Source organism: Phascolarctobacterium sp. (assembly GCF_030531065.1).
Classification (GTDB): domain Bacteria; phylum Bacillota; class Negativicutes; order Acidaminococcales; family Acidaminococcaceae; genus Phascolarctobacterium_A.
Genome location: NZ_JAUNOQ010000002.1, coordinates 1 through 57,671, shown reverse-complemented (window position 1 = coordinate 57,671; position 57,671 = coordinate 1). Strand labels below are relative to the sequence as shown.

Annotated in this window: 50 protein-coding genes, 1 tRNA gene and 2 riboswitches (1 of these 53 running past the window's edge); of the genes, 47 read left to right on the top strand and 4 right to left on the bottom strand. The window is 51.6% G+C overall.

Annotated features, from left to right (window positions below; genetic code table 11):
• From Q4E64_RS01500 to Q4E64_RS01330, 35 genes are all read left to right on the top strand, one after another.
• Positions 1 to 435, top strand: the 3' portion of a protein-coding gene (locus Q4E64_RS01500; RefSeq protein WP_303165894.1) for a basic amino acid ABC transporter substrate-binding protein. 342 nt of this gene lie to the left of the window's left edge; only the last 435 of its 777 coding nucleotides appear in the window; the start codon falls outside the window, past its left edge; it ends in the stop codon at positions 433 to 435.
• A gap of 120 nt (positions 436 to 555) precedes the next feature.
• Positions 556 to 1,326 (top strand): basic amino acid ABC transporter substrate-binding protein, encoded by a 771-nt coding sequence (locus Q4E64_RS01495; RefSeq protein WP_303165893.1) that lies wholly within the window; start codon positions 556 to 558, stop codon positions 1,324 to 1,326.
• 72 nt (positions 1,327 to 1,398) lie between these two features.
• Positions 1,399 to 2,055: an amino acid ABC transporter permease gene (locus tag Q4E64_RS01490; RefSeq protein WP_303165892.1), complete on the top strand. Its 657-nt coding sequence runs from the start codon at positions 1,399 to 1,401 to the stop codon at positions 2,053 to 2,055.
• Between the two features lie 8 nt (positions 2,056 to 2,063).
• Positions 2,064 to 2,783: an amino acid ABC transporter ATP-binding protein gene (locus tag Q4E64_RS01485; RefSeq protein ID WP_368501478.1), complete on the top strand. Its 720-nt coding sequence runs from the start codon at positions 2,064 to 2,066 to the stop codon at positions 2,781 to 2,783.
• A 184-nt stretch (positions 2,784 to 2,967) separates the two neighbouring features.
• Positions 2,968 to 3,501 (top strand): ribosome-associated translation inhibitor RaiA, encoded by a 534-nt coding sequence (gene raiA, locus Q4E64_RS01480; protein ID WP_303165890.1) that lies wholly within the window; start codon positions 2,968 to 2,970, stop codon positions 3,499 to 3,501.
• A gap of 263 nt (positions 3,502 to 3,764) precedes the next feature.
• Positions 3,765 to 6,179: a preprotein translocase subunit SecA gene (secA, locus tag Q4E64_RS01475; RefSeq protein ID WP_368501470.1), complete on the top strand. Its 2,415-nt coding sequence runs from the start codon at positions 3,765 to 3,767 to the stop codon at positions 6,177 to 6,179.
• A gap of 180 nt (positions 6,180 to 6,359) precedes the next feature.
• Positions 6,360 to 7,464 (top strand): peptide chain release factor 2 gene (gene prfB / locus Q4E64_RS01470; RefSeq protein WP_368501477.1). Its coding sequence is split into 2 segments (ribosomal slippage): positions 6,360 to 6,428 and positions 6,430 to 7,464, totalling 1,104 coding nucleotides; the frame shifts between segments, so codons are not numbered across the junction.
• A 29-nt stretch (positions 7,465 to 7,493) separates the two neighbouring features.
• Positions 7,494 to 9,593 (top strand): DUF5693 family protein, encoded by a 2,100-nt coding sequence (locus Q4E64_RS01465; RefSeq protein ID WP_303165887.1) that lies wholly within the window; start codon positions 7,494 to 7,496, stop codon positions 9,591 to 9,593.
• On the top strand, positions 9,590 to 10,678 hold the full coding sequence (csaB, locus tag Q4E64_RS01460) for a polysaccharide pyruvyl transferase CsaB (RefSeq protein WP_303165886.1): 1,089 nt from the start codon (positions 9,590 to 9,592) through the stop codon (positions 10,676 to 10,678). The genes Q4E64_RS01465 and csaB overlap by 4 nt, the downstream gene beginning before the upstream one ends.
• Before the next feature lie 4 nt (positions 10,679 to 10,682).
• Complete coding sequence (gene ftsE, locus Q4E64_RS01455; protein ID WP_303165885.1) at positions 10,683 to 11,369, top strand: cell division ATP-binding protein FtsE; 687 nt, start codon at positions 10,683 to 10,685, stop codon at positions 11,367 to 11,369.
• Complete coding sequence (ftsX, locus tag Q4E64_RS01450; RefSeq protein ID WP_303165884.1) at positions 11,359 to 12,246, top strand: permease-like cell division protein FtsX; 888 nt, start codon at positions 11,359 to 11,361, stop codon at positions 12,244 to 12,246. Before ftsE ends, ftsX begins: the two co-directional genes overlap by 11 nt.
• A gap of 15 nt (positions 12,247 to 12,261) precedes the next feature.
• On the top strand, positions 12,262 to 13,407 hold the full coding sequence (locus Q4E64_RS01445) for a murein hydrolase activator EnvC (RefSeq protein ID WP_303165883.1): 1,146 nt from the start codon (positions 12,262 to 12,264) through the stop codon (positions 13,405 to 13,407).
• Positions 13,408 to 13,426: 19 nt separating this feature from the next.
• Entirely contained in the window at positions 13,427 to 14,590 is a 1,164-nt protein-coding gene (locus tag Q4E64_RS01440) for a S41 family peptidase (protein WP_303165882.1), read from the top strand.
• A gap of 40 nt (positions 14,591 to 14,630) precedes the next feature.
• The gene (locus Q4E64_RS01435; RefSeq protein WP_303165881.1) at positions 14,631 to 14,984 is read left to right on the top strand and encodes an arsenate reductase family protein; all 354 of its coding nucleotides are present in this window, start codon (positions 14,631 to 14,633) and stop codon (positions 14,982 to 14,984) included.
• Between the two features lie 13 nt (positions 14,985 to 14,997).
• Positions 14,998 to 15,519, top strand: a complete 522-nt coding sequence (locus Q4E64_RS01430; protein ID WP_303165880.1) for a nitroreductase — start codon at positions 14,998 to 15,000, stop codon at positions 15,517 to 15,519.
• Between the two features lie 429 nt (positions 15,520 to 15,948).
• The gene (locus Q4E64_RS01425; RefSeq protein WP_303165879.1) at positions 15,949 to 18,048 is read left to right on the top strand and encodes a TonB-dependent siderophore receptor; all 2,100 of its coding nucleotides are present in this window, start codon (positions 15,949 to 15,951) and stop codon (positions 18,046 to 18,048) included.
• A gap of 102 nt (positions 18,049 to 18,150) precedes the next feature.
• Positions 18,151 to 18,780 carry a MotA/TolQ/ExbB proton channel family protein gene (locus tag Q4E64_RS01420; RefSeq protein WP_303165878.1) on the top strand — a complete coding sequence of 210 codons (630 nt, stop codon included), beginning with the start codon at positions 18,151 to 18,153 and terminating at the stop codon, positions 18,778 to 18,780.
• Entirely contained in the window at positions 18,767 to 19,174 is a 408-nt protein-coding gene (locus Q4E64_RS01415; protein ID WP_303165877.1) for a biopolymer transporter ExbD, read from the top strand. The genes Q4E64_RS01420 and Q4E64_RS01415 overlap by 14 nt, the downstream gene beginning before the upstream one ends.
• A gap of 1 nt (position 19,175) precedes the next feature.
• Complete coding sequence (locus tag Q4E64_RS01410) at positions 19,176 to 19,988, top strand: energy transducer TonB (RefSeq protein WP_303165876.1); 813 nt, start codon at positions 19,176 to 19,178, stop codon at positions 19,986 to 19,988.
• A 32-nt stretch (positions 19,989 to 20,020) separates the two neighbouring features.
• Positions 20,021 to 20,995 carry an ABC transporter substrate-binding protein gene (locus Q4E64_RS01405; RefSeq protein ID WP_303165875.1) on the top strand — a complete coding sequence of 325 codons (975 nt, stop codon included), beginning with the start codon at positions 20,021 to 20,023 and terminating at the stop codon, positions 20,993 to 20,995.
• Between the two features lie 3 nt (positions 20,996 to 20,998).
• Entirely contained in the window at positions 20,999 to 22,003 is a 1,005-nt protein-coding gene (locus tag Q4E64_RS01400) for an iron ABC transporter permease (RefSeq protein WP_303165874.1), read from the top strand.
• A complete protein-coding gene (locus tag Q4E64_RS01395) occupies positions 21,993 to 22,769 on the top strand; it encodes an ABC transporter ATP-binding protein (protein ID WP_303165873.1) in 777 nt (258 codons plus the stop codon). The genes Q4E64_RS01400 and Q4E64_RS01395 overlap by 11 nt, the downstream gene beginning before the upstream one ends.
• 67 nt (positions 22,770 to 22,836) lie before the next feature.
• Entirely contained in the window at positions 22,837 to 24,540 is a 1,704-nt protein-coding gene (locus Q4E64_RS01390; protein ID WP_303165872.1) for an ABC transporter ATP-binding protein, read from the top strand.
• A gap of 199 nt (positions 24,541 to 24,739) precedes the next feature.
• A complete protein-coding gene (locus Q4E64_RS01385) occupies positions 24,740 to 25,501 on the top strand; it encodes a nitrogenase iron protein NifH (protein ID WP_303165871.1) in 762 nt (253 codons plus the stop codon).
• A gap of 12 nt (positions 25,502 to 25,513) precedes the next feature.
• Positions 25,514 to 27,010, top strand: a complete 1,497-nt coding sequence (locus tag Q4E64_RS01380; RefSeq protein ID WP_303165870.1) for a nitrogenase component 1 — start codon at positions 25,514 to 25,516, stop codon at positions 27,008 to 27,010.
• Positions 27,007 to 28,239 carry a nitrogenase component 1 gene (locus Q4E64_RS01375; protein ID WP_303165869.1) on the top strand — a complete coding sequence of 411 codons (1,233 nt, stop codon included), beginning with the start codon at positions 27,007 to 27,009 and terminating at the stop codon, positions 28,237 to 28,239. The genes Q4E64_RS01380 and Q4E64_RS01375 overlap by 4 nt, the downstream gene beginning before the upstream one ends.
• An 85-nt stretch (positions 28,240 to 28,324) precedes the next feature.
• Positions 28,325 to 28,399: transfer RNA gene (locus tag Q4E64_RS01370), tRNA-Gly, on the top strand.
• 180 nt (positions 28,400 to 28,579) lie between these two features.
• Positions 28,580 to 29,863, top strand: coding sequence for a trigger factor (tig, locus tag Q4E64_RS01365; protein ID WP_303165868.1), 1,284 nt, complete (start codon positions 28,580 to 28,582; stop codon positions 29,861 to 29,863).
• Between the two features lie 38 nt (positions 29,864 to 29,901).
• Positions 29,902 to 30,495 (top strand): ATP-dependent Clp endopeptidase proteolytic subunit ClpP, encoded by a 594-nt coding sequence (clpP, locus tag Q4E64_RS01360; protein ID WP_303165867.1) that lies wholly within the window; start codon positions 29,902 to 29,904, stop codon positions 30,493 to 30,495.
• Between the two features lie 21 nt (positions 30,496 to 30,516).
• Positions 30,517 to 31,767: an ATP-dependent Clp protease ATP-binding subunit ClpX gene (clpX, locus tag Q4E64_RS01355; protein WP_303165866.1), complete on the top strand. Its 1,251-nt coding sequence runs from the start codon at positions 30,517 to 30,519 to the stop codon at positions 31,765 to 31,767.
• 113 nt (positions 31,768 to 31,880) lie between these two features.
• A complete protein-coding gene (gene lon / locus Q4E64_RS01350; RefSeq protein WP_303165865.1) occupies positions 31,881 to 34,205 on the top strand; it encodes an endopeptidase La in 2,325 nt (774 codons plus the stop codon).
• Between the two features lies 1 nt (position 34,206).
• On the top strand, positions 34,207 to 34,857 hold the full coding sequence (gene yihA / locus Q4E64_RS01345) for a ribosome biogenesis GTP-binding protein YihA/YsxC (protein ID WP_303165864.1): 651 nt from the start codon (positions 34,207 to 34,209) through the stop codon (positions 34,855 to 34,857).
• A gap of 51 nt (positions 34,858 to 34,908) precedes the next feature.
• On the top strand, positions 34,909 to 35,952 hold the full coding sequence (locus tag Q4E64_RS01340) for an AbrB family transcriptional regulator (protein ID WP_303165863.1): 1,044 nt from the start codon (positions 34,909 to 34,911) through the stop codon (positions 35,950 to 35,952).
• 127 nt (positions 35,953 to 36,079) lie between these two features.
• A complete protein-coding gene (locus Q4E64_RS01335; RefSeq protein ID WP_303165862.1) occupies positions 36,080 to 36,427 on the top strand; it encodes a nucleotidyltransferase domain-containing protein in 348 nt (115 codons plus the stop codon).
• Positions 36,411 to 36,806, top strand: a complete 396-nt coding sequence (locus tag Q4E64_RS01330) for a HEPN domain-containing protein (protein ID WP_303165861.1) — start codon at positions 36,411 to 36,413, stop codon at positions 36,804 to 36,806. Before Q4E64_RS01335 ends, Q4E64_RS01330 begins: the two co-directional genes overlap by 17 nt.
• 134 nt (positions 36,807 to 36,940) lie before the next feature.
• Here the strand turns inward: Q4E64_RS01330 and Q4E64_RS01325 are convergent, their stop codons facing one another.
• Positions 36,941 to 37,228, bottom strand: a complete 288-nt coding sequence (locus tag Q4E64_RS01325; RefSeq protein WP_303165860.1) for a hypothetical protein — start codon at positions 37,226 to 37,228, stop codon at positions 36,941 to 36,943.
• On the opposite strand from Q4E64_RS01325, the gene Q4E64_RS01320 reads away from it, so the two are divergent.
• From Q4E64_RS01320 to Q4E64_RS01265, 12 genes are all read left to right on the top strand, one after another.
• Positions 37,122 to 38,105: a YadA-like family protein gene (locus Q4E64_RS01320; RefSeq protein ID WP_368501476.1), complete on the top strand. Its 984-nt coding sequence runs from the start codon at positions 37,122 to 37,124 to the stop codon at positions 38,103 to 38,105. The genes Q4E64_RS01325 and Q4E64_RS01320 overlap by 107 nt on opposite strands.
• A 563-nt stretch (positions 38,106 to 38,668) precedes the next feature.
• Positions 38,669 to 38,843: riboswitch (cobalamin riboswitch) on the top strand.
• A 394-nt stretch (positions 38,844 to 39,237) separates the two neighbouring features.
• Positions 39,238 to 39,660 (top strand): hypothetical protein, encoded by a 423-nt coding sequence (locus Q4E64_RS01315; protein WP_303165858.1) that lies wholly within the window; start codon positions 39,238 to 39,240, stop codon positions 39,658 to 39,660.
• Between the two features lie 237 nt (positions 39,661 to 39,897).
• Positions 39,898 to 42,144 (top strand): methylmalonyl-CoA mutase family protein, encoded by a 2,247-nt coding sequence (locus tag Q4E64_RS01310; protein ID WP_303165857.1) that lies wholly within the window; start codon positions 39,898 to 39,900, stop codon positions 42,142 to 42,144.
• A complete protein-coding gene (gene scpA, locus Q4E64_RS01305; protein WP_303165856.1) occupies positions 42,144 to 44,339 on the top strand; it encodes a methylmalonyl-CoA mutase in 2,196 nt (731 codons plus the stop codon). Before Q4E64_RS01310 ends, scpA begins: the two co-directional genes overlap by 1 nt.
• Before the next feature lie 19 nt (positions 44,340 to 44,358).
• Positions 44,359 to 45,534 (top strand): methylmalonyl Co-A mutase-associated GTPase MeaB, encoded by a 1,176-nt coding sequence (meaB, locus tag Q4E64_RS01300; RefSeq protein WP_368501469.1) that lies wholly within the window; start codon positions 44,359 to 44,361, stop codon positions 45,532 to 45,534.
• Positions 45,535 to 45,684: 150 nt separating this feature from the next.
• A riboswitch (adenosylcobalamin (AdoCbl) riboswitch) is annotated at positions 45,685 to 45,818 on the top strand.
• 425 nt (positions 45,819 to 46,243) lie between these two features.
• Complete coding sequence (locus Q4E64_RS01295) at positions 46,244 to 46,924, top strand: dihydrofolate reductase family protein (protein WP_303165854.1); 681 nt, start codon at positions 46,244 to 46,246, stop codon at positions 46,922 to 46,924.
• An 11-nt stretch (positions 46,925 to 46,935) separates the two neighbouring features.
• Complete coding sequence (locus Q4E64_RS01290; RefSeq protein WP_303165853.1) at positions 46,936 to 48,105, top strand: iron-containing alcohol dehydrogenase; 1,170 nt, start codon at positions 46,936 to 46,938, stop codon at positions 48,103 to 48,105.
• A gap of 217 nt (positions 48,106 to 48,322) precedes the next feature.
• Positions 48,323 to 50,062: an ABC transporter ATP-binding protein/permease gene (locus tag Q4E64_RS01285; protein WP_303165852.1), complete on the top strand. Its 1,740-nt coding sequence runs from the start codon at positions 48,323 to 48,325 to the stop codon at positions 50,060 to 50,062.
• Positions 50,063 to 50,279: 217 nt separating this feature from the next.
• Positions 50,280 to 51,485, top strand: a complete 1,206-nt coding sequence (locus tag Q4E64_RS01280; RefSeq protein ID WP_303165851.1) for an FprA family A-type flavoprotein — start codon at positions 50,280 to 50,282, stop codon at positions 51,483 to 51,485.
• Positions 51,486 to 51,613: 128 nt separating this feature from the next.
• Complete coding sequence (locus tag Q4E64_RS01275; protein ID WP_303165850.1) at positions 51,614 to 52,045, top strand: YbjN domain-containing protein; 432 nt, start codon at positions 51,614 to 51,616, stop codon at positions 52,043 to 52,045.
• Positions 52,046 to 52,319: 274 nt separating this feature from the next.
• Entirely contained in the window at positions 52,320 to 54,947 is a 2,628-nt protein-coding gene (locus tag Q4E64_RS01270; RefSeq protein WP_303165849.1) for a calcium-translocating P-type ATPase, PMCA-type, read from the top strand.
• 40 nt (positions 54,948 to 54,987) lie between these two features.
• Positions 54,988 to 56,304, top strand: coding sequence for a hemolysin family protein (locus tag Q4E64_RS01265; RefSeq protein WP_303166054.1), 1,317 nt, complete (start codon positions 54,988 to 54,990; stop codon positions 56,302 to 56,304).
• A 93-nt stretch (positions 56,305 to 56,397) separates the two neighbouring features.
• Here the strand turns inward: Q4E64_RS01265 and Q4E64_RS01260 are convergent, their stop codons facing one another.
• The 3 genes from Q4E64_RS01260 to Q4E64_RS01250 are packed head-to-tail and all read right to left on the bottom strand — an operon-like array spanning position 56,398 to position 57,015.
• Positions 56,398 to 56,544 (bottom strand): YvrJ family protein, encoded by a 147-nt coding sequence (locus Q4E64_RS01260; RefSeq protein WP_303165848.1) that lies wholly within the window; start codon positions 56,542 to 56,544, stop codon positions 56,398 to 56,400.
• Between the two features lie 13 nt (positions 56,545 to 56,557).
• Complete coding sequence (locus Q4E64_RS01255; protein WP_303165847.1) at positions 56,558 to 56,770, bottom strand: DUF2922 domain-containing protein; 213 nt, start codon at positions 56,768 to 56,770, stop codon at positions 56,558 to 56,560.
• Positions 56,771 to 56,787: 17 nt separating this feature from the next.
• Positions 56,788 to 57,015, bottom strand: coding sequence for a DUF1659 domain-containing protein (locus Q4E64_RS01250; protein WP_303165846.1), 228 nt, complete (start codon positions 57,013 to 57,015; stop codon positions 56,788 to 56,790).
• Between the last annotated feature and the right edge of the window lie 656 nt (positions 57,016 to 57,671).

The following is a 57,671-nucleotide window of genomic DNA, read 5'->3' as shown; positions in this document are numbered from 1 at the left end:
TCCGACCCGTATTATACTTCCGGTTTGATTGTGATGGTCAACAAGGATAATACCGAAGTCAAGGGCATTAAAGATTTAGAAGGCAAACGCATTGCCGCGCAAATCGGCACGACCGGTGAAAACAAAGCCAGAAGCGTCGCAGGCGCTAAAGTAACGGCTTTCAACACCAATACTGAGGCCGCTATGGAGCTGAAAAATAAAGGCGTGGACGCCGTAATTAACGACAGCCCGGTTGTCGGCTACTACCTGGCGCAGGGCGGCAACGCTACCGCTATGACCGTGGGCGAAGTTATGGAAGCCGAAGAGTACGGTCTGGCTGTTAAAAAAGGCAACGACAAGCTGGCCGGAGATATCAACAAGGCTTTGGCTGAGTTGAAGAAGAACGGCGAATATGACAAGATTTACAAAACCTGGTTTGGCGAAGTAAAGAAATAATAATGTCGGTTCACAAGCGGAGCACAGTGTGGTGGAGAATCGCATGTGCTCCGTTGCTGTTTTTTAGCATCTGCGGATGCTGTAAATAAAAAATATATAAAAAATGAGGGGGACTCACACATGAAAAAGGTATTGGTATTTTTAATGACGGCAATTATGGCCTGCAGCCTGCTCTTGACCGGCTGCGGCGGCGAAGAAAAGAAGGCTGAGCCGGCTAAGGTGCTGCGCGTAGGCACGGAGCCTGCCTTTGCGCCCTTTGAATTTCCTAAAGAGGGCAGCAGCGAGCTGACAGGCTTCGACGTAGAGCTGATTCAAGCCATTGGCAAACAGCTGGGTTATAAAGTAGAAATCAGCGGCATGGGCTTCGACGCTTTAATTCCGGCGCTGAACGCAGGCAATATCGACGCGGCTATCGCCGGTATGACCATTACCGACGAGCGTAAAAAAGCCGTAACCTTCAGCGACCCTTATTACACCTCCGGACTTATCGTGATGGTGAAAAAGGATAACGCCGACGTTAAATCCATCGACGATTTGAAGGGTAAGCGCATTGCGGCGCAAATCGGTACCACCGGCGAAATGAAGGCCAGAAGTGTGGAAGGCGCAACCGTTACTACCTTTAATACTCAGGACGAGGCTGCGTTGGAGCTGAAAAACGGCGGCGTGGACGCCGTTATCGGCGATTTGCCGGTAATGGAATATTATCTGGCTAAGGGCGGCGATAAATTCGCTATGACCGTGGGCGAAAAAATGGAAGCCGAGCAGTACGGCATCGCTGTGAAGAAGGACAGCAAGCTGGCCGCCGAGCTGAACAAGGGTATGGATGAGCTGAAGAAAAGCGGCGAATTCGATAAGCTGTATAAGAAATGGTTTGGGGAGGCTAAAAAATAAGCCTGCCATATTTTGGGGCTTGAGCAAATTAAAAGCTGTTAGAACCCTGTCAAAGAAGGGATTGGGAGAATTATGGATTTGAATTTTGATTTAATGGCGCGTTCCTTCCCGCTGCTGCTGGCCGGCGCCGGTATTACGGTGGAAATTACGGCCATGAGCGTAACGCTGGGCCTGTGCATTGGCTGTCTTGTGGGCATCGCCCGTTTGTGTTCCGTTAAGCCGTTGCGTTATCTTGCGAATGTTTATGTTGATTTTATCCGCGGCACGCCGCTTTTGGTGCAAATCTTTTTGGTGTACTTCGCTTTGCCGGGCCTTACCGGCAGCCGTGTGGACCCATATTTTGCGGCCATTTCCGCCTGCTCCATCAACAGCGGCGCTTATATTGCCGAAATCTTCCGCGCCGGCATTCAATCCATCGACAAGGGTCAGATGGAAGCGGGCCGCAGTCTGGGCATGAGCTGGTCCCAGACCATGCGCTACATTATTATGCCCCAGGCATTCAAGCGTATCATTCCGCCGCTGGGCAATGAGTTTATCGCCATGCTGAAGGATTCGTCCCTGGTATCCGTCATTGGCTTTGAGGAGCTGACCCGCCGCGGCCAGCTGATTATCGCGCGTACCTACGCTTCCTTTGAAATTTGGATGGCAGTAGCGATCATCTACCTGATTATGACCTTTGCGGTTGCAAGATTGGTAGGCGTTTTGGAGCGGAGGTATGATACGAAATGAGCAAGACTATGATTCAAATTACCGATTTGCATAAAAGTTTCGGCGACCTGGAGGTACTGCGCGGCGTCAACCTGAATATCGCCGAAAAGGAAGTAGTTGTTATCATCGGGCCGTCGGGCAGCGGCAAGAGTACGCTTTTGCGCTGCATCAATTATCTGGAGGAGCCTACTGGCGGCAGCATCGTCATCGACGGCATTCCGCTGACCGGCGAAGCCAATATTAACGAAATCCGCAAGGAAGTAGGCATGGTGTTCCAGCGCTTTAATCTGTTCCCGCATATGACGGTGCTGCAGAACCTGATGCTGGCGCCCATGAAGGTGCGCGGCATAGCTAAGGACGAGGCTGAACAAACTGCGCGTACCTATCTGAAAAAGGTCGGGCTGGAGGATAAGGCCAACAGCTATCCCGAACAGCTCAGCGGCGGCCAGCAGCAGCGCGTAGCCATCGCCCGCGCCTTGTGCATGAAGCCTAAGGCCCTGCTCTTCGACGAGCCTACCAGCGCTTTGGACCCGGAAATGGTTAACGAAGTATTGGACGTTATGAAGGAGCTGGCTAACGAAGGCATGACCATGGCCGTAGTGACCCACGAAATGGGCTTTGCCCGCGAGGTAGGCGACAGGGTGGTCTTTGTGGACGGCGGCGTTATCCAGGAGGAGGGCACGCCGGAGGAAATCTTCCAGCATGCCAAATGCGAGCGCACCAAGAGCTTCCTGTCCAAAATTTTATAAACTGCCAGTTATGTAACACTTTCTCGACATTTCACGAAAAAGTCACGCAAGAATGATAAATGCAGCAGGAGTTTTGCCCTGAATAGCGAAATATATAAGCAAAGGGATAAAGCCTAACCCTTGATAGAAAATGGTAGCGCAGACGGCAGCGGCTGGCTGTGACATACCAAAGGAGGCATGAATTATGAGCGTAAACGTAAAAGGCAGAAACATTGACGTAACTCCGGCATTGAGAGAATATGTGGAGAAAAAAATTACGAAGGTTACGCGGCAATTTAAGACCGTTGGTGATATTTCTGCGGTACTGAAGGTTGAGAAAGGCAATCATATTGTGGAAATTACCGTTCCTGCCAGCGGTATCTTGCTGAGAGCGCAGGAAACTACGAAGGACATGTATTCCTCCATCGATTTGGTAGTGGAAAAGATTGAGCGTCAAATCCATAAATATAAAACTCGTCTGATGAAGAGAAAATATTCCAACTTTGCAGATCCTGCTCCGGCAGCAGTTTCCGCAGCTGAGGCGGACGACGGTGAATTCCAGATTATTAAAAACAAGCATTTCACGATGCACCCTATGACCCCGGAAGAAGCAATTTTGCAGATGAACCTGTTGAATCATGATTTCTTCGTATTCTTCGATCCCGATCTGGGCAGCGCTTGCGTAGTTTATCGCCGCAAGGATGGCAAGTACGGCTTGCTGAGCCCAGAATTAAAATAAGTTTCTGACAGCTGAATTTAGCGGCAGGCGCTTGCGAGCGTCTGCCGCTTTTATGTGCGTAGGAAAATATGCGAATTAACGATGCAGGATATATGTTTTTCCTTAAAACAGAATAGGCAAAGCGCAGAATAATTTGACGTAAACTTCACAAAAAAAGCTAAGGAAAAGCCCTTAGCTTTTTTGCTTTTTAGGACTCTTTCTGCTATAATTTAAAATTAGGTGTATAATATTTTCTTTGCACATAAATTTAAGGAGTGATCGTGTTGCTCGAAGGTATTTTGAAGAAAATTTTTGGTGATCCCAACGAGAAGGAATTAAAAAATATTCGCGTTATCGTAGATAAGATCAATAGTTTGGAAAAGGAAATGTCCTCGTTAAGCTCCGCTAATCTGGCGGCTAAGACTGCTGAATTTAAAGTTCGTCTGCAAAAGGGCGAAACTTTGGACGATATTCTGCCGGAGGCTTTTGCCGTTGTCCGCGAGGCGTCCAAGCGCGTTACCGGTATGCGCCATTTCGACGTGCAGCTGATTGGCGGCGTGGTGCTGCACCGCGGCAAAATTTCCGAGATGCGCACCGGCGAAGGCAAAACGCTGGTAGCTACGCTGCCCGTATATTTGAACGCTTTGACCGGCAAGGGCGTGCATGTTGTAACCGTCAACGATTATCTGGCTCGCCGCGACAGCCAGGATATGGGCCGCATCTATAAGTTTTTGGGTTTGTCCGTGGGCCTGATAGTTCACGATATGGATTTCCCTGACCGCAAGGCCGCTTACGCTGCGGACGTTACCTATGGTACGAATAACGAATTCGGCTTCGACTATCTGCGCGATAATATGGTAGTCGACGAGAACCAAATGGTACAGCGGGAGCTGAATTACTGCATCGTCGACGAGGTGGACAGCATTTTGATCGACGAGGCCCGTACGCCGCTGATTATTTCCGGCCCCGGCGAAAAATCCACCGACCTGTATCAGGTGCTGGCTAAGGTAGTCGCGCAGATGAACGAGGGCGAGGACTATACCGTGGACGAAAAGCAGAAGCAGGTTGCGCCGACGGAGGTTGGTATCGCAAAAGCCGAAAAAATGCTGGGTATCGCCAACCTGTACGACAACGAGCACGGCGTGGACTATTCCCACCAGATTATGTGCGCTTTGAAGGCCAAGGCTTTGATGCACCGCGACCGCGATTATGTGGTGAAGGACGGGCAGGTTATTATCGTCGACGAATTCACCGGCCGTTTGATGTTTGGCCGCCGCTTTTCCGAGGGCCTGCATCAGGCTATCGAAGCTAAGGAGGGCGTAAAGGTAGAACGCGAAAGCCAGACTTTGGCTACTATTACTTTCCAGAATTACTTCCGTATGTATAAAAAGCTGGCCGGTATGACCGGTACGGCGAAAACCGAGGAGCAGGAGTTCCAGAAAATTTACAATCTGAGCGTTGTGGTGGTGCCGACTAACAAACCCATGATTCGTGTCGACTATCCCGACGTTATTTATAAAACCCGTTTGGCTAAATATAAAGCTGCGGCCAACGAAATCGAGGAATGTCATAAGTCCGGCCGTCCGGTTCTGGTAGGCACTACTTCTATCGCGCAGTCCGAGGAGCTGAGCGCTATGCTCAAGCGCCGCGGCATTCCTCATAATGTGCTGAACGCTAAATACCATGAAAAGGAAGCGGAAATTATCGCTTTGGCCGGTCAGTACGGCGCCGTTACCATTGCCACCAATATGGCGGGGCGCGGTACGGATATTGTGCTGGGCGAAGGCGTGCCCGAGCTGGGCGGCCTGCATATTATCGGTACGGAGCGCCATGAAAGCCGCCGTATAGATAACCAACTGCGCGGTCGCTGCGCCCGTCAGGGCGATCCTGGTTCCTCTAAGTTCTTCCTGAGCCTGGAGGACGATTTGATGCGTTTGTTCGGTAGCGACAGCATTGCCGGTATTATGGATAAGCTGGGCATGGAGGACGACGAGCCTATCGAACACAGCCTGGTAACTAAGTCCATCGAGAATGCGCAGAAGAAGGTGGAAGCGCGTAACTTCAGCATTCGTAAGCATGTACTGGAATACGATGACGTTATGAATCAGCAGCGCGAGGTTATTTACGCCCAGCGCAAGAAGATTCTGCATCAGGAGGATTTGAGCGGCAACATCAAAGAGATGGTGGAAAAGGTTGTGGACCGTACCATGGCTATGTACGCGCCGCCGGAGGTTTATTCCGAGGATTGGGATTTGAAGGCGTTAATAGCTTACGCGGAGGAATTTTACGCTCCCCGCGGCCTCTTGACCGTGGAATATTTGCAGAATTTGAGCCGCGAAGAGCTGGACGAATACCTGCATAAGGTAGCGGCAGACTACTATCAGGAGCGTGAGGACGCCATTGGGCCTGAACTGATGCGCGAGCTGGAGAATCTGGTTATGCTCAAGGTTGTGGACAATCACTGGATGGAGCATCTGGACGCTATGGATATGCTGCGCGAGGGCGTGGGCCTGCGCGCTTACGGTCAGAAGGACCCGCTGGTGGAATATAAATTTGAAGCCTACGATATGTTCGAGGCTATGATCGACGCTATTCAGGACGATGTGGTGCGTTACATTTATCATGTGAACGTAATTACCCAGCCTCAGGTTGATGATAGGCTTGAAGGGGCTAAGGAGCAGGGCGCCCCTGAAGTTTAAGTTTATGTCGCCCATAAGCAGGCATCTACTTCGTCATGGCTCCTAGAAGTACTAATTATACGCCGTCGTCGCCGCTTCTCGTATCTGCACCATTTCTTGACGGCTTTGAGATATATTGAGAGTTTACATTACACTTTTAAAATAACTAAATTTGCTAACGAAAGGTTGTGAAGAATTTTGTTGATTGAAGAATACAAACCCGAAATCGTCAACTTACAAGCAAAATTAGAGGAAATGAGGGGATCTCTTTGACATCGCTGTCAAGGAGGACCGCATTGCCGAATTAGAGCATAAAATGGGCGACCCAACTTTTTGGGACGACCCGGAAAAGGCGCAGAAAACTGCGCAGGACGTTAACGCTTTAAAAGAAGAGGTCGACGGCTTTCACAAGTTGAGCGCCAGCATCGACGATTTGGAGGCTTTGCAGGAGATGGCCGCCGAGGAGCATGACGAAAGCCTGCTGCCGGAAATGGACGAGCTGCTGGAGCAATGCCGCGCCGAGCTGGAGCATTTGGAGCTGGGCATGCTGCTGAGCGGCGAGTACGACGGCAACAACGCTATTTTAACGCTGCACGCAGGCGCAGGCGGCACCGAAGCGCAGGACTGGACCAGTATGCTGCTGCGCATGTTCACCCGCTTTGCCGAGCAGAACGGCTTTGCACTGGAAATGCTGGACTATCAGCCGGGCGACGAGGCCGGCGTTAAGAGCGCTACGATTCAGGTTAACGGGCATAATGCCTACGGCTTTTTGAAGTCGGAAAAGGGCGTACACCGTTTAGTGCGCATTTCTCCGTTTGACGCCAACGCGCGCCGTCACACCTCCTTCGCCGCTGTGGACGTTATGCCGGAGCTGGACGATACGGTAGAGGTTAATATCAATATGGACGAGGTGCGTGTGGATACCTACCGCGCCAGCGGCGCCGGCGGCCAGCACGTTAATAAAACGTCCTCCGCAGTGCGCATGACCCACGAACCTACGGGCATTGTGGTGCAGTGCCAGAACGAGCGTTCCCAGATTCAGAACCGCGAGCGCTGCCTGCAGATGCTACGCGCTAAACTGTACGAATATGAAAAAGCTAAGCAGGACGCTTTAGTCAGCGATCTGGCGGGCGATTATCAGAATATCGAATGGGGCAGCCAGATTCGTTCCTATGTGTTCCAGCCCTATACCATGGTTAAGGATCATCGTACCGGCTGTGAAACCGGTAATATTCAGGCTGTGATGGACGGCGATTTGATGCCCTTTGTGGAAGCCTATCTGCGCAGCAAGCAGAAGAAGATTTGACAGGCAAGAAATGAGTGCAGGTGAATTTAATGAAAAACCGCTATAATCCTGTGCTGCTGGCCGTGATTGTCATCGGTTTAGCGTGGGCTTTGTGGCTCAACTGGAACCGCCATCAGGTGGAGCAGGCAAATAATACGGTGGAAATGGCCATGGAATACGAAGGGCTGCGCAAGGTAGCCGCGTTGGAGGGTTTGCCGGAGGAAGAGGTGCTGCTGCAGTTTAAGGAGGCAGGCATCAATTCCCTGATGATTTTTGATACTACGCTGGAGCGTCTGACAAAGAAGGGCGAAATTCAGACGGCGACGGGCGGCGAGCTGCGGCAGGCAGCCAGCCTGGGCGCCGATAAGGGCGTGTTCGCTCATATTGCGCCGCAGGCTCTGCAGGAGAACGCCGCTTATGTGGCCGCAGGTAATAATCCGGCTGTGCTGTCCGATGTGGAGGAGGATCTCCTGCTGCGTTACGGTAAGGAGCGCGTGTCTGCGGTCAGCGCCCAGCCGCGCATTATCCGCGTTTTGGGCAGTACGGAGCTTTTGCCTGAGGACAAGTACGACGAGCCTTTAGGGCTGCTGCAGGCTCCTTTGGGCCTGCCGGTGCGCGATATGCAAAAGGTGTCTGCCCTGGGCTTTAAGGTTATCGTGCGTCCGCAGAATTATGTGGGCGTGAATGAAGCTCAAATCGACAGCATTTTTGCGCGTATTCAAAAAGCAGGCGTCAAGGTACACGCCTATATGCCCTGCGGTAAGGAAACCGTAGGTTATCCTGATAAGCTGGAATATTTAGGACAGAAAATGCAGGATAATAAGATGAAGCTGGTGATGCTGGAGCACTATACCCAGTTGCGCTTTGCTCAAATTGACGGACTGATTCCACTGTCCGAATTTAATAAATATTATGCGGCGCGGTCCTATGTGATCGACGCTTTGGAGCAAAAGAAAATCGGCGTTGATACGGCTTTGCGCCGTTGGGCGCTGACCGACGAGGAGCGCAATATCCGCGTCAACTATATCCGCCCCTTCCTGCTGCCGGTGAAGGGCGAGGATATAATGCAGGTTAACCTGCATTATGTAAGGGGTATCAAGGAAAGCGTAGAAGCCCGCGGCTTTGCTATTGGCGAGGCAGGCGTTTTTGCTGCTGCCGGACAGGACGGCTATACGCCTTATTTCCCCGCTAAAAGCGATTTTATTCCCATAGCTGCGGCTATTATTGCCGGCGTAACGCTGTATTTGGCGCTGCTGTTCGGCATGAGCGGCACCAAGCAGCTGGCTCTGTGGGGCGCGTTGTCCCTGGCCTGTACCGGAGTGCTGCTGCTGGGACGAGGCCTGCTTTTGCGGCAGCTGTTGGGCTTGGCGGCGGCCAGCGTATTCCCTGTGCTGTCCATGAGCGTTATCTTTGGCATTTGGGAAGCCAATAAAAATAAAGTCAGCAGTTTGCTGGCGATTATTTGGAAGGCGGTATGGCAGCTGGCTTTGGCCGTCGTACTTTCCTTGGTGGGAGCGGCATTTTTATCCGCTATTTTGGCCGACAGCCGCTTCTTGCTGGAAATCGATATTTATCGCGGCGTTAAGCTGACCTTTATTCTGCCGGTGCTGTTGACGGCCATTCTGTTCATTGCCCGTTACGATTTGCTGCAGGTGGTGGGCAAGGGCCTGAAGCTCTTGCTGGCGCGGCTCAACGGCCTGCTGGATACGGACCTGACCTTTAAGCATGTGGCCGTATTATTTGTTTTACTGTTCGTGGCCTTTTATTTCGTGGGTCGCAGCGGCCATACGGGCGGCGTGCCCGTGCCTGCCATCGAGCTGAAAATGCGCGCCTTTTTAGAACAGGTTATGTATGCGCGTCCCCGCGAAAAGGAATTTATGATCGGCCATCCGGCTTTCTTCCTGACGGTGCTGGCTGTGTACCGCTGCGCGCCGCGCTGGTGGCAGTTTGTTCTGGCGTGCGGCGCCGTTATTGGCCAGGGAAGTCTGGTGCAGACCTTCTGCCATATGCGTACTCCTGTGTTCATGAGCTTGATGCGCGCCGTTGACGGTTACGCTGTGGGCGTGGCCTTTGGCATTGCCGGCGTACTGATTATCAGCCTGCTGTGGTCTGTTTGGAAGAATTGGCAAAGGAGCTGTCTGAAGCAATGAGTAAGATCGTGATTTCCGGATACTACGGATTTGCTAACGCCGGAGACGAGGCTATGCTGACCGCGATCATTAAAGCTTTGCGCAGTACGGAAAATTCTGTCGGGCTGACGGTTATATCGGGCAATCCCCAGGTTACGGCAGCCAGATATAAAGTGAATTCCATTCATCGTTTTAATCCCTGGGAAATTTTAACGGCCCTGCGGAGCTGCGACCTGCTTTTGAGCGGCGGCGGCAGCCTACTGCAGGACGTTACCAGTAAGCGCAGCTTATTGTACTATTTATCTATTTTGGCTTTAGGACTGCTGTTGGGCAAGCGGGTGATGCTCTTTGCCCAGGGCATCGGCCCCATTCACAGCCGTTTGCTGCGCAAGCTGACGCAGGCTGTGTGCAGCCGTGTGGATTTGATTACGGTACGGGACCAGGATTCGCTGTACGAGCTGCGGCGTATCGGTATTCCTGCCGAAAAGGTGCAGCTGACTGCCGACGCCGTGCTGACGCTGCCGCCGGAGGGCCCGGAGCAGGGCAAGCGTCTTTTGCAGGAATTTAAGGTGCCGCAGGATAAAATGTTGCTTGCCATTTCCGTGCGCAAATGGCAGGACGACGACCGCTATCTTTTGGAGCTGGCCAAGGCGGCGGACTCTTTAAGCGAGGAATTCGGCGCGCATGTGGTGCTGCTGCCCCTGCAGTATCCCGTGGATGTGGAGGCCTGCACCCGTTTGCAGCATTTTATGGTGCATAAGGATAATAGTACGGTGTTGACGGCCGATTGCGATACGGAGCAATTTTTGTCCTTGATGGGCAATTTTGATTTGCTGATAGGGATGCGGCTGCATGCGCTGATTTTTGCTGCCGTAATGGAGCTGCCCTTTGCGGCGGTGTCTTATGACCCCAAAATCGACGGCTTTGTGAAGGATATCAATGGGCTGACGGCAGGCAGGGTAGAAAGCCTGCAGGCGGCGCAGGTGGTCGCGGCGGCTAAACAGGCGCTGAGCCGCGGGTACTGCGGCGACACGCTGCAAAAGCTGCGGGCAAAGGCTATGCTCAACGCCAAGCAGGCGCTGGCTTTGCTGACGAAAGGAGATTGAAGGCATGCTGATAATGACGGATGTGAGCAAGGTGTACCCCAGCGGGTCCGTAGCCTTGCAGGATGTCAATGTACATATAGAACCAGGCGAATTTGTTTTTGTTGTCGGGCCCAGCGGCGCCGGTAAATCTACCTTTATCAAAATGCTGTTCCGTGAGGTTTTGCCTACTACGGGCAGCATTTTTGTCAATGGCACGGATATTATGGCGCTGACGCCTAAGGAAATTCCCTATATGCGGCGTCAGCTGGGCATTATCTTTCAGGATTACCGCCTGCTGCCCGACCGCACGGTTTATGAAAACGTGGCTTTCGCCATGCAGGTAATCGAAGCGCCGCACCGCAAAATAAAGCGGCAGGTTTTAAACGTGCTGGATTTAGTAGGCCTGCGCCATCGCTCCGACGCCTATCCCAACGAGCTGAGCGGCGGCGAGCAGCAGCGCATCGCTATTGCCAGGGCTATAGTCAACGACCCGCTGCTGGTTATTGCCGACGAGCCGACGGGGAATCTGGACCCGGAAACCAGCTGGGATATTATGGAAATCTTTAAGGAAATCAACGCTACCGGCACGACCATCGTCATGGCTACCCATGATAAGGAGGTAGTGGACGCTATGGGCAAGCGGGTTATCGCTATCGAAAAGGGACGTATTGTGCGCGACGAACACGAAGGAGTTTACGGCTATGAGCTTTAGTACGAAGGAATATTTTATCAAGGAGACGTATAAATCCATTCGTCGCAACGGTTTTATGAGCTTCGCTTCCATTTCCACTGTGGCCGTGTCCCTGCTGGTTTTGGGAATGTTCCTGCTGATTTTTTTGAATACTAATAATCTGGCGAAATATCTGGAAAGCCAGGTGCAGGTATCCGTGTATATGCAGGACGACGCTGCCGCCGACGAGCTGACGAGCGTCAGAGAGCAGCTGCAGAAAATGCCCGGTGTGGTTAAGGTAACGCCCATCAGCAAGGAGCAGGCCTTAGAGCGCTTTAAGGAGCGCCTGGGCGACCAGGAGCAGCTGCTCAACAGTTTGGGCAAGGACAACCCTTTTCCCAATTCCTTTGACGTACAGGTGGATAGCCCGGAGCGGATTAAGACGATTACGCCGCTGATAGGCCAGCTGCCCAAGGTGGAGACGGCTAAGTTCGGGCAGGAGGTAGTGGAGCATTTGTTCCAGCTGACGAGAATTCTGCGCTTTGGCGGCGTGGTGCTGATTATCTTTTTGGCCATGGCCACGCTGTTCATTATCAGTAATACCATTCGCCTGACGGTTTTTGCCCGGCGCAAGGAAGTAGTAATTATGAAATATGTGGGCGCAACGGACTGGTTCATTCGCTGGCCCTTTTTGCTGGAGGGCATGACGCTGGGCTTTTTCGGCGCTGTTCTGGCGTCGTTCTTTATCAACAGTATTTATTCGGCGCTGCTGGACCGCATTCACGCTACGCTGGCCTTTCTGCCGCTGCTGCCGCCTTCCCCGCTGCTGGGTTATGTGACGCTGTTTTTGCTGGCGGCAGGCACGGGCATCGGCGCGCTGGGCAGCTATATTTCCCTGCGCAAGTTTTTGCGCGTTTAAAGGGAGGCCGGGTATATGCGTAAAAAATACTTGGCGCATGCTGCGCTGGCCTTGCTTCTGGCGCTGCTGCCTGTTTACGGGGCCTGGTGCCTGGCTGACGCGGCGGACGATAAGCGGGCGGAGCTGAGCTCGGTGCAGGCGCAGATGCAGGAAATGCAGGTGCGCAAGGAGGCGGCGCGCCAGCGCGCGGAGGCTGCTAACGCCGAATTGCAGAATATTATGGGCGACCTTAACGATTTGCAGGGACGCACTAACGAGCTGCGGAAAAAGCGCGACGGGCTGCAGCAAATTATCGACGAAAATCAGGCGCAGCTGGCGAAAAAGAAACAGGAGCAAGAGCGGCGTCTGGAGGTTTACCGCAAACGCTTGCGGGCTATTTATATCAACGGTCAGATAAATTATCTGGACGTGCTTTTAGGCGCGAAGGACTTCAGCGATTTTTCCTCACGCATGTATTTGCTGCAAAAAATTATCAGCAGCGATATAGAGCTTTTGGAGCAGCTGAAAAAGGATGAAGAAGAAATCAATACCCGTCAGACGCAGCTGGAAGCTTCCATGAAGGAGATTAAGGCCGCCGAGGCGGAGCTGGAAAATAAAACCGCCAGGGTCAATAAGCTGAAAGAACAGCGCGCGCATATTTTGTATGCGGCGCAGGAGGAAGAGCAGCAAAGCCAGTACGAATACGATCGTTTATTGGCGATCAGCGAAAATATCGCGGCTATGCTGCGTAATATGGAAGCCAGCGGCGGCGGAGCGGCTGCCGACAGCGGTGGCACCGGACGCTTTATGTGGCCCTGCCGCGGCGAAATTACTTCGTATTACGGCTGGCGCACCCATCCTATTTTTGGCACGACTAAATATCACAGCGGTATGGATATTGCCGTGGATTACGGCACGCCGATTTATGCCGCCGATTCCGGTACCGTAGTGTACAGCGGCTGGCTGGGCGGTTACGGCTACTGCGTCATGATTGATCATGGCGGCGGTCTGGTAACGCTGTATGGTCATAATCAGGGCTTGAATGTCAACGAAGGCCAGTATGTAAACAAGGGCACAGTTATTGCCTATGCGGGCAGTACTGGCTATTCCACCGGACCCCATTGCCACTTTGAGGTGCGCCTGCACGGCGAGGTGACGGAGCCCTTGGATTACTTACCTTAATAAAAGTGGAGGCGCAAAATTGTTAAGTAAAAGAACATGGCAGCTGGCTGCCTGCTGCGCGGCTACGGCGGTGCTGACGGCGGCGTCGCTGCTCTGCGCGGAGGGCGTGCTGCTGGAAAGAATAACTGGCAGCGCTTCTGAATCGGTGCGCTTTTTGCGGACGATGCAATTGCTGAAAAATCATTATAACGGCGACGTGGATAACCATACGCTGTTTGAAGGAGCCATTAAGGGCATGGTTGAGGGCGTAGGCGATCCCTATACGGTATATCTTAACCGCAAGGATTTTCAGCAGCTCAACGAAATAACCGACGGTACCTTCGGCGGCATCGGCATCGTTTTTGGCAAGCGCGGCGACGATTATATCGTCATTTCGGCGTTGCCGGATAACCCCGGCGCGCTGGCTGGCATTAAGAGCGGCGATATCATTACGGCGGTGGACGAGCAGCCTACGCGCAGCATGAATATGGAGCAGGTGGCCAACAGCATCCGCGGCCAGCAGGGCACGGAGGTGCTGCTGGAGCTGAAGGATAAGGAGGGCCGGCTGCGCAAGGTGCGCGTAATGCGTAAGGAAATCAAAAATCCGTCGGTGGGCGGACAATTTGTACCCGATACCAAAATCGGCTATATCCGCGTGGCGGTGTTTAACGAAAATACGGGCGCAGATTTTGCCAAGGAATACCAAAAGCTGGAGCAGCAGGGGATGCAGGCTTTGGTGCTGGATTTGCGCGGCAATCCCGGCGGTATTCTGGACGCCGGCGTGGCGGTAGCAGGCATGCTGGTGCCTAAGGGTCCCATCGTGTCCGTAGTGGATAAGGCCGGTAATAAATACGTGGAAAAATCTTCCCTGGACAAGGTTAAGTATCCACTGGCGGTGCTGGTGGATCACGGCAGCGCCAGCGCTTCCGAGATTGTGGCCGGAGCGATTAAGGATACCAGGTCCGGCAGGCTGTTCGGCGTCAAGACCTTTGGCAAGGGCAGCGTGCAGTCCGTGTACCGGCTGGACAGCGGCACGGCGGTGAAGATTACCGTAGCTAAATATTATACGCCTTCCGGAGTGTCCATTCATAACGTGGGCATCGAGCCGGACGAGGTAGTGGAGCTGCCGGAAAACGCCGTTAAGGACGTACAGCTGGAGGCGGCTGTGGACTATTTAAAAAAGACGCTGCGGGAGCAGGAGTGATGCTGCCGTCAGCGCTTGATGTAAGAAACGAGGTGTGAAGATGCTGTTTATTTGTTATCCTAAATGCGGAACCTGCAAAAAGGCCGAGCAATATTTAATCGGTAAAGGCGCAGCTTTTACTAAACGCGATATTAAAGAGAATAAGCCGACGCTGGCGGAATTGCAGGCGTGGTACAAGGCCAGCGGCTTGCCCTTGAAGCGTTTCTTTAATACCAGCGGCAATTTGTACAAGGTGCTGGGCTTGAAGGATAAGCTGGCAGCTATGAGCGAGGACGAGCAGCTGCAGCTGTTGGCTACCGACGGTATGCTGGTCAAGCGGCCTATCGTAGTGCAGAACGACGGCTCGGTGCTGGTAGGCTTTAAGCAGGCGGAATACGAAGCCAAAGGATTATAAGGAGGTCTTACTTATGAATGAGGTTTTGCAGGCTATTAAGGAGCGCCGCAGCGTGCGGCAGTATAAGCCGGACATGGTGCCGCCGGAGTTAATCGAGCAGATTGTGGAGGCGGGCACTTTCGCCGCCAGCGGGCATGGCAAGCAGTCGGCTATTATTGTAGCGGTAACGGATAAAGCAACCCGCGACCAGCTGGCTCGTATGAACCGTGAGATTATGGGCGTCAAGTCCGATACTTTTTACGGCGCGCCGGTGGTTTTGGTAGTGCTGGCCCGTTTGGATAGTCCGCACCGCGTTTACGACGGCAGCCTGGTAATGGGTAATTTAATGCTGGCCGCTCATGCCTTGGGCTTGGGCAGCTGCTGGATACACCGCGCTAAGCAGGAGTTTGAATCGCCGGAGGGCAAGGAGCTGCTGCGCAAATGGGGCGTAGAGGGCGAATACGAGGGCATCGGCCACTGCATAATCGGTTATCCTGCCGGGCCGCAGCCTAAGGCGCATCCGCGTAAGGCCGATTATGTTTACTATGTGAAGTAGCTATTGATATAGTTAGCTAAAAGGCTGTCTATACGTAGAAACCTACTGATTGCTATGTATACTAAAGTCTGATTTTTTAGGGTTATATCAAAGAGAAAAACAGGCTTTTTCACAGTCTGAAAATCCGGGAGTTGCTGCTCCCGGATTTTTTTTGCCCATTTGCTCTCATCCTTTTGTCGCTCGTGTGAAAAAATATTGACAAAATGATGTTAGTGTAGGATAATTACTCTATGAAGTTAGCTGCATCTAACATAAATACAAGGATAGCAAAGGGATAATAGAGGGAAATAGGCATTCTTCCGCCAGAAGCTTTGTGGAGGGGGCTGCAAATGCAAAATTGATATTTCGTGCTGTGGTAGGGTTAGTTAAAACTAACTTTGCGGCGGTTCCTAATATACCAAAAATTACTTTGCGTAAGGAGATGTTTTTGTGAAAAGATTGAGTAAGAAGAAAGCGGCATTGCTGGCACTGTGCGTTTGCAGCGCCATTGCCAACAGCGGCTTTGCCGCTGAAGCAGGAGACCTCGATATTTACGGCGGCGAGGAGTTCGTGGTAACGGCGACAAAGACGCCGCTGGAAGAAAAGAAAGTGCCTATGGCAGTGCAGGTTGTTACCGAAGAAAAAATGCAAGCCTTGGGCGCTACTAATGTACTTAACGCTTTGAGTTTGTCCGACAGTTTGAACCTTTCCAATAGCGGTATGGCCGGCAATCAAGTGCAGATTCGCGGTATGAGCACTAACCACACTTTGATTTTGGTAGACGGTAAGCGTATGGCTGGCGAAGATACCAGCGTTACGCAAAACGTATACGCTTTATCCCGTATGAGTTTGAGTAATATTGAACGCATTGAAATTATCCGTGGCGCGGCTTCCGCTATGTACGGTTCCGACGCTTTGGGCGGCGTTATCAATATTATCACTAAAAATTCAGATACGCCAAGCACTACTGTTGGCGTTTCTACCGGTACGACGGAAATAGACAACTGGTATAATTTCAATTTAGGCAAGCAAGGCAAATTCAAAGGCAACTTTGATATGCGTTTTAATAATGTGCGCGAATATAATAACGGCAGCGGCGGTAGCAATTTATACGGCCCACGTCAGGAGTTTAATTTTAAGGGCGCATATGAAGTAGGGAAAGATAAAGAAATTACTTTAGATTTAGGTTATTACAATGAACATTCTAAAGCAAAGTATGCAGATGCTTCATACACATATCGAGGAATTACACTTGATACAAAAAAAGATAATGTAGAGTGGTATGATTATAAAAGATATGATTACAGTCTTGGCTTTAATGGGAGAGATGAAAAGAACGATTATATGTTGCGAGCTTTTTATAGTCGCTTAGAGAAAGAGAACAGGCAGTACAATAATCGAGAAACGTTCCCTACATTATTTATGGGACCCGTAATGGGCATGGTCTCTTTAGAAAACATGATGGGGTCGGCTTATCCTAAATACGATTGGGATAATTCCAAATATACTATTTACGGTATTGAAGGACGTAATAGCCAAAAGCTGGACGACAAACACACTTTGACTTACGGCGCAGAATATCGCAGCACTACGGGCGAGGGTACTCGTTTGGGCGACGGCGGCGATAAAGTCCATAGCGTAAGCCAAAACGGCGTAAGCAAGTATTACTCTGAAAAAGATGTTGACACTTATTCCTTATACGTTCAAGACCAATGGCAGGTCAACGATAAACTATATATTATTCCTGCTTTGCGCTATGACCACGATAGCTCCTTTGGAGGAGAAACTACTCCTAAAATCGGCGCGACATATATGCTGAACAATAATAGCCGCGTGAAGGCTAACTGGGGTAAGAGCTTTAAAGCTCCCACCATTAGCGAATTGTATATGGCAATGCATCGCTCTATGGGCGGCGGTATCGTCAACGTATACGGCAACCCGGATTTGGAGCCGGAAGAAGCAACCAGCTGGGATATCAGTTACGAAGCTGAGAAAGATAATACCTACGGCAAAATTACTTACTTCAATAATAAAGTAACGAATTTGATTGATTCGCAAATCCTTTCTTCGGGCGGTGGTCAGACAGTTTCGCAATATGTCAATGTGGACGAAGCGCAGATTAACGGCGTTGAATTTATGCTCGGACGTCAGTTTGATAAGCATTGGGGTCTCAAAGGTACTTTTGAATATTTAGATGCTAAGGATAAGAGCGACGATAGCCGTTTGAATAACAAAGCAAAAGAAACCGCTACGTTGCAGCTGACTTATAGCGACGCTAAAGAAAATCCTTTGACAATGACTTTGTGGGCTAAGTGGTACATCGATTATTTGTATCAGGGCGGCGGTACCAGCGGTATGAGCAGCACTGTTTACAATAATAATTACACCTACGGCACGTTGAATTTTGCGGTTAATAAGCAAATCAATAAGAATTTACGCATTTTTGCAGCGCTCGATAATATCTTTGATAAGACGTTCACTGTGGACGATACTCATTCTTATGATATTTATGGTCGTACCTGGCGTGTGGGCGCAGAAATGACTTTCTAATTCGGAAGTGCGCAAGCAATTAAGATTTTCAAACTCAAATGCCGCAGCCGGTGCTGCCGGTTGCGGCGTCCTTTAAAATTGGCGGGAGAAAGGTAACAAATTATGGAAGCAATTCAAGCGACAATCATGTATTTTCATAAGGGCGGGCTGGTCATGTGGCCGTTATTAGCCTGCTCCATAGCTGTAATCAGCATTGCGGTCGAGCGGTTTTTGTTCTATAAGGCCAGCGACAGCGGCAGCGCTTTTGTCCGCTCCTATTGCAGCACGGTGCTGACTAAGGGCGTACACGAGGCTACGGCCTTTGCCAAGAATGCCGACGGCGAGTGCGCCAGAATTTTGTGCGCCGCCGCACAGATGGAAGGCGGTCGGGCCGTCAAGAGCGCTTACCTGGAAGGTCAGGCAGGCATTTTACTGGCGCAGCTGCGCAATAAGCTGGACTATTTGAGCATTATCGTTACCATGTCGCCGCTGCTGGGCCTTTTGGGCACCATCGTGGGCATGATAGGCGCTTTCAGTATTTTTAATCTGGAAGCAGGCGCGCCGCTGGCGATTACCGGCGGTATCGGCGAAGCGCTGATCGCTACGGCGACGGGCTTGTGCGTGGCGATTTTGTCGTTGTGCGCCCATTCCTATTTCAATCACTGGCTGGACAATATGATTACAGATATGGAGCAGTGCTTCAGCGCATTGCTGGAGGCGGAAGCAAGGAGCGAGCAGCATGAAGTTGCGTGATGTGCGGTCGCACAAGGTTCCGGAATTAAATATCATTCCCATGATCGACATTATGTTCTTCCTGCTGGTTTTCTTTATGCTCAGCACTATGTACATGGTGGATTTGAAAACCATCCCGGTTAAGCTGCCGCAGGCGCAGAATGCGTCGACCGATACATCGACCACCTTTGCCGTGACCATGAAGGCCGACGGCAGCGTTTATTTGGGCGACGCGCAGACGGATATCAATTCGCTGGTGATGCAGGCGCGTATGGAGCAGAAAAACAATCCGTCCTTTGCTGTGGTTATCCGGGCAGAAAAGGGGCTGGAATACGGCAGGGTGATCGAATTGGTAGATAAGCTGAAAGGCGCGGGCGTGAGCCGATTTGGCTTAGCTACGGACGGCGGTAAATAAGATGAAAAAGGCCAATCTTTTGCAAGCCAAGGCTAGGGAGCGGTTTGGCTTTTTCAGCTCGCTGGTCATTCATTTTATATTGTTTATTGTGCTGAGCCTGTCGGGCGTGTTTATGCAGCAGCATCATGCCAGCGACGTTACCGAGGTTATGTTTTTCTCCGGCGGCGGAGGAGGCGGCGGTGGCGGCGGACAGGAAACTGACGTCGAGGTTGAAGAGGCTGCGGCGTTGGAGAAAGAAGCTGCTTCCCTCACTGGCGATGAAATCAGCTACGCGGAAAGCCGACGGGAGCTTGCTGCTGAAAGGCCTAGGAAAGCTACGCCTAAGCCTGCGGCCATGCCTAAGGAGGGCGCGGCGGCCAAGGTTAAGGGCGGCAGCGGCACTGGCACGGGCGGCGGCCATGGCAGCGGGCACGGTACGGGCACGGGCAGCGGCACCGGCCCCGGAAGCGGCAGCGGTAGCGGCGGCGGTCATGGCAGCGGCCACGGTACGGGCATTGGCAGCGGCGTCGGGCCGGGCAGCGGCATTGTGCGCCAACCGGCGGTGCCGCCGCGGGTGGTTTACAGCGTGAGTCCGGTGTATCCGGAATATCAGCGGCAGGCTAATATTGACGGCGTTTCCGTACTGCGCCTGCTGATTGGCACCGACGGCAAGGTGGAGGAGGTTACCCTGATGAAATCCTCCGGCAGCAGCGCTTTGGATAATTCGGCTATCCGCGCGTGCAGGCAGTGGCGCTTTACCAGCGCTAAAAACGGCAGCGGCCAGAAGGTGCGCTGCTACTGGGATATTCCTATCAGGTTCAGACTTGACCGGTAACGGCGATCATAGAGAATAGAAGGAGGCGTAAGATGAAAAAAATATTTATGCTTATGGGCTGCCTGCTTATGGCGCTGATGCTGGCGGCAGGCTGCGGCAGCGATAATAAGGCTAAGGAAAGCGGCGGCAAGGTAACGCTTAACTATCCGGCTTCCATGCAGGCCAAGGGCTTTAAGGAACCGCTGGTGCTGAAGCAGCGCCCGCAGTGCGTGGTTTCTTTGACCATTACTCCCGTGTTGGCGCTGCATGAAATCGGCGTGACGCAGGTGGGAGTTCCTAAAACCGGCATTATGAAATGGCCGGAGGATTTGGCGAAAAACGCCCAGCAGTTTACCGTAGCGATGCAGGATAATTTTGATATTGAAAAAGTAGTAGCCTTGGAGCCTGATTTAGTTATGGTGGGCTATTACGCTAAGGATAAATACGGCCAGCTGCTGGAAAAGCAAAATATTCCCGTTTATTATGTGGACGCAGGCCCGATGGTGGACTATCAATCCGTTAAGAATTTGACCAACGCCCTTATCGACGCTTTCGGCAAGGACAGCAAGGGTGCGCAGGCTATCAGCGAGCGTTTTAAAAAGCTGGACGAGCGCATGGCCGCTAAACGCGAGGCCAATAAGGATAAAACCGTGATGGTGTTGCAATCTGCGCCTCCGCGTCATTTCATCCAGACCAAGGACGCCAATTTGGGAAGTATGTTGACGATGCTGGGCTATAAGAATGTTTACAGCAACGATAAGAGCCGCATGGTTATGTTGGATAAGGAGCAGGCCATCAGTTACGAGCCCGACCTGCTGGTATGCGTCGGCGCAGCGCCCAACCCTGCGGACCACCAGAAGGCTATGGAAGCAGATTTTGCCGCCAGCCTGGAATACTGGCAGCAGATTAAGGCTATCCGCGAGGGCAACGTGGTTTATCTGTCCTCTAAATATGTTGTCAGCACCGGCATCGACGTTATCGACGATATCAATCATTTGATCGATACGCTGGAGCAAAGAAAGCTGTAAGCTATGAAACGTGATATAAATGTATTAAAGGTCAGCGCCGTCTGCATGGCGCTGCTGGCCGTACTGGCGGCTTTATCGCTGCTGGCATTGAGCATTGGCAGCGCCGATTACAGCGTGCCGCAGATTATCAACGCCTTGCTGTACGAGGAGCGCGGGCCAATTCATGTAGTAGTATATAATCTGCGCCTGCCGCGGCTCATTATGGCTATCGAGGTGGGCGCCTGTTTAGCGGTTGCCGGCGCGCTGCTGCAGGCAGTTATGCGCAATCCGCTGGCGGATCCCGGCATTATCGGCGTGTCTGCCGGTGCGGCTACGGCGGCCACTACGGTGCTGCTGCTGTTTCCGTCCATGCTGGCGGCAGTGCCCTTGTTTGCTTTTGGCGGCGCGGCGCTGGCTTGCGTGCTGATTTACGTTATGGCCTGGCATGACGGCGTGGACCCGGTCAGAATAATTTTATCCGGCGTGGCCATCAACACGGTATTGGGCGCTTATAACGCTTTTTTGCAGATGCTTAATTCCGATAATCTGGCTAATGTGCTGGCCTTTATGAACGGCAGCCTGTCCGGCTGCAACTGGCAGCAGATTTACGTTATTACCGCTTATTCCAGCGTGGGCATTATTTTAGGCCTGTGCTGCATTAAAAGCGCCAATATTTTGCAGCTGGGCGACGAAATGGCTACCAGTCTGGGCGTTAACGTCAGCTGGGTGCGGGTGTTTTTATCGGCAGTGGGCGCTTTTTTAGCGGCTTCTACTGTGGCCGTGGCCGGTATGATAGGCTTTATCGGCTTGGTAGTGCCCCATATCGCCCGCATGCTGGTGGGTTCGGACTATAAAGCGCTGCTGCCTGTCAGCACGCTGCTGGGCGCGGTGCTGCTGCTGGCGGCCGACACCCTGGGACGCACGCTGATCAGCGGCATGGAAATTCCTGTCGGTATCGTTATGGCGGCTACCGGCGGACCGTTTTTCCTGTATATGCTGAGAAAGAAGGGCAGAGTAAGTGGAAGTTAAAGGAACGAAGCTGGAAATAGGCTATGAAGGCTGCGTCATCGTCCCCGAATTTGATATAACCGTCTGCAAGGGTGAAATCACCACTATCATCGGCCCTAACGGCAGCGGCAAATCCACGGTGCTGAAGGCTTTGACGCGCCTGCTGAAATATACTAAGGGCGCAGTTTATCTTAACGGCGAAGAAATCAAAAAGATTGAGGCTAAAACCCTGGCCCGTTATATTGGCGTGCTGCCGCAAAAGCACAGCGCTCCTCCGGATTTTAAGGTTAAGGATTTAGTGGGCTACGGCCGCGTGCCTTACCAAAAATGGTACGAAAAAAACAAGGCCGCGGACGATAAAATAGTGGAATGGGCTTTAAAGGCTACGGGTACCTGGGAGCTGCGCAATAAATCCATCAACGGCTGCAGCGGCGGCGAAGCGCAAAGAGTGTGGATTGCCACGGTGCTGGCGCAGCAGCCGGAAATTTTATTTTTGGACGAGCCTACTACCTATTTGGATATAGCTCATCAGCAGGAAACCATGCGCTTAGTGAAAAAGCTGAACCAGGAGGCCGGTATCGGCGTAGTGATGGTGCTGCACGATTTAAGCCAGGCCCTGGAGGTCAGCGATAAAATTATCGTTATTAAGAATGGACGCAAATACAGCGAAGGCGCTCCCGACGAGGTTATTACCTCTAAAATGCTGCGGGAGGTCTATAATGTAGAATGCGATATTATCCGTGTTCCGGGACGCAGCAAGCCTGTGCTGGCATTTAAGGAGCTGTAGCGTCGGCGCGCGGCTCTGCTTTGCTTTCTAAGGCGGGCAAAATTTTGGAGGTAAAAGGCGGTCAGGTATGCTCAAAACATTTTTTAAATACTACAAGCCCTATAAATTAGCTGTGGCAGGCATTGTCTTTGGCTCGCTGGCAGCTGCGGCAATGGAGCTGCTGTTTCCCGCTTTGGTGCGTCAGATACTGAATGTGGAGCTGCCGCAGAACAATGTGGCGCAGGTAATGCGTCTGGCTGCATTGCTGTGCGGCTTATATCTTGGCAATTTACTGCTGCAATATGTTTTTTCCTATTGGGGTTATCTGATGAGCGCGCGCATAGAAAACGATATGCGTCGCGATTTATTCAGTCACATTCAGAATATGTCCTTCCGCTTTTTTGACAGCGTGAAAACGGGACAACTGCTTTCCCGCATCACGGGCGACTTGGGAGAAATTGGCGAGCTGGCGTTCCGCGCCCCGGCGGACGTTATCGTTTGCCTTTTAAGCATGCTGGGCACTATGGCCATAATGATGTGGATGAATTTGTATTTGGGCGTTTTGGTAACGGTTTTATTGTTAGGCAAGACGGTACACACCATTTACCTGAACGGCAGAATGAAGGCCGCGTATTTCGCCAACAGGGTGAAGCAGGGCGAAATGACGGCGCGGGCGGAGGAAAGCTTGAGCGGTATTCGTTTGGTAAAGGCCTTTGCGGCGGAGGAGGAAAACCTGTCCGGCTTTATGCGGAAGGCCGACGCCTACGTGGCCGTGCGCAAAGCTTCGTTTAAAGTACGCGCTTATTTCATCAGCAGCATGGGCTTTTTTACAAATTTTATCAACGTGGCTATTTTGGTAGGCGGCACGCTGCTCATCAGCCGGGGAGAAATGCTGTTCAGCGATTTGGTGGCTTTCTTCTTATACGTTGGTATCTTCATTAAGCCGTTGATGCGCTTGCTGGCCTTTACAGAATTGTACCAGCGCGGCATGGCGGGCTTTCAGCGCTTTTACGAGATTATGCGTCAGCCGGAGGAAATTACCGACCGTCCCAACGCGATAGAGTGTAAAAATATTCGCGGACGCATAGCTTTTGAAAACCTCACCTTTGGCTACGGCGAGGGCCGGGAGGTTATCAAAAACCTTAATCTGACTATTGAGCCTGGAGAAACCGTGGCCTTTGTAGGCGCTACGGGAGCGGGCAAAACGACGCTTGCTAATCTTTTGCTGCGTTTTTACGAGCCACGGCAGGGACGGGTGCTGTTGGACGATGTGGATATTGCCGATTATACGCAAAAATCCTTGCGCCGACAAATCGGCCTGGTGCAGCAGGACGTCTTTTTGTTTTCTGATTCCGTAAAATATAATATCGCTTACGCCGATCCGGACGCCGGCGACGCGCAGATAGAAGCGGCGGCTAAGTCTGCCGCTGCGGACGAATTTATTGAAAGCCTGCCGGATAAGTACATGACGGAAATTGGCGAGCGCGGCGTAAAATTAAGCGGCGGCCAAAAGCAGCGCATCGCTATCGCCAGAGTCTTTTTGAAAAATCCGCCCATCGTCGTTCTGGACGAGGCTACCTCGGCTTTGGACAATAAAACGGAAAAGCAGATTCAGCGGGAGCTGGATAAGCTGGCCGCAGGCAGGACGACGCTGATTATCGCCCACCGCCTTTCCACCGTCAGCCGCGCCGATAAAATCGTGGTGCTCAAGAACGGGCGCATGGTGGAATGCGGCACGCAGGCGGAGCTGTTGGCTAAGCAGGGCGCTTATTATGAGCTATATCATCAATAAAATATAAATTACAGTCAAGAAACACTCCCTCAGACATTTTGCTGCGCAAAATGCCAGCTCCCTCAAAGAGGGAGCAAAATAAAAACTTAAAAATTAGTTTTGTCCCCTCATTGAGGGGGCTGTCACCGAAGGTGACTGGGGGAGTTTATCGCTGATGTTATATAAATAAAATATAAATTAAAATCAAGGAGAAAAACACATGAGAAAAATTGCAATCTATGGTAAGGGTGGCATTGGTAAATCCACAACTACGTCCAATCTGTCGGCGGCGCTGGCTTTGAAGGGCTATAAGGTTATGCAGATAGGCTGCGACCCCAAGTCCGACAGCACCAAAAACCTGATGGAGGGCAAGCGTATTCCCACTGTGCTGGAGCAGCTGAAGGCCAAGGGCGAGGAGCTGAAGCTGGAGGATATCGTCTTTACCGGCTTCGGCGGCGTGCTGTGCGTGGAAGCAGGAGGCCCTACTCCCGGTATCGGCTGCGCCGGGCGCGGTATTATTTCCGCTTTTGAAAAGCTGGAGGAGCTGCGCGCTTTTGAGGTTTATAAGCCGGATGTAGTTATTTACGACGTATTGGGCGACGTGGTTTGCGGCGGCTTCGCTATGCCTATTCGCGGCGGCTATGCCCGCGAGGTATTTATCGTGTCCTCCGGCGAAATGATGGCGCTGTATGCCGCCAGCAATATCGCTCAGGCTATTAAGAATTTTGGCCGCCGCGGCTATGCGCGCCTGCGCGGTATTATTCTGAACGCGAAAAATATCGAGGACGAAAGAGCGCTGGTGGATAAGGCTGCCGCTGAAATTGAAACGGAAGTGGTGCAGTATGTGCCCCGCAGCGGCGATATTCAGCTGGCGGAAAATCAGGGCGGCACCGTGAGCCAGTTTGTCCCCGATTCCCACATGGTAAAGGTGTACCGGGAGCTGGCGGACAAGGTGCTGGCTTTAAGCGAGGATGTAGAATAAAAGGAGGAAGCAATGGGTTTAAAAGAAGATGCAATGTGGGCGATGGCGCGTAAAATGGGTATGCCCGAAAGCGCTATTGCAGCAGTAAAGGCTAAGCGCGCTAAGGGCGAGCCCATGCCGGATACGGCGTCCATAATGAAAATGATGACCAAGGCCGGCGGCAAGAACGAAATGCTGAAGATGGCGCAGAAGATGGGCATGCCACCTTTGGCTAAGGGTATGGACGGCAAAGAGCTTTTGGGCAGGCTCAAGCGTTTGAGCCAGGTGGCTACAATTAAGGACGTGCCCCAGCTGACGAAAGCGCTCTTTCCCGGCACTCACTGCCCGCTGATGGGCGCGGCGATGGCTGCCGGCGGCATTAAGGACTGCCTGCTGGTTATCGTGGGCACCGACGAATGCAGCTATTATACTAAGAGCCTGACCATTAACGATAATTTCGGCGGCGTAGGCGGGCGTTGTGTTTCCGTAGTTTTGGACAGCCACGACGTTACCTTCGGCAGCAGTGAGATGATGCACCGTGCCTTCAAGGAAATGATGGAGGAATACAAGCCGGAATGCGTTATGCTGGTTACGACCTGCGTTATCGAGGTTATCGGCGATGATTACGACTCCATTGCCGAAGAATTAAGCGCCCAGTATCATCTTCCCGTGATGGCGGTGCATACGGAGCATTTCAAATGCGAGGACCATTTCCCCGGGCTGGAGCGAGCTATCAGCGCCTGCCTTGATTTGATGGAGGAGGTTCCCGGCAACGGTTCCGTCAATGTTATGGGTCAGCGCATGGGCAATTTTTCGTCCACCGAGCTTTACGCCATGCTGCAAAAATCCGGCGTGAAGATTGGTATGCAGCTGCCCAGCGGCTGCACCGTTGAAGAAATTAAGCAGGCTGCCGCAGCCAAGGTTAATATCGTAGTGCACGATATTGCCTTGCCTCTGGCCAAGGCTATGGAAAAGCGCTTCGGTACGCCCTATGTGTACTTTAATAAATTTGCCGACCCGGAAAGAATCAGGGAAAGCTACCAAAAGCTGTTTGCTTATCTGGAGCTGCCTCTGCCCCAGGAGGTGCAGGAATTATACAGTAAGAGCAAGGAGCTGGAAGCCGCCGCTAAGGGCGAGCTGCAGGGCGTTCCCTATATTTACGGCAATACTCCCTACGACTGCTTCGAGCTGAACCGTTATTTGTGCCTGCTGGGTATGGAGCCTCAGCTGGTGCAAAGCAATCATTTTACTGAGGATAACCCTGATGTGGCCGATATTCTGCGTTTTACCGACCCTTATGTCTGCAAGGCTGCCAATATCGCGCCGCTGCAATATGTTTACGACGTACTGCATCCTTATCTGTATTTGGGACATGAATTTGACGACCGTCTGCGGGCAAAGGGCATCGCCGTAGTTCACAGCGACGGCGCAGGCGCTATGCTTGGCTTTGAAGTGCAAAGCTATTTGCTCAGGGTAATGCAAGCGACTTTGGCTAAAGCCAAGCAGTACAGAAAGGAGGCAGGATTGTGAGCTTAGTAAGATATTTACCTGTCCCTTCCGACAGAATGGGCATTATTTGGAGCCTGCTCAACGTACAGGGCAGCATTGTTTTGGAATACGGTCCGGCCGGAACTACTCACTATAGCATGGGCCTGTACGGCGGCTTGGGCATTCGCTTCCAGAACCGTTTATTTACCACGCATATGAGCGAGGACGACGTGGTTATGGGCGACGTTACGCGCTTAGAGGAATCCTTAATCGAGCTGGATAAAAATTACGGGCCCCAGGTGATTTTCGTGGTAGCCTCCTCGGTAACTGCTGTTATCGGCACGGATATTAAGGGCGTCTGCCGCTATATGCAGCAGGAGGTGAAGGCGAAGCTGGTAGCCTTCGAGCAGGGCGGCTTCCTGGGCGATTACAGCGTTGGTACCAGCGAGGCTTATAAGCTGCTGGTGCGCAATCTGCCGAAGCAGGACGTGTCCAAGCATCCGCTGACCTATAATATTATCGGCGCTTCCGCCTGGCATTACCGTATTTCCTCCGATATCTGGGAAATTGACAGCCTGCTCAAGGAAAGCTTTGGCCTGTCGCGGATTGCCTGCCTGTGCTGCAATACCTCCGTAGATGAAATTGCGGAGATGGGAGCTGCGTCCGTGAATATCGTTATCAGCTGCGAAGGTCTGGCTGCGGCGCAGCTTTTGCAGGAGCAGTTCGGTACGCCCTATGTTTACGCCGCACCCTACGGCTATCAGGGAACACTGCGCTTTTTGCGGCAGGTTGGCGAGGCCGTCGGCGCTGCGCCCGACCCCATGGTAATGATGCGTATTAACATGAAGGAAAAAGGCCTAGGGATGCTGGGCATGCTGCGTATGATGCGCGGCGGCAATCTGCAGCCGCGCGCGGCAGTCAAGGGCGAGTACGATACGGTAGTTGGCGTTAGCAGCTTCCTTGAGGAAGCAGGCATAGCTGTGGAGCAAAAGATTTGCGCTCATTCGCTGAAAAATGTGGCTGATCCGGCAGAGGGCGTTGTGCATTATGAAAACGAGAAGGACTGGCTGGCGCAGCTGCGGCCCTTGCAGCGTACGCTGGTAATGGGCGACGATATCGCTCTGCTGCAGTGCGACGGCAGCAATACTAAGCTGCGCATCAGCGCGCCTTTCCTGGAGGGAGCGTTAATCGCCAGTCACCTGCCGTTCATGGGCGAGCGCGGCGCAGACTTTTTGCTGGAGATTATTCAGGAATATTATCAGAAGGCGTAAGCGTTGTTTGTGATTCGCCAAAAAAAATTATAAAAAAGTGTTGACAAACGTGCAGCGATGCTTTATACTTATATTCGTTGCTGATGCGGAAATAGCTCAGTGGTAGAGCACCTCCTTGCCAAGGAGGGGGTCGCGAGTTCGAATCTCGTTTTCCGCTCCATTTAAAAATTTGCCCGACAGACAGCGTCTGCCGGGCTTTTTAGTATTGTCAAGATGCGCCTGTTGTGATATGATATTATGAGCGATTTGTGTCAGCAAATTTTATGCGTTAGGAAAGCTGGCAGCTTAATCCGATTATAATATTTTTTACCCACATAAATTTAAGGGAGGATTTTATTCAATGAATGTTACTGTTGAAAGAGTAGAAAACGAGGCAACCTTAAAAATTACCGCTCCTGCGGCTGACGTTAACGCAGGCTTCAAAAAAGCTGTGCAAAAAATTGCCAACAGCGTAAATATCCCCGGCTTCCGTAAAGGCAAAGCGCCCCGCGCCATTATCGAAATGCATTACGGCAAGGAAGCCGTTAAGCAGGAAGCTTTTGAAATCGTAGCTAACAAGGCTTACAGCGAAGCTTTGGAGCAAGAACACCTGATTCCCGTTGAAGACCCCAAGGTAGAAGCTTCCACCTTTGAAGAAGGCAAGGACATGGAGCTGACCATTAAAGTTACTCTGAAACCGGAGCCTGAACTGGGCGAATACAAGGGCCTGCATGTAGATAAAGAAGAAGCAGCCGTTACCGACGAGCAGGTAGAAGCGCAAATGAACGATCTGCGCAACCGCAACGCTAAAATGGTAGTTGCCGAGGAAGGCCATGTTATCGAGAAAGGCGACTTCGCTATCATCGACTTTGCCGGTACCGTTGGCGGCGAACCCTTCAGCGGCGGCGAGGGCAAGGGCTATCCTCTGGAGGTTGGTTCCAACTCCTTCATCCCCGGCTTTGAGGATCAGCTGGTAGGCCTGTCCAAGGGCGATTCCACCGACGTAGAGGTAACCTTCCCCGAAGAATACTTCGTAAAAGAGCTGGCCGGCAAGGAAGCTGTGTTCAAAGTAAATATTCAGGACGTAAAAATCAAAGAGCTGCCTGAGCTGAACGACGAATACGTTGCCGCTAACAGCGATTTCAAAACTGTAGAAGAGCTGCGCGCCAACTATAAAGAGCGCATGCAGAAGGCCGCTGAGGAAAATGCTAAGGTTGCCTACGAGCATGCTTTGATTGATCTGGCTGTGGCTAACGCTAAATTCACCGTTCCTCCTGTCATGATCGAGGACCGCATCAGCCAAATGGTTGAAGAAATGAAAATGAGCCTGGAAAGCCGTAAAATGACCATGGATATGTACATGCAGTACACCGGTCTGGATATGGACAAGATCCGCGAAAACCAACGTCCTGTTGCTGAAGAAAACGTAAAGACCGATTTGGTTCTGGACGCTATCGCTAAGGCTGAAAACATTCAGGTTGACATGGCCGACGTGGACGCAGAAATCGCCGCTATTTCCGCACAGCACGGCGCTTCCGTGGACGAAGTTAAGAAAATTATTAAGAGCAACGGCACTATGGGCCTGCTGCTGGCCAACATTTTGCGCCGCAAAGCAGCCCGCGTAGTTATCGACAGCGCGAAATAAGCTGCCATTAGAGTTGTACAGTAAAGGGGTGTGACAAAATGAATTACGTGCCTATCGTTGTTGAACAATCCAGCCGTGGCGAACGGTCCTACGATATATATTCCCGTCTCTTGAAGGATAGAATCGTTTTCGTGACTGGCCCTATTGATGACAATATGGCCAATGTTGTCATCGCTCAGTTATTGTTCCTGGAGTCGGAAGATCCTGATAAGGATATTCATTTGTATATCAATAGTCCTGGCGGCAGCGTCAGCGCCGGTATGGCTATTTACGATACGATGCAGTACATCAAGCCCGACGTTTCCACTATCTGCATGGGCATGGCCGCCAGCATGGCTTCCGTGCTGCTGGCTGCCGGAGCGCCCGGCAAGCGTTTCGCTCTGCCCTATTCCAGAGTAATGATTCACCAGCCCTTGGGCGGCGCTCAGGGCCAGGCGACGGAAATCGAAATCCATGCCCGCGAGATTCTGCGTATCCGCGAGGAAATGAACCAGGTGCTGGCCAAGCATACCGGTCAGACTGTGGAAAAGATCGCCGCCGATACTGAACGCGATCATTATTTAACCAGCGGAGAAGCCAAGGAATATGGCTTGATTGACGAGGTCGTTACCCGCAGCAGGTCGGCTGAATAAGATACCAAGGAGATTTGCAAAATGAGTTTTGACGATGATCACGACAATGAGCTGTGCTGTTCCTTCTGCGGCAAGCGCGAGGGACAGGTGCGCAGGCTGATTGCCGGTCGCGGTGTGTATATCTGCGACGAGTGTATCGAATTCTGCAAAGATATGCTTGACGAGGATAACCAGCAGGCTGCTCCCGCCAGCGTGGCCGAAGTAGGCGATTTGCCTAAACCGAAAGAGATAAAAGCTATTTTAGACGAATATGTAATCGGTCAGGACGAGGCCAAAAAGACTTTGTCCGTAGCCGTTTACAATCACTATAAGCGCATCAATTACGAAATGCAGAACCCGCAGGCAGAGCGGGACGTAGAGCTGCAAAAGTCCAATATCCTGATGCTGGGCCCCACGGGCAGCGGCAAAACGCTCTTGGCGCAGACCTTGGCTAAGATTTTGCAGGTGCCCTTCGCCATGGCCGACGCTACTACCTTAACCGAGGCCGGTTATGTGGGCGAGGACGTGGAAAATATTCTGCTGAAGCTCATCAGCAACGCTGATTACGACGTGGAAGCCGCGCAGCGCGGCATCGTGTATATCGACGAGATAGATAAGATTTCCCGCAAGTCCGAAAACGTTTCGATTACGCGCGACGTTTCCGGCGAAGGTGTGCAGCAGGCTTTGCTGAAAATTTTAGAGGGTACTGTGGCCAGCGTGCCGCCCAAGGGCGGGCGCAAGCATCCGCATCAGGAATTTATCAATATCGATACCACCAATATCCTGTTTATTTGCGGCGGCGCTTTCGCCGGGCTGGAGCATATTGTGAACGCCCGCATCGGCAAGAAGAATTTGGGGTTTGGGGCGGACATCCGCAAAAAAGAAGAAATCAATACCAACGAAGCCTTCAGCAAGGTTTTGCCGGAGGATATTATGAAGTTTGGCATTATCCCGGAATTTGCCGGGCGTTTGCCCGTGGTGGTGACGCTGAATTCCCTGGATAAGGCCGCTTTGGTGAAGATTCTGACCGAGCCGCGCAATGCCTTGGTTAAGCAATACCAACGCTTTCTGGCTATGGACGGCGTAGAGCTGGAGTTTGAGCCTGCGGCTTTGGAGGCTATCGCTGAAGAAGCGTTAAAGCGCAGCGCCGGCGCCCGCGGCTTACGCGCCATTATAGAATCCATTATGCGCAACGTAATGTACGACGTACCTTCCCGTGACGACGTGAAAAAATGCGTCGTTACCGAAGCCACTGTGCGTGAGCATTGCGACCCGCAAATGCTTGTGGAGTAAGCAATTAAAAAATGTAGGGGGAAGGTAAGCGCCTTCTCCCTTATTTTCTATAAGATGTTATATTTGGAAGAAAAGCGTCGGCGACGGCCGACGAAGATACGAGGAGTGATAAGATGGCTGGAACTTTATTGACTAAGCCGCTTTTGCCGTTGCGCGGGTTGGTCATCCTGCCGGGAATGCTGGTTAATGTGGACGTGGGCCGCGATAAATCCATGGCGGCCGTAAAAGCCGCTTTGGACGAAGATAAACGCATTTTGCTGGCCGCGCAAAAAGACGCCGCGCGCGCCGATATCAATGTCAGCGATTTATATAATTGGGGCGTGCTGGCGGAAATTAAGCAGCAGCTGACACTGCCCAGCGGCGCTATGCGTTTGTTAGTAGAAGGCTTGGAGCGCGTGCGTTTAACCGACGTTACGGAAGTAAGCCGCGATAACGAAGATTACTTTGTCGGACAGGGCGAAATAGCGCCCAGCGTCGCAGGCGACGCGGCGGAAGCGGAAGCGTTGCGCCGTTTGCTCTTGGAAGCCTTTGAAAATTGGGTGCTGCTGACGAAAAAGATTAACGCCGAGGTGGTGCAGGCCTTTAAAGCGCAGCCGGATACTGGGCGCGTGGCCGATATGATAACAGGCTATTTGCCCGTTTCTTTGCAAGAAAAGGAGCGGGTGCTGGAGACGGCGGCAGTCAACGAACGCCTGCGTTATCTGTACGAATTGCTGACGCGCGAGCAGGAAATCGCCGACGTCGCCAAGTCTATTTCGCAGCAGGTACACGCTCAGGTGGAGCAGAACCAGAAGGAATATTATCTGCGGGAGCAGATTAAAGCCATTAGCAAGGAGCTGGGCGAGGCCGAGGACGTGCAGAGCGAAATAGCCGAATACCGCAAGCGCGTAGCGGAACTGGCGCTGCCGCAGGACGTGGCGGCCAAGCTGGATAAGGAGTTCAACCGCTTGATTAAGATGCCGCCCATGACTCCCGACGGCGCGGTTATCCGCAGCTATATTGACGCGCTGCTGTCGCTGCCCTGGGGCAAGTTTACCGAGGATAATTTCGATTTGCAGCGGGCGCAAAAAATATTGGACAGCGACCATTACGGCTTGAAGAAGGTCAAGGAGCGTATCATGGAATATCTGGCGGTGCGCGCGCTTGCGCCTGCTTCCCGTGGACCCATCCTGTGCTTGGTGGGGCCGCCGGGCGTGGGCAAGACCAGCCTGGCCTACAGCGTCGCCCGCGCTATCGACCGCAAATTTACCCGCGTGTCCTTGGGCGGTATTCGCGACGAGGCCGAAATCCGCGGTCATCGCCGTACCTATATCGGTTCCATGCCGGGACGTATTATTCACGGTATGCAGACTGCGGGCTGCATGAACCCCGTCTTTTTGCTGGACGAGGTGGACAAAATGGCCGCTGACTTCCGCGGCGACCCGGCGTCCGCTCTTTTGGAGGTGCTGGACCCGGAGCAGAACAACGCTTTCAGCGACCATTTTATCGAGTTTCCCTTCGATTTATCACATGTTTTCTGGATTGTAACCGCCAATACGGTGGAAACCATCCCGCCGGCGCTGCTGGACCGCATGGAAATTATCCAGCTGAGCAGCTATACGGATGAGGAAAAGGTGAAGATTGCCCAGCTGCATCTGCTGCCGAAGGAAATAAAGCTCAACGGTCTGGATAAATATAAGGTTGCTGTCAGCGAGAAGGCTATCCGCCGCGTGATTCACGACTATACGCGCGAAGCGGGCGTGCGCAATCTGGAGCGCAAGCTGGCGGCGGTATGCCGTAAGATAGCTTACCGTATCGTTAAGGGCAAGGGGCAAGCGGCGCAGGTAACGGAAAAGAATCTGGAGAAGTATTTGGGCAAGGTTTTGTTCATGGACGACGACATCAGCCTGGAGTCTTCCGTGGGCGTGTGCAACGGCCTGGCCTGGACCAGCGTTGGCGGCGAGCTGCTGAAGGTAGAAGTGCTGGCCTTTAAGGGCAAGGGCAACTTGACGCTGACGGGACAGCTGGGCGACGTGATGAAGGAATCGGCGCAGGCCGGCTATACTTACATCCGCAGCCGCGCTAAAACCTTGGGCTTGCCCGACACCTTCGGCGAGAACACAGACCTGCATATCCATTTGCCGGAGGGCGCAGTACCTAAGGACGGCCCCTCCGCCGGCGTTACCATGGTTACGGCTATGGTGTCCGCTTTAACCGGCAAGCCCGTGAAGGGCAAGCTGGCTATGACGGGCGAAATCACTTTGTCAGGTAAGGTGTGGCCTGTAGGCGGCATTAAGGAAAAAATGCTGGCCGCTTACCGCTACGGCGTGAAAACGGTGCTGCTGCCCAAACGCAATATGCAGGATTTGGACGAGCTGCCGGATAATGTGCGCAAAGAAATGCAGTTTATTCCTGTGGAACATTTGGATGACGTTTTGCAAATAGCATTGGAGGAATGACATGAGTAAAGGAACCTGGGATATTATTCGCTCTAAATATGTGGCTTCCGCCGTTCGTGCCGACCAGTACCCCCGCGATAAAATGATCGAGGCGGCGTTTATCGGCCGCAGTAATGTTGGCAAGTCGTCTTTAATCAATTCGCTGTGCCGCCGCAACGGCCTGGCGCGTGTCAGCGCTACGCCGGGCAAGACGCAGACTATAAATTTTTACGAGCTGGAGGCTAAGCGCGTCAGCGAGGGCATGGACGAACGCGCCAGATTTTATCTGGTAGATCTGCCCGGGTACGGCTTCGCCCGCACCAACCGCAATAATAAGGAGCAATGGTCCGGTTTCATCAGCAAATATCTTTCTGAAAGCGAAAACCTAGGGCTGGTGTGCCAGCTTATCGATATTCGCCATAAACCCATGGACAGCGATCTGGAATGCTACCATTGGCTCAAAAGCTGCGGCCTGAAGGTGCAGATAGTGCTGACCAAGGCCGATAAGCTTTCCAAAAGCGCGGCTATGGCGCAGCGGGCTTTGTTCATGCGGGAAATGGGGCTGGGCAATCAGGATATCATCGCCTATTCCTCCACGCAGCACACTGCCCGCGGCGAGCTCATCGGCCGTATTATGGACGTGCTCGCATCGGACGTAACGGTGGAAGAATAGACGGCGTATCCGCTTGTAGACCGTAAGTTTTATCCTGAGGAGTTGGCGAAAATGCTTGTGAATCGTTTGCTGTTATTCGTTACCGCCCTGTGCCTTGGGCGGCTGCTGCAAAGCGCGCACCTGCCCATCCCTTTTTTGTTGGGAGGCTTGCTGACAGCGGTTGCTTGTAAAACCCTGGCGCAGCGCGTGAGCGTCAGCTGGCCGAAGCAGTGGCGCGAATACGCTTTAATGGTCGCCGGGTACGGCATAGGCTCGGTGTTCACGGCGGATACGTGGCGCAGCTTTTTAGACGAATTGAGCGGCGTCGTCGAAGCGACGGTAGTGATTTTAGCCGCCAGTATGGCGTTGGCGTGGGCGGCGTCGCGCATTTCTCACGAAAACCTTAAAAGCTGCATTATGGGCATGCTGCCCGGCGGCATGACGCTTTCCATGCTGATGGCGGAGGAAGATAAAGAAATTAACCCCAACGCTGTGATGGTCATGCAGGTTATCCGCCTGCTGGGCGTGGTTATTACGGTGCCGTTTTTGGTAATCTGGCTGTTGGACGCGCAGGTGGTGGGCAGCAGCGTCGCCCTGCCTAACAGGGGCGGCGTGCATTGGCTGGTTTTTGTGCCCTTGGTTATACTGGGCAGCTTTGTGGCCGTCAAAACGCATTTGCCGACGCCGCGCCTTTTAGGCCCGATTTTGGCGACGGCGGCGTTCGCCGTTTATGCCGACGGCGTGCAGCCCGTGCCGTTCTGGCTCATGGCCCCGGCGCAGGTCAGCATCGGTTTGTTCATGGGCATGCAGCTGGACGCCGGGCGCATTGCCAAAACCAAGGGCGTGGTGCCGCTGGTGCTGGTGGGTACGGCGCTTTTAATCGTCGTCAGCATCGGTATGGCTAACGTGTTGAGCGAGCGTTACGGCTTTAGCTTAATTACGGCTTTCCTGGCCATGGCTCCCGGCGGCATTGCCGAAATGTCGCTGGCGGGCATGAGCATGGGCGAAAACGTTTCCATTATTTTGACGTACCAGCTTGTGCGCGTGCTGGTCATCAATATCTGCGTGCCGCCGCTTTTGGGTTGGATGTTTCCGCATAAAGAAGTAGCAGGTTAAAGATTGGACCGCCGCGGTCGCAGTTTTGCGGGCGCGGCGGTTTTTGACGTTAAAGTTTTTATTGTCCTTGATATGTCTTGGAAGAAGTTGAGTTCGATGATATAATTATAAAAAGGGGGCGAAGGCAATGTGTACGGGACAGGATTTATTCAATATCGCTGAAGAAATTAAGCAAGAAGCATTAAAGATGTGTCCAGATATAGAAAAAATTATCTTGTACGGGTCTTATGCTCGCGGCGATAATACTTTTGATTCCGATATGGATATTATGATCGTTATAAACGATACGCAAGAAAATGTCAAAAAATATCGTAAACAGTTTAGCGTAATTGCCGCTTCTGTTGGGATGAAGTATGATGTTTTGCTTTCTGTGTTATTCAGGGATAAAACGAATTTTGAAGAGAAGGCCAAGTATATGCCATTCTATCAAAATGTTATTAAAGAAGGGATAGAGTGGTATGGACGAGCAGCATAGGGCGTTATCAAAGCATAGGTTTGCGCAAGCGGAACGTTCGCTTGCTTCCGCTAAGCTACTTATAGCGAACGGCGATTTTGAAGGAGCGGCTAATAGGACTTACTATGCTGTTTTTCATGCTTTGCGTAGCGTACTGGCCTTAGATAAAAAAGATTTCAGTAAGCATGCAGGAGTTATATCCTATTTTAGAAGAGAGTATATAAAAAGCGGGATTTTTCCTGTAGAAGCTTCTGTTATCATAGGTGACGCTTTTGATATTCGTAGTGATAGCGACTACGACGATTATTATGAAGTTACTGAAGAAGAAATTAGAAGTTTGCTCGACAGTGTAGAAACACTACTGGGCTGGATTGAGACATATCTATGCGAACGCTGGTAAGGAAGCGTGAATAATAAATAAGAGTCTTTGGGGAACCGAAGGCTCTTATTATTTTTTGCCTTAGCGGCAGGAGATTGGCCGAGAGCGTAGAAATTATAAACGAGACACTAAAGGAGGCGATAGAATGAAATCCATTAATAAGCAACACTTGCTGTACTCTCAAAAGAACCATAAACGTAACAGGGGGGGACAAGCGCCTGCGCAGGCTTAAAAGGCTTGGCGCTTTCCGTAACTTTGGGCTTGCTCTTGGCGACAGGTTTTGCCAATGGGTTGGCGTTCGCCGGTGTAGTAAAAGATGATGGAGGCCAAACTGTAATTGCTACTGGAAGTGGCAATGGCTCCCCTACTGCTGAGGGCAATAATTCGATAGCTATAGGTAATAGTGCAACTTCAAATGGGAATAGGTCTGTTGCCATCGGCATGACAGCTGAATCTAAAGGAAATTGGAGTTTAGCTTTAGGGCAAGGAAGTAAGTCTATTGGTAATCATTCTGTTGCTATGGGTAATTTTTCTGAAGCTAGAGGAGCGTCAAGTTTAGCTTTCGGCGCAAACAGTAAGGCCCATAATATGCTGGCTGTAGCGTTAGGCGAGGGTACAAAAGTAACGGCTAATTATGGTTTGGCGCTAGGCGCTGGTACTAGCGTAACTGCTAGTAGTAGCGTGGCGATTGGCTTTAGGAGCGAAGCGACGGAGAGCGATACTGTATCGTTTGGCAACAACAATACTAAACGTCGTTTGGTCAACGTAGCGGCGGGAACGTCGGATACCGATGCGGTGAACGTGGGGCAGCTTAACACAGCGGTTGCAAACGAAAAAACAGAACGTATAGCAGCGATAAACGCAGAAGCGACTGCGCGCGAGACCGCTGACGCGCGTTTAGAGCAAAGAGTGGACGATATGGAGCGCGGCATTGACGGACGTTTTGACAAGCTGGATAGCAAGATAGATAAGGTGGGCGCGGGAGCGGCCGCGTTAGCCGCACTGCATCCTTTAGATTACGACCCGGACGATAAGCTTAATTTTGCAGTCGGCTTAGGCAATTACCGTGGCGAGCAGGCGGCGGCCTTAGGCGCATTTTACCGTCCTGACGAAACGATTATGCTCAGCGTGGGCGGAACCATGGGTAATAACGACAATATGGTAAATTTAGGCGTGTCCTTCGCGCTGGACGGCAGGCGTGCTAAAGCTAAGGAAAGCAGAGCTAAGCTGGAAGCAAAATTAGAAAATATGAGCGGCGAGCTGGCCGAGGTTAAGGCGCAGCTGGCTTTGCTGATGCAGCAACAGGAAGCAAAACAATAACGCAACACTCAGGGCGCAGAAAATTTTAAAAAAATTTTTCTGCGCCTTTGGCTATGCGCTGATGTAAAATCTATGTAAAGCCGCATGGTTGCAGGCTTTGCAGGCTACGCTGCAAATATCGGGACATAAAAAGACCCTGCTGGACAAAATTGCGCCAGCGTGTTATACTATAACCATGTTAAGGAAGCTTAACAAATAAGGTACGAAAGGAAGTAAGGCTCATGTCTTTTGATAAATTCGTAGAAACCCTGTGCAGCTTTAAATGGTACATGATTCACTAATTAAGGGAGGTTGAGTATTATGCTGGAAAGCTTCGTTAAAGCATTATATGAATTGAACTTCTACTACATTCACTAATAGGCGGTATTTAACAAAATGCATATAGGTATACTTTAAAAGCGCTGGCTGTTGTGGCTGGGCGCTTTTTTGTTATGCGTTGCACGCAGCGCCGCCTATAAAACGCCTATCCATATACAGTCGCAAGCAGTAAAAATAGAAAAGTAAAAATTTTTCTCAAAAATGGTTGACAAAACAAATAGTAATGAGTATAATTAACTTAACAAGTTGATATTGAGATTACAGGTGCGCGAGCTTAATAGAGAAGCCGGTGTAAGTCCGGCACGGTCCCGCCGCTGTAACGTGGAGCGTATCTTGTTGATGCCACTGGAAATCCATCTGGGAAGGTAAGATATGCGAGGAAGCGAAGCCAGAAGAACTGCCTGTAAGATACATCGTCGTTTGACCTGCGAGAGACGGGGAGAGATGTCGTAAAGATAAAGTGATTTGTTTCGCTTTACTTCTGTATGATATTTCACCGTTTTTCAATAGTCCCGCCCGTAATGGGTTAACAGGGTACTTTGAAAAGCGGTTTTCTGTTTCTATATGCTTTAAGGTCGCGTGATGGCTGTGACCTTAAAAAGCGCCAGAGCCATCGATGTTTTGCAATGCGCTTGTTCGCGGTACTGGACACACCGCGCGTTTTCAAATCCCATTCTCAAATTTTTCTTTTAGCTGAAAGCATTTCCTTTCTCCTCTCAGGTGTTGCGGCGTAGGGGTGCGCCGCATTACCGAATTTCCTGCCATCACTTTTTTGTGGTGGCTTCTTTTTTTGCCGCCAAGGGAGGTTTTGAATATGAAAGAATTATATTTAGCAGGTAAGATTGACGAGCTGCTGCAAGCCTTTACCGGTATGAAGGGCGTCGAAACGCTGACCGCCGGGCGGGCTAAGGCCAGCGGTAATTTAGAAGCAAGGTGCGTGCGCTTGCAGTATAACCCCAAAAAAACAGATATTTGCGAGCTGCTCAAAAAATATTTTGACGAAGGCGTTAACGCTTACATAATAGCGGAAGACCCGTTGGAGCAGGCCGCGGTTATCTACAGTTCCGCCGAAGACGTACCGCAAATCGAATATTACGCCCGCTTTATGCAGAGCCGCGGCCACGAACCGGGAGCGGCGCTGGGCAATCTGATTGTGAACGATTCCATTCCCGAAGGAGCGGAAATCCGCAGGATGCAGGTCAATTACGGACGCTTGCAGGAATTTACCGCCGATTGATTGTTTTATTTAGTTATATACGGCCTGGACAACCGTGACCGTGTATATAAATGCTGTTTGCTTCTTAAAATCTATCCAAGCAAGGATACGGCGATGTCCCTGATGACCGGGTGAGAGCGGTCGGATCTTACGCCGTACCGGCAGAAAAGATTTAGCTGGAGGTGATAAGCGTTTTCGCTTGCTGCTGCGGCGTATAGCTGCGGTAATGATTATTTTATTAAAGGAGGATTATTCTGAATGGCTGATGAACAACAAAAATCTACAGCTGTTGTCGACGGCGAAAGACCGTTGACTGACAAAGAACTGGAAGCAATGTTGCGTAAGTCAGAGAAAGTAACCGAATTTCCGGAGGTAACTTTCGACGAATTTACCGAACCTACTTGGGATGAGTGGGTGGAGGCCTGCAACGCTTTGCTGAAGGGCAAACCCTTCGACAAGATCATGTATACCAAAAACTACGAGGGGATTACCTTCGAACCCATTTATACCCGTAAAGTTACCGACCCCATCCTGCCGACCGACGATTATCCCGGCATGGGCGACTTCCTGCGCGGTTCTACCGTTAACGGCTATGTACACGAGCCCTGGGGCATTGCGCAAGCCTGCGACGAAACCTTGCCGTCTGAAAACAACGAGCTGCTGAAAGAAGAAATCGCTAAAGGCTCCACCGTTTATAATATTAAACTGGACAGCGCTACCTTAAACGGCGTCGACGTTAAAGATGCCGAAAAACTCGGCGATACCGGCGTAAACCTGACCACCGTAGAGGATATGAGCGTACTGCTCAACGGTTTGGATCTGAAAAAATATCCTATTATGATTTACGCAGGCGCAGGCGCTAAAGGCATGCTGGCGCTGACTGCCGCAGCTTTGAATGCAGCAGGCAAGGATGTTAAGACCTTGAAGGGCGTTATCGGCGCCGACCCGATCGGCGAACTGGTAAAATCCGGCAAGACCGCTACTTCCCTGTCCGCTTTGTACGACGAAATGGCTGAAAGCATTAAATATGCTCGCGCCAACGCTCCTGAATTGCGCACTGTTTTTGTCAACAGCGACGTTTACACCAACGGCGGCGCAGACGCAGTACAAGAAGTAGCTTATACCTTTGCTACCGCTGTCGAATACGTGCGCGAAATGCAAAAACGCGGCGTTGAACTGCACGATATTGCCAAATCCCTGTACTTCTGCTTTAACCAAGGCGCTAACTTCTTCATGGAAATCGCCAAACTGCGCGCCCTGCGCATGATTTGGGCTGCTATTATGCAAGCCTTCGGCGCAGAGGAGGCAGACCGCGCTATTATGGTACATGGCCGCAGCGCACGCTTCACCAAGACAGTTATCGACCCGTACGTTAATATGTTGCGTAACTGCACGCAAACCTTCTCCAGCGTTGTCGGCGGCGTAAATACCTACGACAATCCGCCGTTCGACGAATTGATCCGCAAGGGCGACGTTTTCTCCCGCCGTATCGCGCGTAACCTGCACGTAATGCTGCAAGAAGAATTCGGCATGCTGAGCCCGATCGACGCTGCCGGCGGAAGCTGGGGCGTAGAAACCCTGACCAAGCAAATCGCCGAAAAGATTTGGGCCGAATTCCAGAAGATCGAAGAAAAGGGCGGCATCGTTGCAGCTCTCAAAGCCGGTTATCCGCAAGCGCAGGTTGCCGACGTTTTGGCTAAACGCTTCAAAGCTTTGGAAATGCGCAGCGACCGCGCCGTTGGCGTAAATATGTACCCCAACATGACCGAAGAGCCGCTGGAACGCCGCGAAGAGGATACCCCGAAACTGAAGAAAGAGCGCGAAGCAGCAGTAGCCGCTTACGTTGCCGATATCGACACCAATTATCTGGCAGGCAAACTGGCTAGCGTAGAAACCGTTGCAGGCGCTATCGAAGCCTTCTCCAATGGCGCAACTATCGGCCAGGTAGCCGCAGCAGGCTGCAAAGCCGAGCCTATCGAAGAAGTGGAAGCTATCGCCGCCCATCACTGGACCGAGCGTTATGAAGCTTTGCGTTTCGATACCGAAAAATACATGAAGGAAACCGGCAAGAACGTCGAAGTATTCCTGGCTAACATGGGCCCCATCCCACAGCACAAGGCGCGTGCAGATTTCTCCACCTCCTTCCTGCAGGTTGGCGAATTTAATGTTCATCTGAACAACGGCTTCCAGGACGACGAGGGCAAACCCGGTTCTCGCTATGAAAAGTGCGTAGCGGCTTTGAAAGCCGGCGTCGACGAGAGCGGCACTCCTTATGACGTAGCCGTAATCTGTTCCACCGACGCTACTTATCCGGAGGACGTTCCGGCATTGGCTCCGATGATTAAGGAAGCTTGCCCGAATATTACCCTGTTCCTGGCCGGCGCAGCGCCGAAGGATTTGGAACCGGTTTATAAAGAAGCCGGCGTCGACGACTTTATCAGCGTAAAAGCTAACTGCTTCGCTACCTTGAAAATGCTGCAAAAGAAGAAGGGGATGATTGAATAATGAGCATTAATCCGGATTTCACTAAAGTTGCCCTTCCTGATCATCCTTCCTGTTCTTATGACGAATGGAAGAAAAACCTGGAAGCTAAAATGGGCGAGAATTACGACGCCCTTTACGATACCACCTTGGAACGTATTCCCAAAGCTCCGCTGTACACCAAGGATATCTACGATAAATGCAATCATTTGGACTTTATGAGCGGTATTCCTCCGTTCCTGCGCGGGCCTTATTCCACCATGTACGTATTCCGTCCGTGGACTGTACGCCAATACGCAGGTTTCTCCACTGCGGAAGAATCCAACGCTTTCTACCGCCGCAACCTGGCGGCAGGCCAAAAAGGCTTGTCCATCGCGTTCGACTTGCCGACCCACCGCGGCTACGACGCCGATAACCCGCGCGTAGTCGGCGACGTTGGTAAAGCAGGCGTATCCGTTTGCTCCATGCTCGATATGAACATCCTGTTCTCCGGTATTCCTCTGGATCAGATGTCCGTATCCATGACCATGAACGGCGCGGTATTGCCCATCCTGGCATTCTTCATCGTTTCCGGCGAAGAGCAGGGCGTTGATAAATCCATCATGGCAGGTACTATCCAAAACGATATTCTGAAGGAATTCATGGTTCGTAATACTTACATTTACCCGCCTGCGATGTCCATGCGTATCATCGGCGATATTTTCGAATACACCACTAAATACATGCCGAAATTCAACAGCATTTCCATTTCCGGTTACCACATTCAGGAATGCGGCGCTACCTGCGATTTGGAATTGGGCTACACTTTGGCAGACGGCATGGAATATATCCGTACCGGCGAAGCCGCAGGCCTGCCTGTCGACGCCTTTGCTAAGCGTCTGTCCTTCTTCTGGGATATGGGCAAAAACTACTTCATGGAAGTTGCCAAAATGCGCGCCGCTCGCGTATTGTGGGCTAAGATTCTTAAGAGCTTCGGCGCTAAGAACCCGAAATCTATGGCTCTGCGTACCCACAGCCAAACCTCCGGCTGGTCCCTCACCGAGCAGGATCCGTTCAACAATATTTCCCGTACCTGTATGGAAGCTATGTCCGCGGCTTTGGGCCATACCCAATCCCTGCACACCAACGCTTTGGACGAAGCCATCGCTTTGCCGACCGACTTCTCCGCACGTTTGGCGCGCAATACCCAGCTGTACATTCAGGACGAAACCAAAGTCTGCAAGATTATCGACCCGTGGGGCGGCTCCTACTATGTGGAATACCTCACCAACGAAATCATTCGCCGCGCCTGGGCGCATATCCAGGAAGTCGAAGCTTTGGGCGGCATGGCCAAAGCTATCGCTACCGGCCTGCCTAAGATGCGTATCGAAGAATGCGCGGCCCGCCGCCAGGCTAATATCGACAGCGGCAAGGAAACCATTGTCGGTCTGAACAAATACCGTCTGGCGAAAGAAGATCCGCTGAACGTATTGTCCATTGATAATACCGCAGTACGTAACGCGCAGATTAAACGTCTGGAAAAACTGAGAGCTGAACGCGACGGCGAAAAGGTTCAACGCGATCTGGAAGCTATTACGCGCGCAGCAGAAAGCCGCGACAACGGCAACCTGTTGGAGATGGCCGTACAAGCAGCCCGCGACCGCGCTTCCCTGGGCGAAATTTCCGACGCAGTCGAAAAAGTATCCGGTCGTTTCAACGCCGTTATCCATACCGTATCCGGCGTATATTCCAGCGAATTCAGCGGCAACGACGATATGGAACAAGCAACTAAGCTGGCCGACGAGTTCGAGAAAATTGAAGGCCGTCGTCCGCGTATCTTCCTGGCTAAGATGGGTCAGGACGGACATGACCGCGGTCAAAAAGTATTGGCAACCTCCTTTGCCGATATGGGCTGGACCGTCGACGTTGGCCCGTTGTTCCAGACTCCGGAAGAATCCGCGCAAGACGCCGTAGATAACGACGTAGATATGGTAGGCTTCTCCTCCCTGGCCGCAGGTCATAAGACCTTGCTGCCGGCCATCGTCGAGGAACTCAAAAAACGCGGCCGCGAAGATATCATGGTCTGCATCGGCGGCGTAATTCCTGCTCAGGACTACGACTTCTTGTACGAACACGGCGCAGCAGGCATCTTCGGGCCTGGCACCAATATTCCTAAATGCTGTATCCAGCTGCTGCAAATGCTGGTAGACCGCGCTAAAGCTGAGCAGGCTAACGAGTAGTAGGGACGAGGTGAGATAAATGCCTGAAACTGGTGAAAAAGACATTAGGCCGAGTTGGGTACCCCTGGAAAAAGACCCCAACTTTGCCTGCTCTGTGATGGGCGGGATCGACAGCGCCGTAAACGCTGTCTCAGAGGAGAAATATAACCCTGTGGATAAAATTAGGAAATTCCCCTTGAGGAAAAAACCTAGTCCTGAAGAGTTAATAAAAGGAGTCAGTGAGGGCGATCGTAAAACCTTATCCCAAGCTATTACGCTAATAGAAAGCAACGCTCCGAAGGATTTCGATAAGGCGCAGCGCGTGCTGCAAGCACTGTTGCCGCGCACCGGCAAAGCCTTGCGCATCGGTATTTCCGGCGTGCCTGGCGCAGGTAAAAGTACCTTCATTGAATCCTTTGGACAAATGCTGTGCCGTCAGGGCTATAAGGTCGCGGTTCTGGCCGTCGACCCTACCAGCTCTATCACCGGCGGTTCTATTTTGGGCGATAAAACGCGCATGCAAATGCTTTCCCGCGAGCCTAACTGTTTCATCCGTCCGTCCCCGGCCAAGGGCACTTTGGGCGGCGTAGCGCGTAAGAGCCGCGAAACCATGCTTTTGTGCGAAGCTGCGGGCTGCGACGTTATTCTGGTGGAAACCGTAGGCGTAGGCCAGTCTGAAATCACGGTCCGCTCCATGGTCGACTTCTTCATGCTCATAGTGCTTACGGGAGCTGGCGACGATTTGCAGGGCATCAAGAAAGGCATTATGGAAGTTGCCGACGCTATCGTGGTCAATAAAGCCGATGGCGACAACCTGCCTAAGGCCATCGTTACCCAGGGCGAATACGAGCGCATGATCGAATTCATCCGTCCGGCGACGGAAGGCTGGAAGACGCACGCTTACCGTTGCTCTGCTGTAACCAAAGAAGGCTTGCTGGAGCTGTGGGCTGTGATGAAGCACTTTGAAAAGCTGACGAAAGAATCCGGCGCTTTTGAAAGGCGGCGTAAATCGCAGACCTTGTCCTGGGTTAACAGCATGATCGACGAACATCTGCATAATCTCTTCTTTGAGGACCCCATGATTAAAGGGCGTTTGCCAGCGGTTATGGAAGCCGCCGTCAACGGCGTAGTTTCTCCCAGTCAGGCCGTTACCGAATTGATTCGCGCTTTTGATATCGACAGGGCGGCAGTTCGGCATTACGACAGCCAAAAATAACCAGCGTTTACTTGTACTAGAAAGCGGAGCGATAGCTCCGCTTTCTTTGCTTGGCAAGCTTATTAGCACTAAATATCGCAAGAAAAAATTCAATAAAATCTTCTTTAGAGCCTTGACATTCTTAATGATAATGAGTATAATTAAAACATCAAATCAATATTTCGTGTAAGGCGCTAATTGGTGTAAATCCAGACGGTCCCGCCGCTGTAACAGGCTTGCCTGAAGTCAGCAAAGCGTTATACACAAGCATATGCTTGGCCTGCGAGCGACAGGAGAGATGTTAACAGATAAGGTGCTGTTTATGTGAGAGTGGCAGTTCCCTTAAATGAGCGCATTAAACCGCTTCTGCTTGCAGGAGCGGTTTTTTATCGACTAAGCAAGCGGGACGAAATATTGATTTCCCAAAATCTACTGGAACATAAGCAAACCGGACATTTGCTTTTGCATATTATTCATATGCTGTTCTGATAATCTCTTATCAATTCTCCTTATCCTTCTCCTCCATTTTATGTTAGCTTGTTACAGGGGTGTGGCAATGCTAAGCAGTAAAAAAGCCGCCGTACGGGCGGTTTTTTTACTATTATGCCTAAAAAGGTATACTGATCCATGAAATATAAGCATTGGACAAGAAAGCAGCGGACAGTTAAAATATGAATATCAATAGAAGTATGGTTATGATTTTGCGATAATAAGAAAGAAGGACAAAGCGATGAACAAACCTTACATTATTTGCCATATGATGACTGCCGTAGATGGGCGTATTGACTGCGCTATGACGGAAAAGCTGGCGGGAGTTAAAGAATATTATGCAACTTTGAATGCGCTGCAAGTAACCGCTACGTTGAGCGGGAAAGTGACGGCGCAATTGGAAATGGCTTTGCCCGGCAGCTTTCAGAGCGTTAATAGCGAAGCGTTGGACAAGAAATATTTTTCTAAAGCCGTCGCCGCAGAACATTATGAAATAGTTGTCGATACTAAAGGCAGCCTTTTGTGGGACGAGCGCGGCGCGTCGAGGCCGCTGATCGTTATTACAGGCGAGCAGGTTAGCAAAGAATATCTGGCTTATTTGAACGCGCGCAAGATTTCCTGGATAGCTTGCGGTAAAGAAAAAATTGATTTGGCGGGCGCGATGGAAATTTTACGCCGGGAATTTGGCGTTGAGCGTTTAGCTATCGTTGGCGGCGGCGCGATTAACGCCGGATTTTTAGACGCGGGGCTGCTGGATGAAATTAGCATTTTGCTTGCTCCCGGCATCGACGGGCGCAAGGGCATGACGGCAGCGTTTGACGGGCTGCCTATGGACAGGGAGCCGTTCGCGCTGAAATTGTCCAAGGTTACGACCTATGACGACGGCGCGGTTTGGCTGCGTTATTTGGTTAGCGTTAAATAGGAGGTTAAAAAATGTTAGGTAATTTTGCTTATTGCAACCCTACAAAACTTTATTTTGGTCAAGATTCCTTGCAGTCTTTGTATACGGAGTTGCCGAAGTACGGCGACAATGTAGTTTTGGTTTACGGCGGCGGCTCAATTAAGAAGAACGGCATTTATGACGCTGTGAGGGAAATTTTGCAAAAGAACGGCAAAAACGTCGCCGAAATTTCCGGCGTTATGCCCAACCCGACTTTGACAAAACTGTACGAAGGCATGGAGATAGCCAGAAAGCATAAAGCTGATTTTCTTTTGGCTGTCGGCGGCGGTTCCGTCTGCGATTATACTAAAGCGTTGGCCGTTTCGGTGCATTGCGGTGAAGACCCGTGGGAAAAATACTACGCGCGCTTTGAAGAACCCGATTGTCCAATCGTTCCTTTGGGCTGCGTGCTGACGATGGTGGGCACAGGCTCGGAAATGAACGCAGGCGCTGTAATTACCAACACAAAAACGAAGCAGAAGATAGGGCATGTCTTTGCCGACGAAGCGGTGATGCCCAGGTTTTCTGTTTTAAATCCGCAGTTTACCCTTACGCTGCCGCATTATCAGATGGTCGCCGGCATTTATGATATTTTTAATCATATCTGCGAGCAATATTTTTGCGGCGAGGACGACAATACCAGCGATTACATCAGCGAAGGGCTGATGCGCTCGCTGTTGCACGCCAGCCGCATTGCTAATAAGGATACGCAAAATTACGAGGCTAGAAGCAATATTATGTGGACCGCTACCTGGGCGCTGAACACTTTGGTGGGCAAGGGCAAGAGCGGCGATTGGATGGTGCATATGCTGGGGCAGTCCGTCGGCGGGCACACCAACGCTACGCATGGCATGACGCTGGCGGCTGTTTCGCTTCCCTATTACCGTTATATTATGCAGTACGGATTGCCCAAATTCAAGCGCTTCGCCATGAATGTGTGGGGCGTAGCGCCGGAAGGCAAGAGCGATGTGCAAATTGCCGAAGAAGGCTTGGCCGCTATGGAAGCGTGGATGAAGGAATTGGGCTTGGCGATGAATATCACCGAGCTGGGCGCTAACGCGGAAATGATAGACGCGATTGCGGATACGACCATTGTGCTGACCGGCGGCTATAAGGTTTTACAAAGGGAAGAAATTGTCGCTGTTTTAAAGGCCAGCTTATAAAAATAACGGCGCTTGTCCGCACAGCGCCGCGTAGTAAAAAAGATATACAGACTAGTTATCAGGACGGCTTGCGCGCGCAGGCCGTCCTTTTGGCTTTTTTGTGATAAAGATTGCTTTGCCGCCGCGCGTGTCACAAAAATATAAAATATGCTGCCGTAAAGTATGCTATAATATCGTTAGCTTCAATATTTATTTTGCTTTAGAGAGGGGCGTTGGCGTGTATAAATTCGCTTTATCGCGGCAGTTTTTTAGAGACGTATGGTATTTGACTAAAAGCTATTGGCAGTCCGAGGAAAAGAAGAAGGCTTTCTTCCTTTTGGGCTGCATCATTTCCCTGACGCTGGGCATAGTTTATATGCTGGTGCTGCTCAATCAATGGAACAACAGCTTTTACAGCGCTTTACAGAATTACGAAACGGAAAAGATTTTTGACGAGCTGCTGCATTTTTCCTGGCTGGCGGCCATCTACATTATTTTGGCCGTGTATTCCTACTATTTGCAGCAGACGCTGATTTTGCACTGGCGCCGTTGGCTGACTAATCGTTTTATCGATATCTGGCTGAAAAATAAAACCTACTACCATTTGCAGATGTTCGGCAAGGACACGGATAACCCCGACCAGCGTATCAGCGAGGACGTGCGCCTGTTTGTGGAAATGACGCTGAGCTTCAGCGTGGGCCTGCTCAAGGCCTTCTGCACCTTTGCTTCCTTTGTAGTTATTTTGTATAAGATGTCCGGCCCCTTTACTATGCAGCTCTTAGGGCATAGCTGGACTATTGAAGGCTATCTGTTCTGGGCGGCGCTGATTTATTCCATCATCGGCACTTATATTACGCATATTGTGGGCCGCAAGCTGGTACAGTTGAATTTTATTCAACAGCGCTACGAGGCTGATTTTCGTTTCAGCATGATTCGCCTGCGCGAGAGCGCCGAAAGCGTCGCCTTCTACCGGGGCGAGGGCCAGGAGGGCGTGGTTTTTAAGGACCGCTTCAAGCTGCTGCTGGAGAATTTCTGGAAGCTGGTTAATAAGCAGAAGCAGCTGGTGTGGCTGAACTCCGGCTATTCGCAGATCGCCATTATTTTTCCGTTTGTGGCGGCCATGAACCGTTATTTGAGCAAGGAATTTACTTTAGGCGGCTTGATGCAGGTATCCAGCGCCTTTGGCAATGTGCAGGGTGCGCTGTCGTATTTTGTGGATATGTACACCAGCATTGCGCAATGGCAGGCGGTGGTAATGCGTTTGACTTATTTCGGCAGGCATATGCAGGAGGTTTCCGCCGACGCGGAGCGTTTCCACCTGGAGCGTTTCGCTACCTCGGCGGCTGTTAGCGCGGAAAACATGCAGGTGAATTTGCCTGACGGCTCGCCGCTGCTGCAGAATATTTGCTTTAAGCTGGAGCCGGGGAAGAACGTGCTGATTAAAGGCGTCAGCGGCAGCGGCAAGAGTACCTTGCTGCGCGCGGTGGCAGGTATCTGGCCCTTTGTTGAAGGCAAGATAAATCTGCCCAAGACCGACGAGCTGATGTTTATTCCGCAGAAGCCTTACCTGCCTTTGGGCACGCTGCGCGAGGCTTTGCTGTATCCGGGGACTAAGCCGGTGAGCGACGAAGCGCTGAAGCGGTTGATGGAAACCTGCCAGATTGGTTATTTGCAGGATAAGCTGGACATGGCGGCCGATTGGAGCCATGTTTTATCCGTCGGCGAACAGCAGCGACTGGCGTTTGTACGCGCCCACATCCAGCAGCCTATCTGGCTGTTTCTAGATGAGGCGACTTCGGCGCTGGATGAGGAGACGGAGGCGGCAATGTACCGGCTGCTGGCGGAACGTCTGCCGCAGACTACGGTGGTCAGCGTCGGCCATCGCAGCACTTTGAATAAATTCCATCAACTACAATTATATTTGGACAAAAATGCGCGCAGCGCGCGTTTAGGCGAGCTGCACGAGACGGGTCGTTGAAGAATATGGACGTCAGTTAAAGGATTGCTTACCGCTATGCATGAAAGCAGACGGATTATGGATTTGCTTTTGTGTTGCTCATGCAGAATTTTTAATTTGCATTTCGCAATATTTGACAACTAACCTATAAATATTGTATAATTAAGCCGTAAATAGTGTAAACCAGCATAAGCTGTGCTTTGGCACACTAAATATCAAGCAAAAGGAGAGAACGCAAATGTTACCTTTGCAAATAAAACCGGATATTTACGACGTTGGCGTACAGGATTGGGCTGTGCGCGATTTTCACGGCTACAAGACGGAGCGCGGCGCAACCTATAATTCTTATTTGCTTATGGATGAGAAGATTACGCTGATCGATACGGTTAAAGCTCCCTTTGCCGAGGAGCTGTTGCGCAATATCAGCCAGGTAACGCCGCTGGAAAGCGTGGATTATATAGTTATCAATCATGTGGAGCCGGATCATTCGGGCGCAATGCCCGCGCTGGCTAAGGCCTGCCCTAACGCTAAATTTATTATTTCCATGGCGGGCAAGAACGAGGCCATCCAGCATTACGGCGATATATTTGATTTTACGGTAGTGAAGGACGGCGCGACGCTGAATATCGGCAAGCGCAATTTGACCTTCGCTATGATGACGATGCTGCACTGGCCCGATAATATGGCTACTTACTGCGCGGAAGAAAAAATTTTGTTTTCCAACGACGCTTTCGGCCAGCATTACGCTACCAGCAAGCGTTTTGACGACGAGGTGGACCAGGGCGAGCTGTTTTATGAAGCGCAGAAATATTTCGCCAATATTCTGTGGCCCTACGCCAAGCTGATTGGCAAGGCTTTGGCAAAGCTGGGCGGTTTGGATATTAAGCTGATTGCGCCCTCTCACGGCGTTATCTGGCGCAGCGGCATTGCCGATATTTTGGCCTGCTACGGCAAGTGGGGGCAGGGCGTGTGCGACGGCAGCCTGGTTATCGCCTACGACAGTATGTGGGGCGGCACGGAAAAGCTGGCCCGCGCTATCGCCAGAGGCGCGCAGCGCGCAGGCATAGTGGTTAAGGTGTTCAAGCTCAGTCAGACGCCTAACAGCACCGTTGCTGCCGAGCTGTTTACGGCGTCCGGCCTGCTGGTGGGCTCGCCTACCCTGAACAGCGGCATGATGCCCTCCATGGGGTCCTTCCTGACCTATATTAAGGGCTTGGCTCCGGTCGGCAAAAAAGCAGCTTCCTTCGGTACCTTTGGCTGGGCCGGAGGCGCGCAGAAGGATATGGAAGAAATGCTGGGTAAATTTGTGCCGGAGGTGCTGCCGGGCTATCAATGCAAATGGACGCCGCAGACCGTAAATTTAGACGCGGCCGAGCAATTTGGTTATGATTTTGCCCAGGAGCTGTTGGAAAAAAATCAGAATAGCGCAGACTGCCAATGCTGACGCCTGCGTGCAGAGAAAAGTCGTTTGTAAAATTTTTATGAAAAGCGTATTTGAGTCAAAAACTAATATCATAAAAAGCTTTTTTAGTGTATAATATAAATAACTAAGTAGTAAAGCGAGGTTGTGTGATGAATACTAAAGCTGAAAAGTTTAATAAATTTTTGGATGAAAAAGGCATTAAAGTATTTCAGGTGCAAGAGGTGGAAGGCGATCTGCATCCTGTAGTTTATCGTTCCGCTATGGAGGTTGAAGGCCAAAACCTGCCCACCATGCTGGTTATCGACGACAGCATTTATGTCATGCTGCAGGTTCGCGTTGGCGCCGGTCTGGTAAAAGAGGGTAATAAGGCTGCCGTTATGGAGCACCTCAACAAGCTGAATGAAAATTACAAGGTTTTCAAATATTATGCCGCTCCCAATGGCGACGTGGTTATCGAAAGCTGCATTCCTTCTACGGACGAGCAGTTCGTACCCGAAATGGTACACGCTGTTATCGACGTAGTGCTGAAGCACCTCATGGAAGAGTATTCCAAGCTGATGAAGACCGTTTGGTCCAACTAATTTCATAAATCCCGTTTTGTAATAAGGGGAGTAGCTGGCATGGGCCTGCCGCCCGTGTTTGCACAGCCGTCAGTACGATTTTTTAAATCCGGCTTGCGAGTAAATGGCGAGACTTTGTTATAGTAGATTTACTATGGCATCGTCTCGCTTTTTTATATTATTGGACGAAGGCTGCCGCCGCCATGCCGCGGTTTGCGGTCAAACCGGCAAGAAGCGGAGCTTTCTTGAGATAGATATTCAGCGATAAATTTTGCGGATTATTGGAGGTAGGAAAATGCAAAAGTATGGTTTAACTGCGGCTCAGGCTGCTGAAGCCCGCAAAAAGTATGGCGGCAACGCGCTGTCCGCGCCGCCGCGCGCTACCTTTTGGGATAAGCTGTGGGAAAATTTTCGGGACCCGATGATTAAGATTTTGCTGCTGGCTTTGCTGGTCAACGCGGCCTTTGCTTATCTAGGGCATGGCGATTGGCTGGAAACTGCGGGCATTTTTATGGCCATCATTTTAGCTACATTTGTTTCGACCTGGTCGGAATACAGCAATGAAAATGCTTTTCAAAAATTGCAGGAGGAAGCGGCTCGCATTCGCTGCCGCGTTTGGCGCGACGGCGAACCGCGGGAAATCGCCATTGACGATTTAGTGGCGGGGGACGCCGTTATTTTGCAGGCCGGCGATAAGGTGCCCGTGGACGGCGTGCTGCTGGAGGGTTCGCTAAAGCTGGACCAGGCGGCGTTGAACGGCGAAAGCGAGGAAGCCGCCAAAAGCGTAGCGCCCCAGGGCTTTGTTTGGGAAGCAGGCGGGACGGATTTTTTGGACGAGCACCGCTTGTACCGCGGCAGCGTAGTGGTAGAGGGCACAGGCGTAATGCAGGCTGTCAAGGTAGGCGACGCATCGGTCTATGGGCAGCTGACCAGGGAGCTGCAGGACGATGAGCGCGACAGCCCGCTGAAGCTGAAGCTGAAAGGGCTGGCGCGGCAGATAAGTAAATTCGGTTACGCCGGCGGCGTGCTGATTGCCGTGGCGGTGATGCTGCATAAGATGCTGCTGGCAGGCGGCTTTGCCGCTTATACTGCCAATATGACGCAGGTGGCGGGCGATTTGCTGCAGGCTGTTATTTTGGGCATTATTATTATCGTTATGGCAGTGCCCGAAGGGCTGCCGCTGATGATAGCCATTGTTTCTTCGCTGAATATGCGCAAAATGCTGAACGATAATGTTTTGGTGCGCAAATTGGTGGGCATTGAAACGGCCGGCAGTTTAAATTTGCTTTTTACGGATAAGACGGGTACAATAACTAAAGGAAAGCTGGAGGTAGTGCGCTTTTTGACCGGCGATATGCAGGAGTATGTCGGGTTTGGCGAGCTGCCGGAAAAAATTAAGGAACTGACCTATCAGCAGGTGGTTTTAAACACGTCGGCGGCGGTAACGGCGGGCAGTATTGTGGGCGGCAATATGACCGAGGCCGCGCTGAACAAGTATCTGGCTGATTACCGCATGGAGCGGACGCCGGAACGGATACGCTTTGTGCCTTTCAACAGCGCCAGCAAATATTCCTGGGCGCAGGTCAAGGGCAGCGGCGGTTCTTACTGCTTAGTCAAGGGAGCGCCGGAAAAGCTGCTGCTGCGCACCGCTTACTATTGGGCGCAGGACGGTAGCAGGCAGCCCTTTACCGCGGCTATGCAGCAGCGGTTGGAGAAACGGATGCTGGAGCTGGCCGGTCAGGCTATTCGTATGCTGGCGCTGTGTACTTACGAGGGAACGCCGGAGGACGACGCGCCGCAGGAGGGCTTGACGCTGGTGGGCGTAGTCGCTATCCGCGACGATGTGCGCCCGGAGGCGGCGGAAGCTATCGCCGCAGTGCAGGCGGCGGGGGTGCAGGTGGTGATGATTACGGGCGACCGCAAGGAAACTGCCGTAGCCATTGCCAAAGACGCGGGGCTTTTGCGCCGTCCGGAGGAAATTGTGTGGTCGTCGGCGGAGCTAGCCGCGCTGAGCGACGAGGAGGTTAAGCTGCTGCTGCCGCGTTTGCGGGTGGTAGCGCGGGCCTTGCCCATGGATAAATCGCGTTTGGTGCGCTTGTCCCAGGAGCTGAATCTGGTGGTGGGCATGACCGGCGACGGCGTGAACGATTCCCCGGCGCTGAAAAAGGCGGACGTTGGCTTTGCCATGGGCAGCGGTACGGAGGTCGCCAAGGAAGCGGGCGATATCGTTATCTTGGACGATAATTTCCTGAGTATCAAGAAAGCGATACTCTATGGCCGTACCATTTATAATTCTATCTGCAAATTTATTGTCTTTCAGCTGACGATAAACCTTTCGGCGGTCGCCATCAGCTTTATCGCTCCTTTTATCGGTATCGATAAGCCGTTGACGATTACGCAGATTTTGTGGATCAATCTGGTCATGGATACGCTGGCGGCTTTGGCCTTTGGCGGCGAGCCGGCTTTGGCCGAATATTTGCAGGAACGGCCTAAACGCCGCAGCGCGCCTCTCGTCAGCCGTGCAATGTTCGCCAGCATCGCTATGGGCGGCGCGTACATGACCTTGGTAGCCATTGCCTTTTTTAAAAGCGCCTGGGTGGACCATCTGTTCCGCGACGCGGCGGATCATATTTACACCTATACGGGCTTTTTCTGCGCCTACATTTTTATGGCGGTGGCCAACGGCTTTAACGTGCGCACGAAGGATTTGCAGCTGCTGAAAAATCTGGAGCTTAATAAAGGTTTTTTGCAGGTTATGGCGCTGATTGTGGCCATTCAGGTGCTGCTTACCTATGTGGGCGGCAGCATACTGCGTACAGCGCCGCTGAATGCGCAGGAATGGCTGGCAGTGATTTTCTGCGGCGTGTCCATAATAGCGGTGGACCTGCTGCGTAAGCTGCTGGCAAAGCGTAACGCTGAATAAAAATTTTAAATTTAAGTTTAAGGAAGTGAGTGTGAATTTTATGGACCCCTTTGGGTATCTACAGGAGCTGGTAATCGTTCTCTTATTGATTGGCGCTAACGGTATTCTGGCCATGATGGAAATGGCTTTGGTATCGGCACGCAGGAGCCGTATGGAGCAAATAGCGGAAAGCAGCAAGGGCGCGGCCTACATTTTGCAGCTGGCCCAGGACCCTACGGAATTTTTATCCACGGTGCAGATTGGCATTACGCTGGTTGGCATCGGCACGGGCGTATACAGCGGCGCGGCCTTTGCCGCGCCTTTGGCGGCTATGCTGCAGTATGTGCCGGGCATGGAGGCCTACGCCCGTCCTTTGGCCTACGGTTTGGTGGTAGCGTCAGTAACCTATTTGAGCATTATCTTTGGCGAGCTGATTCCCAAACGCTGCGCTATTAACAATCCGGAAACGCTGATTGTGCGCTGTTCGGCTTTGGTTAAGCTGTTGGTAACGGCGTTTAAGCCCTTTACTTTTTTGTTGAGCCTGTCTACGCGCTATCTTTTGCAGCTGCTGCATCTGGAACGGCAGGAGGAACAGCCGGTCAGCGAGGAGGAGCTGCGATTGCTGATTGAGCAGGGAGCCTCCCACGGCGTGTTTAATACGGAGGAAAAGCGGATTATGATCAGCGCTTTAGAGCTGGACAGCCTGCGGGTGAGCGCTATTATGACGCCGCGCACCAAAATCAGTTGGCTGGATGTGCGGGACGGTGACGCGGAGCATTTGGCGCAGATGAGCGAAAAGCGTTATTCGGCTTTTGTAGTAGCCGACGAGGACTTGGACCATGTGCTGGGTATCGTTTATACCAAGCGCTTTTTGCTGGGCGGTCTGGAGCAGCAGCGCTTCGATTTGGAGCAGCATATTCGCCAGCCCTTATACGTACCCGAAAATATGCGTATCGATACGCTGCTGAAAATGTTTCAGCAGGAGCGCATAAAAATTGCTTTAGTAGTGGATGAATTTGGCTCCATAGCCGGTATGGTAACGCTGCGCGACGTGGTGGAGCATCTGCTGGGTGACGTGCCGTCCTTTGACGAGGTAATCGAGCAGAAAATTGTCCAGCGCAGCAAGGATAGCTGGCTGGTGGACGGCCTGCTGCCCCTGAACCAGTTTATAGAGCATTTTGAGCTGGAGGAAACGGCGGCGGAGCAGGTGAGCAAAAGCTATAATACTGTGGGCGGCCTGATGGTTGCCCTTCTGGGGCATATCCCGCAAGAGGGCGAAAGCGTAACGCTGGCGTCCTGGAATTTGGAAATAGTGGATATGGACGGCAACCGTATCGATAAAATTTTAGTAAGCAAAGCAGACCTTGTATCAAGCTGATATAGCATAAATTAAAACCGGAGCAGTCACAGCATAGAGTTGCGATTGCTCCGGTTTTGTGTTAGGCGAGGCGCAGGCTGTGTTTACGCATAACTATTTAGCGGCGATTACGCGGGTCAGGGCGTCGATGTTGGCGCTCAGCTTATCGATTTTGCTTTCCATGCGCACGAGCAGGTAACAGCTCACCAGCATGGGGAAGCCGTAATCGGCGGCCGCGGTCAGCAGCTTGTCCAGCTCCATGAAAATCAGCTCCTTACAGCAGCTCGGTCATGTTGCAGGTGTGCATGCGCGTTTCCGCAATTTCGGGCAGCTCGCCGGAGGCGTTTTCAAAAACAGCCTGTTCGATAAGCACCTGCATAGCGGCCTGAGCCTCATCCAGAGTAACGTCCTCGCGGGGATTAGCCACGGTGATGATTTTCTTCTTATTTTGGTCGGTGGTGAATACTAATTGCAGTTCTTTTTCCATGGGTAGTTACCTCCTGATTATTGTACGTCTTCCAATTTTACTTTTTCGCTGACGTTGACGCTGTGAACCTGCGCAGCCATGAGGCCGCCCAGCGCGTTAGCAACCGCGACAATAGCTTCGTCAGAAGCTGCCGCTTTGATTTTGTTGTAGGTGCGGGCTTTGGTTTTGATGGAGCCGTCGTCATTGGTACCGTCCTCCACGTTTAAGATTAAAGAGCGTTTTTCGATGGTTTTGGTGATGGGCATGAGTAATCTTCCTTTCGTTTTGTTTTAGTTTTAGTGTGGGATTTACTGTGGCGTGCTGCCGTGTGGCAGCTGCTTGTAATCATACTTTTTCGTAAAGGCACGACTCGGTGCCCTTTAGGGTAAAAAGTATGCAAAAAGGGCCTTGAGCCGCTTGCCGGATTCCGCCGCCTAGCAGTTTCGTCCGCATAGGGAGACGGACGCTTAAAGTTCGCACAACCAGGGAAAGGCAGCTCGCCGCTCCTCGCAGACGAAGTAAGTCGCGTAGTACTACCATAGACTGTGCAAACAAAGCTTGCTTGCGCAGCCGGCGTGCGTTCCGGTCTGCGCGGCGCGTACTGCCGTAGGTAAAAAGAATTAACTAGGATAGGAAAAATAAATTCTGCATTACAGAAATGCGTGAACTACTATCACTCGCTAACCTTCTGCACCCCAAATGATATTGGGCTGCGTTCTTCCGACAGTATTGCATTGTCCGCTTACAAATAAAGAATTTTTTCTCTTAACCAGCATTTTTTGCTAAGCTTTTTTGTGCGGGCAAAAAAGCGTCGTTTGTCAAACTTTTCAAAAGTTTGCCCCTTTCTTGCAACTTCTTTCGGGGGCGAAAGACCTGCTAATAAAAGTCAAGTAAAATTTTCATAAGTTTTTAATCTCAAAAT

What these genes read in the sequence shown, in the direction of transcription:
- Q4E64_RS01495 (WP_303165893.1), top strand. Translation starts at nt 556, where the DNA reads ATGAAAAAGGTATTGGTATTTTTAATGACGGCAATTATGGCCTGCAGC.
- Q4E64_RS01490 (WP_303165892.1), top strand. Translation starts at nt 1,399, where the DNA reads ATGGATTTGAATTTTGATTTAATGGCGCGTTCCTTCCCGCTGCTGCTG.
- Q4E64_RS01485 (WP_368501478.1), top strand. Translation starts at nt 2,064, where the DNA reads ATGATTCAAATTACCGATTTGCATAAAAGTTTCGGCGACCTGGAGGTA.
- raiA (WP_303165890.1), top strand. Translation starts at nt 2,968, where the DNA reads ATGAGCGTAAACGTAAAAGGCAGAAACATTGACGTAACTCCGGCATTG.
- Q4E64_RS01465 (WP_303165887.1), top strand. Translation starts at nt 7,494, where the DNA reads ATGAAAAACCGCTATAATCCTGTGCTGCTGGCCGTGATTGTCATCGGT.
- csaB (WP_303165886.1), top strand. Translation starts at nt 9,590, where the DNA reads ATGAGTAAGATCGTGATTTCCGGATACTACGGATTTGCTAACGCCGGA.
- ftsE (WP_303165885.1), top strand. Translation starts at nt 10,683, where the DNA reads ATGCTGATAATGACGGATGTGAGCAAGGTGTACCCCAGCGGGTCCGTA.
- ftsX (WP_303165884.1), top strand. Translation starts at nt 11,359, where the DNA reads ATGAGCTTTAGTACGAAGGAATATTTTATCAAGGAGACGTATAAATCC.
- Q4E64_RS01445 (WP_303165883.1), top strand. Translation starts at nt 12,262, where the DNA reads ATGCGTAAAAAATACTTGGCGCATGCTGCGCTGGCCTTGCTTCTGGCG.
- Q4E64_RS01435 (WP_303165881.1), top strand. Translation starts at nt 14,631, where the DNA reads ATGCTGTTTATTTGTTATCCTAAATGCGGAACCTGCAAAAAGGCCGAG.
- Q4E64_RS01430 (WP_303165880.1), top strand. Translation starts at nt 14,998, where the DNA reads ATGAATGAGGTTTTGCAGGCTATTAAGGAGCGCCGCAGCGTGCGGCAG.
- Q4E64_RS01420 (WP_303165878.1), top strand. Translation starts at nt 18,151, where the DNA reads ATGGAAGCAATTCAAGCGACAATCATGTATTTTCATAAGGGCGGGCTG.
- Q4E64_RS01415 (WP_303165877.1), top strand. Translation starts at nt 18,767, where the DNA reads ATGAAGTTGCGTGATGTGCGGTCGCACAAGGTTCCGGAATTAAATATC.
- Q4E64_RS01410 (WP_303165876.1), top strand. Translation starts at nt 19,176, where the DNA reads ATGAAAAAGGCCAATCTTTTGCAAGCCAAGGCTAGGGAGCGGTTTGGC.
- Q4E64_RS01405 (WP_303165875.1), top strand. Translation starts at nt 20,021, where the DNA reads ATGAAAAAAATATTTATGCTTATGGGCTGCCTGCTTATGGCGCTGATG.
- Q4E64_RS01400 (WP_303165874.1), top strand. Translation starts at nt 20,999, where the DNA reads ATGAAACGTGATATAAATGTATTAAAGGTCAGCGCCGTCTGCATGGCG.
- Q4E64_RS01390 (WP_303165872.1), top strand. Translation starts at nt 22,837, where the DNA reads ATGCTCAAAACATTTTTTAAATACTACAAGCCCTATAAATTAGCTGTG.
- Q4E64_RS01385 (WP_303165871.1), top strand. Translation starts at nt 24,740, where the DNA reads ATGAGAAAAATTGCAATCTATGGTAAGGGTGGCATTGGTAAATCCACA.
- Q4E64_RS01380 (WP_303165870.1), top strand. Translation starts at nt 25,514, where the DNA reads ATGGGTTTAAAAGAAGATGCAATGTGGGCGATGGCGCGTAAAATGGGT.
- tig (WP_303165868.1), top strand. Translation starts at nt 28,580, where the DNA reads ATGAATGTTACTGTTGAAAGAGTAGAAAACGAGGCAACCTTAAAAATT.
- clpP (WP_303165867.1), top strand. Translation starts at nt 29,902, where the DNA reads ATGAATTACGTGCCTATCGTTGTTGAACAATCCAGCCGTGGCGAACGG.
- clpX (WP_303165866.1), top strand. Translation starts at nt 30,517, where the DNA reads ATGAGTTTTGACGATGATCACGACAATGAGCTGTGCTGTTCCTTCTGC.
- lon (WP_303165865.1), top strand. Translation starts at nt 31,881, where the DNA reads ATGGCTGGAACTTTATTGACTAAGCCGCTTTTGCCGTTGCGCGGGTTG.
- yihA (WP_303165864.1), top strand. Translation starts at nt 34,207, where the DNA reads ATGAGTAAAGGAACCTGGGATATTATTCGCTCTAAATATGTGGCTTCC.
- Q4E64_RS01340 (WP_303165863.1), top strand. Translation starts at nt 34,909, where the DNA reads ATGCTTGTGAATCGTTTGCTGTTATTCGTTACCGCCCTGTGCCTTGGG.
- Q4E64_RS01335 (WP_303165862.1), top strand. Translation starts at nt 36,080, where the DNA reads ATGTGTACGGGACAGGATTTATTCAATATCGCTGAAGAAATTAAGCAA.
- Q4E64_RS01330 (WP_303165861.1), top strand. Translation starts at nt 36,411, where the DNA reads ATGGACGAGCAGCATAGGGCGTTATCAAAGCATAGGTTTGCGCAAGCG.
- Q4E64_RS01325 (WP_303165860.1), bottom strand. Translation starts at nt 37,228, where the DNA reads ATGCCGATGGCAACAGACCTATTCCCATTTGAAGTTGCACTATTACCT.
- Q4E64_RS01315 (WP_303165858.1), top strand. Translation starts at nt 39,238, where the DNA reads ATGAAAGAATTATATTTAGCAGGTAAGATTGACGAGCTGCTGCAAGCC.
- Q4E64_RS01310 (WP_303165857.1), top strand. Translation starts at nt 39,898, where the DNA reads ATGGCTGATGAACAACAAAAATCTACAGCTGTTGTCGACGGCGAAAGA.
- scpA (WP_303165856.1), top strand. Translation starts at nt 42,144, where the DNA reads ATGAGCATTAATCCGGATTTCACTAAAGTTGCCCTTCCTGATCATCCT.
- meaB (WP_368501469.1), top strand. Translation starts at nt 44,359, where the DNA reads ATGCCTGAAACTGGTGAAAAAGACATTAGGCCGAGTTGGGTACCCCTG.
- Q4E64_RS01295 (WP_303165854.1), top strand. Translation starts at nt 46,244, where the DNA reads ATGAACAAACCTTACATTATTTGCCATATGATGACTGCCGTAGATGGG.
- Q4E64_RS01290 (WP_303165853.1), top strand. Translation starts at nt 46,936, where the DNA reads ATGTTAGGTAATTTTGCTTATTGCAACCCTACAAAACTTTATTTTGGT.
- Q4E64_RS01280 (WP_303165851.1), top strand. Translation starts at nt 50,280, where the DNA reads ATGTTACCTTTGCAAATAAAACCGGATATTTACGACGTTGGCGTACAG.
- Q4E64_RS01275 (WP_303165850.1), top strand. Translation starts at nt 51,614, where the DNA reads ATGAATACTAAAGCTGAAAAGTTTAATAAATTTTTGGATGAAAAAGGC.
- Q4E64_RS01270 (WP_303165849.1), top strand. Translation starts at nt 52,320, where the DNA reads ATGCAAAAGTATGGTTTAACTGCGGCTCAGGCTGCTGAAGCCCGCAAA.
- Q4E64_RS01265 (WP_303166054.1), top strand. Translation starts at nt 54,988, where the DNA reads ATGGACCCCTTTGGGTATCTACAGGAGCTGGTAATCGTTCTCTTATTG.
- Q4E64_RS01260 (WP_303165848.1), bottom strand. Translation starts at nt 56,544, where the DNA reads ATGGAGCTGGACAAGCTGCTGACCGCGGCCGCCGATTACGGCTTCCCC.
- Q4E64_RS01255 (WP_303165847.1), bottom strand. Translation starts at nt 56,770, where the DNA reads ATGGAAAAAGAACTGCAATTAGTATTCACCACCGACCAAAATAAGAAG.
- Q4E64_RS01250 (WP_303165846.1), bottom strand. Translation starts at nt 57,015, where the DNA reads ATGCCCATCACCAAAACCATCGAAAAACGCTCTTTAATCTTAAACGTG.